The sequence below is a fragment of the Achromobacter sp. JD-1 genome (genome assembly GCF_038594925.1).
GTDB classification, from domain to species: domain Bacteria; phylum Pseudomonadota; class Gammaproteobacteria; order Burkholderiales; family Burkholderiaceae_B; genus Achromobacter; species Achromobacter spanius_C.
Genome location: NZ_JBCGCS010000011.1, coordinates 169,645 through 220,773 on the forward strand (window position 1 = coordinate 169,645; position 51,129 = coordinate 220,773).

40 protein-coding genes (1 of these 40 only partly in view) are annotated in these 51,129 nt (G+C 65.0%); 27 read left to right on the top strand and 13 right to left on the bottom strand.

Features of this window, described 5'->3' with window-relative positions; all coding sequences use genetic code 11:
* On the bottom strand, positions 1–1,815 hold the 5' portion of the coding sequence (locus tag WBR68_RS18505; RefSeq protein ID WP_050450002.1) for an ATP-dependent helicase. 303 nt of this gene lie to the left of the window's left edge; 1,815 of the gene's 2,118 nt are visible here — the first part of the coding sequence; it begins with the start codon at positions 1,813–1,815; the stop codon falls past the left edge of the window.
* A gap of 92 nt (positions 1,816–1,907) precedes the next feature.
* On the opposite strand from WBR68_RS18505, the gene WBR68_RS18510 reads away from it, so the two are divergent.
* Complete coding sequence (locus WBR68_RS18510) at positions 1,908–2,804, top strand: DUF72 domain-containing protein (RefSeq protein ID WP_050449989.1); 897 nt, start codon at positions 1,908–1,910, stop codon at positions 2,802–2,804.
* 46 nt (positions 2,805–2,850) lie between these two features.
* On the opposite strand, the gene pdxR is transcribed toward WBR68_RS18510, so the two are convergent.
* A complete protein-coding gene (gene pdxR, locus WBR68_RS18515) occupies positions 2,851–4,344 on the bottom strand; it encodes a MocR-like pyridoxine biosynthesis transcription factor PdxR (RefSeq protein ID WP_370641249.1) in 1,494 nt (497 codons plus the stop codon).
* Between the two features lie 96 nt (positions 4,345–4,440).
* Between pdxR and WBR68_RS18520 the strand changes: the two genes are divergently transcribed.
* The 3 genes from WBR68_RS18520 (at position 4,441) to WBR68_RS18530 (ending at position 8,363) form a co-directional block, all read left to right on the top strand.
* Positions 4,441–5,703 (top strand): 4-aminobutyrate--2-oxoglutarate transaminase, encoded by a 1,263-nt coding sequence (locus WBR68_RS18520; protein WP_127185159.1) that lies wholly within the window; start codon positions 4,441–4,443, stop codon positions 5,701–5,703.
* Between the two features lie 126 nt (positions 5,704–5,829).
* Positions 5,830–7,299 (top strand): NAD-dependent succinate-semialdehyde dehydrogenase, encoded by a 1,470-nt coding sequence (locus WBR68_RS18525; RefSeq protein WP_050449991.1) that lies wholly within the window; start codon positions 5,830–5,832, stop codon positions 7,297–7,299.
* 209 nt (positions 7,300–7,508) lie between these two features.
* The gene (locus WBR68_RS18530) at positions 7,509–8,363 is read left to right on the top strand and encodes an inositol monophosphatase family protein (RefSeq protein ID WP_127185160.1); all 855 of its coding nucleotides are present in this window, start codon (positions 7,509–7,511) and stop codon (positions 8,361–8,363) included.
* A gap of 138 nt (positions 8,364–8,501) precedes the next feature.
* On the opposite strand, the gene WBR68_RS18535 is transcribed toward WBR68_RS18530, so the two are convergent.
* The 7 genes from WBR68_RS18535 to WBR68_RS18565 form a co-directional block, all read right to left on the bottom strand.
* Positions 8,502–9,320: an NAD-dependent protein deacetylase gene (locus tag WBR68_RS18535; RefSeq protein WP_127185161.1), complete on the bottom strand. Its 819-nt coding sequence runs from the start codon at positions 9,318–9,320 to the stop codon at positions 8,502–8,504.
* A gap of 73 nt (positions 9,321–9,393) precedes the next feature.
* Positions 9,394–10,341 (bottom strand): serine O-acetyltransferase EpsC, encoded by a 948-nt coding sequence (gene epsC, locus WBR68_RS18540; RefSeq protein WP_050449994.1) that lies wholly within the window; start codon positions 10,339–10,341, stop codon positions 9,394–9,396.
* A gap of 148 nt (positions 10,342–10,489) precedes the next feature.
* Positions 10,490–11,587, bottom strand: coding sequence for a UDP-glucose 4-epimerase GalE (gene galE / locus WBR68_RS18545; protein WP_230694942.1), 1,098 nt, complete (start codon positions 11,585–11,587; stop codon positions 10,490–10,492).
* An 11-nt stretch (positions 11,588–11,598) separates the two neighbouring features.
* The gene (gene pgi, locus WBR68_RS18550; RefSeq protein WP_050449995.1) at positions 11,599–13,266 is read right to left on the bottom strand and encodes a glucose-6-phosphate isomerase; all 1,668 of its coding nucleotides are present in this window, start codon (positions 13,264–13,266) and stop codon (positions 11,599–11,601) included.
* A gap of 13 nt (positions 13,267–13,279) precedes the next feature.
* On the bottom strand, positions 13,280–14,683 hold the full coding sequence (locus WBR68_RS18555; protein ID WP_050449996.1) for a phosphomannomutase/phosphoglucomutase: 1,404 nt from the start codon (positions 14,681–14,683) through the stop codon (positions 13,280–13,282).
* A 21-nt stretch (positions 14,684–14,704) separates the two neighbouring features.
* On the bottom strand, positions 14,705–16,966 hold the full coding sequence (locus WBR68_RS18560; RefSeq protein ID WP_230694943.1) for a GNVR domain-containing protein: 2,262 nt from the start codon (positions 16,964–16,966) through the stop codon (positions 14,705–14,707).
* Positions 16,967–17,049: 83 nt separating this feature from the next.
* Positions 17,050–18,186, bottom strand: coding sequence for a polysaccharide biosynthesis/export family protein (locus WBR68_RS18565; RefSeq protein WP_050449998.1), 1,137 nt, complete (start codon positions 18,184–18,186; stop codon positions 17,050–17,052).
* A gap of 244 nt (positions 18,187–18,430) precedes the next feature.
* On the opposite strand from WBR68_RS18565, the gene WBR68_RS18570 reads away from it, so the two are divergent.
* The 13 genes from WBR68_RS18570 (at position 18,431) to WBR68_RS18630 (ending at position 31,873) form a co-directional block, all read left to right on the top strand.
* A complete protein-coding gene (locus WBR68_RS18570; RefSeq protein WP_127185163.1) occupies positions 18,431–19,840 on the top strand; it encodes an undecaprenyl-phosphate glucose phosphotransferase in 1,410 nt (469 codons plus the stop codon).
* Positions 19,841–19,940: 100 nt separating this feature from the next.
* Positions 19,941–20,357: a GDP-mannose mannosyl hydrolase gene (locus tag WBR68_RS18575; protein ID WP_050450000.1), complete on the top strand. Its 417-nt coding sequence runs from the start codon at positions 19,941–19,943 to the stop codon at positions 20,355–20,357.
* Between the two features lie 5 nt (positions 20,358–20,362).
* The gene (locus WBR68_RS18580; protein WP_127185164.1) at positions 20,363–21,793 is read left to right on the top strand and encodes a mannose-1-phosphate guanylyltransferase/mannose-6-phosphate isomerase; all 1,431 of its coding nucleotides are present in this window, start codon (positions 20,363–20,365) and stop codon (positions 21,791–21,793) included.
* Between the two features lie 263 nt (positions 21,794–22,056).
* Complete coding sequence (locus tag WBR68_RS18585; RefSeq protein ID WP_230694944.1) at positions 22,057–22,365, top strand: VanZ family protein; 309 nt, start codon at positions 22,057–22,059, stop codon at positions 22,363–22,365.
* Positions 22,366–22,375: 10 nt separating this feature from the next.
* On the top strand, positions 22,376–23,485 hold the full coding sequence (gene gmd, locus WBR68_RS18590) for a GDP-mannose 4,6-dehydratase (RefSeq protein ID WP_046804114.1): 1,110 nt from the start codon (positions 22,376–22,378) through the stop codon (positions 23,483–23,485).
* A gap of 6 nt (positions 23,486–23,491) precedes the next feature.
* Positions 23,492–24,454, top strand: a complete 963-nt coding sequence (locus tag WBR68_RS18595) for a GDP-L-fucose synthase family protein (RefSeq protein WP_127185166.1) — start codon at positions 23,492–23,494, stop codon at positions 24,452–24,454.
* 32 nt (positions 24,455–24,486) lie between these two features.
* A complete protein-coding gene (locus WBR68_RS18600; RefSeq protein ID WP_230694945.1) occupies positions 24,487–25,803 on the top strand; it encodes an oligosaccharide flippase family protein in 1,317 nt (438 codons plus the stop codon).
* Between the two features lie 22 nt (positions 25,804–25,825).
* Positions 25,826–26,728: a glycosyltransferase family 2 protein gene (locus WBR68_RS18605; protein ID WP_050450385.1), complete on the top strand. Its 903-nt coding sequence runs from the start codon at positions 25,826–25,828 to the stop codon at positions 26,726–26,728.
* 12 nt (positions 26,729–26,740) lie between these two features.
* Complete coding sequence (locus WBR68_RS18610; RefSeq protein ID WP_050450386.1) at positions 26,741–28,045, top strand: O-antigen ligase family protein; 1,305 nt, start codon at positions 26,741–26,743, stop codon at positions 28,043–28,045.
* Positions 28,038–29,165: a glycosyltransferase gene (locus tag WBR68_RS18615; RefSeq protein ID WP_050450387.1), complete on the top strand. Its 1,128-nt coding sequence runs from the start codon at positions 28,038–28,040 to the stop codon at positions 29,163–29,165. Before WBR68_RS18610 ends, WBR68_RS18615 begins: the two co-directional genes overlap by 8 nt.
* Before the next feature lie 13 nt (positions 29,166–29,178).
* A complete protein-coding gene (locus WBR68_RS18620; RefSeq protein WP_050450388.1) occupies positions 29,179–30,072 on the top strand; it encodes a glycosyltransferase family 2 protein in 894 nt (297 codons plus the stop codon).
* Positions 30,069–30,629, top strand: coding sequence for a putative colanic acid biosynthesis acetyltransferase (locus WBR68_RS18625; protein ID WP_050450389.1), 561 nt, complete (start codon positions 30,069–30,071; stop codon positions 30,627–30,629). Before WBR68_RS18620 ends, WBR68_RS18625 begins: the two co-directional genes overlap by 4 nt.
* On the top strand, positions 30,626–31,873 hold the full coding sequence (locus WBR68_RS18630; RefSeq protein ID WP_230694946.1) for a glycosyltransferase WbuB: 1,248 nt from the start codon (positions 30,626–30,628) through the stop codon (positions 31,871–31,873). Before WBR68_RS18625 ends, WBR68_RS18630 begins: the two co-directional genes overlap by 4 nt.
* A gap of 280 nt (positions 31,874–32,153) precedes the next feature.
* Here WBR68_RS18630 and WBR68_RS18635 read toward each other — a convergent pair whose 3' ends face one another.
* The 3 genes from WBR68_RS18635 to WBR68_RS18645 all read right to left on the bottom strand — a co-directional run bounded on the left by WBR68_RS18635 (position 32,154) and on the right by WBR68_RS18645 (position 36,091).
* Positions 32,154–32,819, bottom strand: coding sequence for a response regulator transcription factor (locus WBR68_RS18635; RefSeq protein ID WP_050448695.1), 666 nt, complete (start codon positions 32,817–32,819; stop codon positions 32,154–32,156).
* Positions 32,820–33,172: 353 nt separating this feature from the next.
* Complete coding sequence (locus WBR68_RS18640; protein WP_050448694.1) at positions 33,173–33,925, bottom strand: response regulator transcription factor; 753 nt, start codon at positions 33,923–33,925, stop codon at positions 33,173–33,175.
* Between the two features lie 561 nt (positions 33,926–34,486).
* Complete coding sequence (locus WBR68_RS18645; RefSeq protein ID WP_230694947.1) at positions 34,487–36,091, bottom strand: glucosamine inositolphosphorylceramide transferase family protein; 1,605 nt, start codon at positions 36,089–36,091, stop codon at positions 34,487–34,489.
* A 388-nt stretch (positions 36,092–36,479) separates the two neighbouring features.
* Between WBR68_RS18645 and WBR68_RS18650 the strand changes: the two genes are divergently transcribed.
* From WBR68_RS18650 to WBR68_RS18695, 10 genes are all read left to right on the top strand, one after another.
* A complete protein-coding gene (locus WBR68_RS18650; RefSeq protein ID WP_050448705.1) occupies positions 36,480–37,151 on the top strand; it encodes a TetR/AcrR family transcriptional regulator in 672 nt (223 codons plus the stop codon).
* Between the two features lie 93 nt (positions 37,152–37,244).
* Positions 37,245–39,593 carry an acyl-CoA dehydrogenase gene (locus WBR68_RS18655; RefSeq protein WP_230694948.1) on the top strand — a complete coding sequence of 783 codons (2,349 nt, stop codon included), beginning with the start codon at positions 37,245–37,247 and terminating at the stop codon, positions 39,591–39,593.
* 12 nt (positions 39,594–39,605) lie between these two features.
* Positions 39,606–40,901: an acetyl-CoA C-acetyltransferase gene (locus WBR68_RS18660; protein WP_230694949.1), complete on the top strand. Its 1,296-nt coding sequence runs from the start codon at positions 39,606–39,608 to the stop codon at positions 40,899–40,901.
* Positions 40,898–42,898: a 3-hydroxyacyl-CoA dehydrogenase NAD-binding domain-containing protein gene (locus WBR68_RS18665; RefSeq protein ID WP_230694950.1), complete on the top strand. Its 2,001-nt coding sequence runs from the start codon at positions 40,898–40,900 to the stop codon at positions 42,896–42,898. The genes WBR68_RS18660 and WBR68_RS18665 overlap by 4 nt, the downstream gene beginning before the upstream one ends.
* A 64-nt stretch (positions 42,899–42,962) precedes the next feature.
* Entirely contained in the window at positions 42,963–44,285 is a 1,323-nt protein-coding gene (locus WBR68_RS18670) for an OmpP1/FadL family transporter (protein WP_050448689.1), read from the top strand.
* Between the two features lie 56 nt (positions 44,286–44,341).
* Positions 44,342–46,732, top strand: coding sequence for a 3-hydroxyacyl-CoA dehydrogenase/enoyl-CoA hydratase family protein (locus tag WBR68_RS18675; protein ID WP_230694951.1), 2,391 nt, complete (start codon positions 44,342–44,344; stop codon positions 46,730–46,732).
* Positions 46,733–46,742: 10 nt separating this feature from the next.
* Complete coding sequence (locus WBR68_RS18680; protein WP_127185174.1) at positions 46,743–47,942, top strand: acetyl-CoA C-acyltransferase; 1,200 nt, start codon at positions 46,743–46,745, stop codon at positions 47,940–47,942.
* 53 nt (positions 47,943–47,995) lie between these two features.
* Positions 47,996–48,541: a DUF4442 domain-containing protein gene (locus WBR68_RS18685; RefSeq protein ID WP_050448704.1), complete on the top strand. Its 546-nt coding sequence runs from the start codon at positions 47,996–47,998 to the stop codon at positions 48,539–48,541.
* Positions 48,505–49,095, top strand: a complete 591-nt coding sequence (locus WBR68_RS18690) for a chalcone isomerase family protein (protein ID WP_127185175.1) — start codon at positions 48,505–48,507, stop codon at positions 49,093–49,095. The genes WBR68_RS18685 and WBR68_RS18690 overlap by 37 nt, the downstream gene beginning before the upstream one ends.
* A gap of 15 nt (positions 49,096–49,110) precedes the next feature.
* Entirely contained in the window at positions 49,111–50,820 is a 1,710-nt protein-coding gene (locus WBR68_RS18695; RefSeq protein ID WP_230694952.1) for an AMP-binding protein, read from the top strand.
* 108 nt (positions 50,821–50,928) lie between these two features.
* Here the strand turns inward: WBR68_RS18695 and WBR68_RS18700 are convergent.
* On the bottom strand, positions 50,929–51,129 hold a 201-nt coding region (locus WBR68_RS18700), incomplete at its 5' end, for a hypothetical protein (protein ID WP_230694953.1).

Sequence of the window (51,129 nt, forward strand, 5' to 3'; positions counted from 1 at the left end):
CATGTCGGAAGGGATGCAGCCATCAACCACGTTCAGCACATAGACCGCCTTCCATTCCTGGCCCTTGGCCGAGTGGATGGTGGACAGAATCATGTAGTCCTCGTCGCGCGAGGGCGCGCCGGATTCGTCGCTGGTGGCGTCGGGCGGGTCCAGCGTGAGTTCGGTCAGGAAGCGTTCGCGCGAGGGGTAGCCCGCCGCCAGCCGCACCAACTGGTCCAGGTCGGTCTTGCGCACGCGGGCGTCGTCATACAGGCGTTCAAGTTGGCCGGCGTACCAGCGCAAGGCCAGGTCCACGTCGGCGGGCCAGCGCAGGCCGGGGTCGCACAGCGCCGCATAGGTATCGGCGAACGCGCCCCACTCTTGCTGCGCCGCCGCGCCCGGTTTGAATTCACGCAGCGCGCGCAACGGTTCGGCGCTGGCGGACATGGCGTCCATCAGCTTGCCGGCGGTGGCCGGGCCTATGCCGGGCATCAACTGCGCCACGCGAAAGCCCGCCATGCGGCCGCGCGGGTTCTCGGCCCAGCGCAATAGCGACAACAAATCCTTCACGTGCGCGGCTTCCAGAAAGCGCAGGCCGCCGAATTTCACGAAGGGAATATTGCGCCGCGTCAGTTCCAATTCCAGTGCGGCGCTGTGGCTGGCCGTGCGGAACAACGCGGCTTGCGACTTCAGCGTGGCGCCGCCCTCGCGCTGCGCCAGCACTTGGTCGGCCACCCAGCGCGCTTGCCCGGCTTCGTCGCTGACCGTGACCAGTTCCGGCAATTGCGAGGACGCGCGGTCGGTCCAGAGGTCTTTGGCGAAGCGCTCTGTTGCCAGCCCGATCACCGCGTTGGAAGCGTTCAGGATGGGCTGGGTCGAACGGTAGTTGCGGTCCAGCGTGATGACGCGGGCGGGCTTGGGAAACTGCGTTGGAAAATCCAGGATGTTACGCACGGTGGCCGCGCGAAACGAATAGATGGATTGCGCATCGTCGCCCACCACGGTCAGGCCGCGCCCGTCGGGCTTCATGGCCAGCAGAATGGCGGATTGCAGGCGGTTGGTGTCCTGGTATTCGTCCACCAGCACATGGTCGAAGCGCGCGCCGACATCCGCCGCGATGCCGGGGTCAGACATCATTTCGGCCCAGTACAGCAGCAGGTCGTCGTAGTCCAGCACCTGCTGGTCCTGCTTGGCCGCCACATAGCCGCGAAACAGCGTCTTCAGTTCGTCTTCCCATTGCGCGCACCAGGGGAACGAGGTCTTCAGCACATCGGCCACCGGGCTCTGGCTGTTGACCACGCGCGAATAGATGGCCAGGCAAGTGCCCTTCAGGGGAAAGCGCGACTTGGTCGACGACAGGCCCTGTTCGTGGCGGACCATGCCCATTAAATCTTCGGCGTCGCCACGGTCGTGGATGGTGAACGCTTCCGACAGCCCGATGCGCAGCGCGCAATCACGCAGCAGCCGGGCGCCGATGGCGTGGAAGGTGCCCGCCCACGGCAGCGACGGCGCCTGCTGCGAGCCGCGCAGGTTCATCACCCGTTGCAGCACGCTGCCCACGCGACGATCCATTTCCTGGGCCGCGCGGCGCGAAAACGTCAGCAGCAGCATGCGCTGCGGGTCGGCGCCGTTCAGGATCAGGTGGGCAACGCGGTGCGCCAGCGTGTTGGTCTTGCCCGAGCCCGCCCCGGCGATCACCAGCAAGGGGCCGTCGTCGCCCGCCGCCGCCCCGCCCCCAGGCGCGCTGACGCCGAATTCGGCGGCTTCACGTTGGGCGGGGTTCAGGTCGGCTAGGGGGTCGGGGCGGGAATTCAAAGGGGGATTGTGGTCGGACATGACGGCAAAGTAGGCCAAATGACTGGCTATTTATCCAGCTATCATAGCAGCGTAGCCGCCACGCCCCCCGCCTCATCCGTCGACCTTTCGCCATGCGTATCCTGACCGGCACCGCCTCCTGGACCGACCCCACCCTGCTCGCCTGCGGGCGCTTTTACCCGCCCGACGTGCGTGGCGCCGAGGCGCGGCTGCGCTTCTACGCCACCCGATTTTCCATGGCGGAAATCGATTCCAGCTACTACGCCCTGCCCTCGGCCAACAACGCTTATCTTTGGGCGCAGCGCACGCCCGACAGTTTCGTGTTCAACATCAAGGCGTTCCGCCTGTTCACCGGCCACCAGACGCCGCTTGCCGCGCTACCCAAGGACATTGCGCGCGAGCTGGAAGACTGGCCGGAACCCATGATCTACCACCACCACATGCCCGAAGACCTGCGCGACGAACTCTGGCGCCGATATCAACTGGCGCTGGAACCGCTGCGCATGCCGGGCAAGCTGGGCGCGGTGCATTTTCAGTTCCCCCCGTGGATCCGCCGTGACGCCCGAGGCCGCGCGCATGTGGCGGACTGCGCGCAGCGCATGCAAGAGCACCTGATATCCGTGGAATTCCGCCATCGCAGTTGGTTCGACAGCCCGGCGGCCATCGCGGACACGCTGGCGTTTGAACGCGATCTGGGCGTGGTGCATACCGTGGTCGATGCGCCGCAGGGCTTCGACAACACGGTGCCCGCGGTGTGGGAAAGCACGCATCCCGACCTGACGCTGCTGCGCCTGCATGGGCGCAATGCGGCTGCGTGGAATGCGTCCGGCCCCGCTTCGTCCAGCCGTTTTCAATACGAATACACGGAACAGGAACTGGCGGAACTGGCCGAACGCTTCACGCGCCTGGCCGCGCAAAGCGCCCAGGCGCATGCGGTGTTCAATACCAACTTTGAAGACCAGGGCATGCGCAACGCCGCCGCGTTTGCCGCCGCGCTATTGCCTTTCTGATTGCCTTTCTGATTGCCTTTCTGATCGGCCCGTCTGACCCGCCGCCTCAGGCGGCGACCGGCTTGCGGGCCACTTCGGCCAGGCTTTCCAGCAGCACTTCAAACTTGCGCGCAATGTCGTGCTCGGGCACGCAGGCATAACCCAGAAGCAACCCCGGCCGCCGCCCCTCGGCATTCACGTAATAGCGCGACAGCGCGCGCGTCAGCACGCCCTTGCCGCGCGCCACGTCCACCACGCGCAAGTCGTCCATGTCCAGCGGCAAGGTCAGCACCAGATGCAGGCCCGCCATGCTGGCGTCGCGATGCAGCCAGTCGGGGCCCAGGCGGCGTTCGATCAGGTTGACCAGCATGGCGCGGCGCCTGCCATACAGCATGCGCATGCGGCGGATGTGCGCGGCGTAGTGCCCTTCCGAGATGAACGTGGCCAGCGCCGCATGCGTCATCAGGTGGCCTTCACGGTAGAGCTCGGCGTGCGCCGCCTGGAATGCGGCGGTCAAGGGTTTGGGCAAGACCAGATAGCCCACGCGCAGGCCCGGGTACAGCGTCTTGCTGAACGTGCCCATGTAGATGACCGGCGCGTCGGGCTCCAGCCCCAGCAGCGACGCAATGGGCCGGCCCGAGAATCGGAATTCGCTGTCGTAATCGTCTTCGATGATCCAACTGCCGCTTTGCCGCGCCACCGCCAGCAATTGGCGGCGGCGCGCCAGGGACATCACCGGCCCCAGCGGATACTGGTGCGAGGGCGTGACGAAAATGAAACGGGGCGGCGTGCCGCCTGGTTCGGGCAGGCGCATGCCCTCTTCGTCCACCGGCAGGTGCACCGTGTGCAGGCCGTTGGCTTGCAAGATGGTGCGGGCGCCCCAGTAGCCGGGGTCTTCGACCCAGGCCGTTTCGCCCGCTTCACCCAGGATGCGGGTGGTCAGGTCGATGGCCTGGTGCGAACCTTCGGTGATGATGATCTGGTCGGGGTCGCAATCGATGGACCGCGTCAGCGCCAGATGCTGGGCCAGCGCCTCGCGCAGCGCCGGCAGGCCACCGCCGTAGGCGTAGGTCAGCAGGTCGGGCGAGGGGTTGCGCCACAGGCTGCTGAATATGCGGCCAAACTTCTTGTGCGGGAATTCCGTCAGGTCGGGCACGCCGGGCATGAACGCGCCCCATTGGTAGGGCGAGGCCGACACGCCGTCCACGATGGCCGCGCCGCGCGCCGACAGCGCGGCGCCCGCCTGGGTCTGGCCCTGATGGCGCAAGCGGCGGCCGCTGGCCAGATAGGAGTCGGGCACCGAAGCGTTGACGAAGGTGCCGTTGCCCTGCCGGCTGCGCGTGTAGCCTTCGGCCAGCAGTTGGCTATAGACGTGAACCACGGTATTGCGGGCGATGCCGAGCTCGGTAGCCAGGTCGCGCGAAGCGGGCAAACGCGAGTCCGCCGCGATGGCGCCATCCAGGATCGCTTCGCGTATGCCCCGGTACAGCCGCTTGTTCATCGGCTCGCTGGATCCGTCGGCCAGGCGCAGCAGCAGCAAGTCACCTACAATGGACCGCAATTGGTTCTACCTGTTTTATAAAAGTGGTTCCCACAAATGGGGCCATCGTAGCATTAAATAAGGTTTTTCCCGCCCACCCTGTTCATCGAGGCTGAGATGAAGAATCAAGACCTGAATACCCGCCGTTCCCTGGCCACCCCGCGCGGTGTTGGCGTCATGTGCGACTTCTACGCGGTGCGCGCCGAGAACGCCACCCTGTGGGACGCCAACGGCAAGGAATACATCGATTTCGCGGGCGGCATCGCCGTGTTGAACACGGGCCACCTGCACCCCAAGGTCAAGGCCGCCGTCGCTGCGCAGTTGGACAACTTCACGCACACGGCCTACCAGATCGTTCCGTACGAAAGCTACATCTCGCTGGCCGAACGCATCAACCGCCTGGCCCCCATCGACGGCCTGAAGAAAACCGCCTTTTTCACCACCGGCGTCGAAGCCGTTGAAAACGCCATCAAGATCGCGCGCTCGGCCACCGGCCGTTCGGGCGTCATCGCATTTTCGGGTTCGTTCCACGGCCGCACCATGCTGGGCATGGCGCTGACCGGCAAGGTCGCCCCGTACAAGCTGTCGTTCGGCCCGATGCCCGGCGACATCTATCACGTGCCGTTCCCCAACGGCACCCAATCCATCAGCGTGGCCGATTCGCTCAAGGCGCTGGACCTGCTGTTCAAGTGCGACATCGACCCCAAGCGTGTCGCCGCCATCATCATTGAACCAGTGCAAGGCGAAGGCGGTTTCAACATCACCCCGCCCGAACTGATGAGCGCGCTGCGCAAGATCTGCGACGAGCATGGCATCCTGCTGATCGCCGACGAAGTGCAAACGGGCTTTGGCCGTACCGGCAAGCTGTACGCCATGGAACACCACTCGGTGCAGGCCGACCTGATCACCATGGCCAAGAGCCTGGGCGGCGGCTTCCCGATCTCGGGCGTGGTCGGCCGTGCCGACGTCATGGACGGCCCGGCCGCTGGCGGCCTGGGCGGCACCTACGCCGGCAACCCGCTGGCCGTTGCCGCGGCCCACGCCGTGCTGGACGTGATTGCCGAAGAAAAGCTGTGCGACCGAGCCAACGTGCTGGGCGAGAAGCTGCGCGCCCACCTGGAAGGCCTGCGCGCCAAGGTGCCGGGCATTGCCGATGTGCGCGGCCTGGGTTCGATGGTGGCGCTGGAACTGAACGACGCCAGCGGCAAGCCGGACGCCGAAGCCGTCAAGCGCGTGCAAGCGCGCGCGCTGGAACAAGGGCTTATCCTGTTGAGCTGCGGCGTGTATGGCAACGTGCTGCGTTTCCTGTACCCGCTGACCATCCCCGACGCGCAGTTCGACCGCGCGCTGGCGATTCTGTCCGACGCACTGGCAGCGTAAGGTTCACGGCCTGAACCCTTTTTTCAGGGGACCACAGGCACGGTAATTGCGGGCGTCGCGGATCTTTCCGCCGCGCCCGCTAGTGCTTGTTGGCCCCGCTGAATCCCAATCAAGGAGACTTCAATAATGACCGCATTGACTCACCCCCTGTCGCGCCCTGATCTGCTGCGCGACGCCTGCTACATCGACGGCAAGTGGGTTGGCGCCGGCAACGGCGCGTCGATCCCGGTGGACAACCCCTCCACCGGCAAGACCATCGTGTCCGTGCCCAAGCTGGGCCGCAAGGAAACCGAAGACGCCATCGCCAGCGCGCAGGCCGCGTTGCCCGCCTGGAGCGCCAAGACCGGCAAGGAACGCGCCGCGATCCTGCTGAAGTGGTCGCAACTGATGATGCAGAACCAGCAAGACCTGGCCGCCATCATGACGTCTGAACAGGGCAAGCCGGTCACCGAAGCCGCGGGCGAAATCGCCTACGCAGCCTCGTTCCTGGAATGGTTTGCCGAAGAAGCCAAGCGCATCGACGGCGACGTGCTGCAAAGCCCCAAGGCCGGTCAGCGCCTCCTGGCGTTGAAACAGCCCATCGGCGTTACCGCCGCCATCACGCCGTGGAACTTCCCGGCCGCGATGATCACCCGCAAGGTTGGCCCGGCACTCGCCGCCGGCTGCACCATGGTGGTCAAGCCCGCTCAACAAACCCCGCTGACCGCGCTGGCGCTGGCTGTGCTGGCTGAAGAAGCCGGCGTGCCCGCGGGCGTGTTCCACGTCATCACGGGCAGCTCGCGCGATATCGGCGCCGCCCTGTGCGAAAGCGACGTGGTGCGCAAGCTGAGCTTCACCGGTTCCACCGAAGTGGGCCGCACGCTGATGGAGCAATGCGCCCCCACCATCAAGAAGCTGTCGCTGGAATTGGGCGGCAACGCGCCGTTCATCGTGTTCGACGACGCCGACCTGGACCGCGCCGTTGACGGCATCCTGGCCTCCAAGTACCGCAACGCCGGCCAGACCTGCGTGTGCGCCAACCGCATCTACGTGCAAGCCGGCGTGTACGAGGAAATCGCCAAGCGCCTGGTGGCCAAGGTCGAAGCCATGAAGGTGGGCGACGGCTTTGCCGACGGCGTGACGCAAGGTCCGCTGATCGACAAGAACGCCATTGAAAAGGTGCAGGAGCACATTGCCGACGCCACCTCGCATGGCGCCAAGGTCATTGCCGGCGGCAAGCCGCATGCGCTGGGCGGCACGTTCTTTGAACCGACCGTGGTGCGCGACGTGACGCAGTCGATGCGCTTTGCCACCGAAGAAACCTTCGGCCCGGTGGCCCCGCTGTTCCGCTTTGAAACGGAAGACGAAGTCATCGGCATGGCCAACGACACCATCTTCGGCCTGGCCGCCTACTTCTTCACCCGCGACTACGCCCGCATCTGGCGCGTGTCCGAAGCACTGGAGTACGGCATTGTCGGCATCAACACCGGCCTGATCTCCAACGAAGTCGGCCCGTTTGGCGGCGTCAAACAGTCGGGCCTGGGCCGTGAAGGCTCGAAGTACGGCATCGAGGAATACCTCGAAATCAAGTATCTGTGCGTGGACCTGGGCGCCTAAGCCCGAAGCGGTGCGCGGCGCTCGCCGCGCACCTGGGATAAGCGGTGTTCAACGGCGGTGTTCAACGCCGCTTATCCCCAACAACTGTGGACAAGCCGGCAGATAAGTCCTGCACAGCGCAAAAAAGTCCTTTCAATCCAGTCACTTGCGAATCGCGATCAAATGCCGCTCAGGCGTGATAGATTTGCGCGTTCCCTGGATGGATCCGTATGAGCAAACCCTTCTCCTTTGAGGACACCCGCAAGCTGGCCGCCGTGCTGGCCGAAACGGCCCTGGCCGAGGTCATGCCGCGCTTTCGCAGCCTGCCTGAAGGCGCGGTGCGAGCCAAGAGCTCGCCGCGTGATCTGGTCACCGACGCAGATGAAGCGGCCGAACGCATGATCGCCGCGCGCCTGGCCAAGCTGCATCCGGGCGCCGTCCTCATCGGCGAAGAAGCATCCACGCGCAACCCCGCGCTGCTGAACATGCTGGTCGACGCCGACCTGGCGTTTCTGATCGACCCCATCGACGGCACCCGCAACTACGTGGCGGGCCTGCCCTTGTTCGGCATGATGATCGCGGCCTGTCACCGTGGCGACGTGATCGCCGGCGTGATCTACGACCCCGTCAGCCGCGACAGCGCGCTGGCTTTGCGCGGCGAAGGCGCCTGGATGGAATACGAGAACGGCCAGCGCGTGCCGCTGACCGTGGCCGCCCCCGCGCCGCTGGAAGACATGGACGGCTTCATTTCCACGGGCGCCCTGCCCGAGCCGGCACGCACCACCGTCAACAGCCACCTGTCGCGCCTGGCCAGCACCGCGTCACTACGCTGCGCCGCGCACGAATACCGCATGCTGGCGGCGGGCCATTGCCACATTGCGCTGTACAACCAACTGACCGCCTGGGACCACGCCGCCGGCTGGCTGCTGCACCGCGAAGCGGGCGGCTACGCAGCGCGCTTTGATGGCTCGCCCTACAAGCCCACGCACCGCACGGGCGGGTTGTTGTATGCGCCGGATGCGGGCAGTTGGCATGCCGCGCGCAAGGCATTGTTGGGCGAAGGGCTGGAAGGATCGGAGGGCTGAAAAACCCGGGTATTCCCTAGGGAATTATCCACAGTTCCTGTGGACAACCCTATGGAAAGGTCTGTAACAGCGCGAAAAATCCCTGACAGGGCAAGCACTTGCTTAAACCGGTCAAAAACCGGCCGTTGAAAAGCGGGCTTATAGCGCGTCCAAGGCCAGGGCGCAAGGCTGTTCCACCTTCAGGGTCAACAGGCTGTCGGCCCGCGTGCGGCCCAGGTTGATGGCGGCGATGGGCATGCCGTTGCGCGAGGCCGCCGTCACGAAGCGGTAGCCCGAATACACCATCAGCGACGAACCCACCACCAGCACGGCGTCGGCGTTCATCAGGCCGGCGTTGGCGCGGTCGACGCGATCACGCGGGACCGTTTCGCCAAAGAAGACCACATCGGGTTTGACGATGCCGCCGCAGCGCGGGCACGGCGGCACGGTGAATTGCGAGAAATCCTGGCCGTCCAGGTCGGCGTCGCCGTCCGGCGCATCGGTGGCGTCCAGCAGGGCCCACGCAGGGTTGTTGTGGTGCAGCCGGTCTTGCCAGTCGTGGCGGTCGCCGCGCCAGTCACATTGCATGCAGCGCACTTCGTCCAGCCGGCCGTGCAGGTCCACCACATCGCGGCTGCCGGCGGCGGCATGCAGGCCGTCTACGTTCTGCGTCACCAGCACGCTGAGGCGGCCGCGCGATTCCAGCCGGGCCAGTGCCCGGTGCGAATCGTTGGGCTTGACCTGGCCAAAGCGGCGCCAGCCCACCATGCTGCGGGCCCAGTAGCGGGCGCGCGCCAGCTCCGTACCCATGAAGGTTTGCAGGGTCATGGGCGGCGAACGTTTCCATTCGCCTTCGGTGTCGCGATAGTCGGGGATGCCGGAATCGGTGCTGACGCCCGCCCCCGTCAACACGAACAGCCGCGGGTGGCGGTCGACAAAGCCGCGCAACGCGGCCAGATCCGAGACTTGCGTGTCCATCCTGGCTCCTATCCCTGGCTGCCCTTGGGCATCCTCACTGGCGATGCTGGCCACTTGCCCTGGCCGCTTGCCATCAACCGCCCAAGCCGCAGTCCGGCATGTCGCTGACCAGGCTGGCCTGCGTGACGTTGCTGCCCGGGGGCACGCTGCGCGTCAGCCAGACGTTGCCGCCAATGGTGGACCCCTTGCCGATCGTGACGCGGCCCAAAATCGTGGCGCCCGCGTAGATGACGACGTCGTCTTCGATCAACGGATGGCGCGGCAAGCCCTTCTTAAGCTCGCCGTTTTCTCCGGGCGGAAAGCGCTTGGCGCCCAGGGTCACCATTTGATAAAGGCGCACGCGGTCGCCGATGATGGCCGTTTCACCAATGACGACACCGGTGCCGTGGTCGATGAAAAAGCTGCGGCCGATGGTGGCGCCAGGATGGATGTCGATGCCGGTGTCGGCATGCGCGATCTCGGCCACGATGCGGGCCAGCATCGGCACGTTAAGCCGGTACAGCACGTTGGCCAGGCGGTGGTGGATCATTGCCGCCAGGCCGGGATAGCACAGCAGCACTTCGTCCACGCTGTGCGCGGCCGGGTCGCCCTGGTAGGCGGCCGTCACGTCCAGGTCCAGCGCGGCGCGCACGCGCGGCAGTTCGGCGCCAAACTGGCGCACGATCTCGATGGCGCGCCGCTGGGTCTCGGCCGGGTCGACGTGTTCATTGCGGCCCACGTATTGCAGTTCAAGACAGACCTGATGCAACAGGGCATCCAGCGCCGCGCCGATGGTGTGGCCCACATAGAAGTCTTCGACCTCTTCGCGCAGATCGATGGGGCCTAGCCGCATGGGGAACAAGGCGCCACAGAGGTTCTTGATGATCTGGCGCAGGCTTTCCTGGGATGGGAATTCACGCAGGTCCGCGTCTTCGCGCAGGCGGCCACGCGGGCCGCGCCAGGCGACGCGCGCTTCGCGCAAGCCGGACACGATGCTGTCCAGGTTCCAGTGGGCGGGCGGAAGGTGGGTGGGCCCGTTCATTGGGACTGCCCCTGGTGGTTGCGGGGGAGCCCGGGCTGGGAATGGGTTTCAAACATGGAAGTGCCTCGCTGACGGTGCTACGCAATAGTCCCGTCAACTGTAACCGCTAGCCCCCCCATTCCGTAAAGCGGCCGATATGGCATCGGGGTTATGCGGCGGCCTGGCTGGGCTCGTCCGGCGCGTAGCCCTGCGGGTTGCCTTGCTGCCAGCGCCAGCCGTCGGCGCACATGGCGGCCACGTCGTAGGTGCTGCGCCAGCCCAGCAAGGACTCGGCAAGCGTAGGGTCGGCCCAGGTGCGGGCCACGTCTCCGGGCCGTCGCGCCAGGGTCCGCAGCGGAATCCGGCAGCCGCTGGCCAGCTCGAATGCGCGCACCAGCTCCAGCACGCTGGTGCCGCGGCCCGTGCCAAGATTGACCGCGATGAACCCGGGGTGGTCCACACAGTACGACAGCGCCCGCACATGGCCTTGCGCCAGGTCCATGACGTGCAGATAGTCGCGCACGCCCGTGCCGTCGGCGGTGTCGTAATCGTCGCCAAAGACACGCAGGAATGGCTGACGGCCCACTGCGACCTGGGTGATGAAGGGGAACAGGTTGTTGGGCAGATCGCGCGGGCTTTCGCCGATCTGGCCGCTGGGGTGTGCGCCGATAGGGTTGAAGTAGCGCAGCGTGACGGCGCTGAAGGCGGAGTCGGCCGTGCAGACGTCGCGCAGCATCTCTTCCACCATCAGCTTGGTGCGCCCGTAAGGGTTGGCCGGCGCCAGCGGATGCGCCTCGGTGAAGGGCAGGGTTTGCGGCTCGCCATACACGGTGGCCGACGAGCTGAACACCAGCCGCGTGACGCCCGCCTGGCGCATGGCCTGCAGCAGCACCAGCGAACCCGCGACATTGTTGTCGTAGTACTTGAGCGGGTCCGCCACCGACTCCCCAACCGCCTTGCAGCCGGCCAGATGCAGCACGGCCCGCACCGGCTGACCGCGTGCCGCCGCGTCCGACAGCACGCGTTCGATCAGGCCTGGTGTGCGGATATCCCCTTCGATCAGCGCTATCGGTACGCCGCACAAGCGCTCGACACGGCGCACGGCCTCGCGGCTGCCGTTGCTGAAGTTGTCCAGCACCAGCGGGCGCTGACCGGCCGCCAACATCGCAATCAAGGTATGCGTGCCGATGTAGCCTGCCCCGCCGGTAACCAGGACATGCATGGACGGATCTTGCACGCCTGGGCGTTGCAGGTCTGCGTCTGGCATCCGCGCCCCCGTCACAGGTGCGCCGCCACGCCCGGCACCCACGCATGCCGCGGACGCGGCGCCTGCGCATGGCCACGGTAGCGGTCGATCCAGTACGAGGTGGACGCATCGTGCCCCCAGTCGACCACGCCGGCCGACACCGGCACCGCCAATTCGCGCTCGATGCCCGTGGCCAGACGCTTGCCCAGTTCCACGCCCCATTGATCGAAGGGGTTGATGCCCCACACCACGCTCTGCACGAACACCTTGTGCTCATACAGCGCCAGCAGCGCGCCCAGGCCGCGAGGATCCAGTTGGCGCAGCACGATCAGGGTGGACGGCCGCCCGCCCGGATGCACCATATGCTGGGCCAGGCTCAGCGCGCGTTCCTGATCGTCGATGTGCGCCACGTCCCGCAGCGCTTCTTCCAGGCATTTGCCGCGCAGCAGCGCCTGGCGCTGCGCCAGGCAGTTGGCCAGCAGCAGGCGGTGCGCGTCCGGACTGTCGGCGTGGCCTTGCAGGCTGGCAATGAAGTCGACCGGCGCCCCGTCCTCGCTTTGGTGCAGCCATTGGAAGAACGTGTGCTGGCCATCGGTGCCCGGCATGCCCCAGATGATGGGTGCGGTGGGCACACCGACCGCCGTGCCGTCGCCCGCCACGCGCTTGCCCAGCGACTCCATTTCCAACTGCTGAAGATAGGTCACCAGGTGCAGCAGACGCGCGCTATAGGCGGCAATGTTCAAGGAGTTATGGCCCAGCACACTGCAATTGACCAGGCCGGCCAAGGCCAGTTGGATCGGTGCGTTCGCGGCGAACGGCGCCTGCTGGAAATGCTGGTCCATGGCTTCGGCGCCCGCCCGCATGCCGATCAGCACCTCGGCGCCCACGGTCAGCGCGATGGACAGGCCGGCCACCGACCAGACGGAATAGCGTCCGCCCACCCAGTCGCACATCTTGAAGGTGTGGCTGGCCGGCACGCCCAGGGCGCGCGCGGCCGACACGTTGGCGGTGACCGCCGCCAGGTGCTCGGACACATCGGCCACCCCGCCCTGTTTGAGCCAGGCCATGGCCGCGCGCGCGTTGTGCAGGGTTTCGGAGGTGGTGAAGGACTTGGACGAAATCACCACCAGGCAGCGGCGCGGGTCCAGTCCGGCCACCGCGTCATGGAAGGCGTGGCCATCGATGTTGGACACGAAGCGGATCTGGCGGCGCTGCGAGGGGCCGCCGAACGCCTGGACCGCCAGGCGCGGGCCCCAGTCGCTGCCGCCGATACCGATGTGCAATACCGTTGAAAAATCCGCCGTCTGGTCCAGCTTGCGCACGAAGTCGGTCATGCGCGAATACTCGCAGACCGAATCGGCATCCAGGCCGTCCGGCTGCTCGCGGGTACGCCCCGCCCGCAACGCGGTATGCCAGGCGGGCCGGCCTTCCGTCCAGTTGACGGGCTCGCCCGCGAACAGCGCGTGGCGGGCGTCCGCCAGCCCGCGCGCCTGCAGCAGATTCAAGGCCGCCGCTTCCAGCGCGGGTGACTGGCGCTGCATGGTCAGGTCCACGCACAAGCCTGCGGCCTCAATTACTTTGAGCGTATTGGCGTCAAGTTCGGCGGCCTCGGCGGCCTGCGCGAACGCCTGCCATTCAGGGCTCTGCGCCAGGCCGGAATTCGCCCTTAACGCCTCAATCGCATAGTTGGCCTTTCCCATCGCGTGATGCTCCTTAGAACGGTAAACGAACATGAGGTGCAATGCGCCGGAACGCGTTGCGGAAATCCTCCTCGATACGGGCCAATGCGGCCACGGTGTCTCCTTCAAAACGCATCACCACCGTCGGCGTGGTGTTTGATGGACGCGCCAGGCCGAAGCCATCCACGTAGTCCACCCGCACGCCATCCAGTTCGTTGATGGACACCGCGCCGGGAAACTCCCCTTGTTGGCGCAGCATTTCCACCAGCTCGAACTGTTCGCCTTCGGCGGTGTCCAGCTTGATTTCGGGGGTAGCGCAAGACTGCGGCAGGCTTTCCAACAGGCCCGACGGGTCCGGCGCCGCCGACAGGATCTCCAGCAGCCGGGCAGCGGCGTAGATGCCATCGTCAAAGCCGTACCAGCGCTCTTTGAAAAACATGTGGCCGCTCATCTCTCCAGCAAGTAGCGCTCCCGACTCGCGCATCTTGGCCTTGATCAGGGAATGCCCGGTCTTGCACATGGTGGGTTTGCCGCCGGCTTCGAAGATGGCGCGAGCCACGTGGCGGCTGCATTTCACGTCGTAGAGCACTTCGGCGCCGGGGTTGCGAGACAGCACGTCGCGGGCGAACAAAATCAGTTGCCGGTCGGGCCAGATGATCTGTCCCGATTTCGTCACCACGCCCAGGCGATCACCATCGCCGTCGAACGCCAGGCCGACCTCGCAGTCCGAATAGCGCAGGCAATAGATCAGGTCCTGCAGGTTCTGGGGGTCGGCCGGATCGGGGTGGTGGCCGGGGAAAGACCCGTCCACCTCGCAGAACAGTTCCGTCACGTCGCAGCCCAGCGCGCGGAACAAGGCCGGCGCCACCGCGCCCGCCACGCCGTTGCCGCAGTCGATGGCGATCTTCATGGGGCGCGCCATGCGGATGTCGCCCACCAGGCGCGCGGCGTAGCAGGGCTGGATCTGCATCTGCGTGCGTCCGCCCGACACGCTGGCCGACTCGATCGGCAAACGCATCGCGTCGCGCAAGGCGGTAATGCCCTCGCCGTACAGCGACGCGCCATCCAGCACGATCTTGAAGCCGTTGTGCGACGGCGGGTTGTGGCTGCCCGTGACCGCGATGCCCGCACCCGTGTCCATCAGCCGCGTGGCGAAATACACCATCGGCGTGGTCGCCATGCCGATGTCGATCACATGCATGCCCGCCGAACGCAGCCCGGCCTGCAACGCCGCCGCCAGTTCCACGCTGCTCAGGCGGCCGTCGCGCCCCACCACCATCGAACGCGCCCCCTGCGCATGCGCCTGGGTGCCCGCTGCCATGCCCAGGCTGTGGGCAAAGCGCGCGTCGATCTCGTCCGGTACCGTTCCTCTTATGTCGTAAGCCTTGAAAACCGCATCCAGAATTTGCGGGGTGTCCCAGCCAAAAGTTCCGTGCATGCCAGTTTCTCCGGGTGGCGTTTACTTGGGACCGTTCTGTTTGAAATCGCCGTAATACGCCGCACGGGAGTATCGATAATTCCCATACTTGGACCGGAAGCCGAAGCGTTCCGGCATGAGCTTGAGGCCGTTGAACAGCACGCCATCAACAGGCGCGCCGGCCTGGATCAGCCTCTTGGCCGTTTCGCGGATTTCGCCGACCGTGTTCATGCCCGAACGCACCACCACCATGACGGCGGCGGCATGCGTGCCCACCACCGCCGCGTCGGGCGAGGACAGCACGGGCGCGGTGTCCAGGATCACCATGTCGTACTGCGAGGACAGTTCGCGCAGGGTCGCGCCGAACACCGGCGAGGCCAGCAGTTCGGACGGGTCGAAGGTGACCGCGCCGGTGGCGATGAAGTCCACGCCTTCGGACACACTGTGCTTTCTGACGCGCGTCAGCGGAATCGTGCCCGACAGCACTTCGAACAGGCCGTCTTCCTTGGGCACGCCGAAATAGCGGTTCAACTGACCCTTGCGGAAATCGGCGTCGATCAGCAGCACGCGCTTGCCCACGCCGCCCTGAATGAAAGCGAAGTTGGCCGACAGGAACGACTTGCCCACGCCCGCCACCGGGCCGGTGAACATCACCATGTTGTTGGCCGACTGGCGCAGCGACGCTTGCAGCACGTTGCGAAACGATCGCAGGCTTTCGATGGGTGGCGAACTGCCCTGGCTTTGCGCCAGCAGCGCGGGCACCGTGGCGTTCTTGCGCCGACTGCGGCGCCACAGCTTGTCCTGTATGTCGCTGTACGGAATAGCCGCCAGCACCGGCAGGCCCGTGTAGCGTTCCACATCGTCCGGTTCCGACAGGCCGCCGAACAACGCGTTGCGCACAAAGGCGCACAGCATGCCGAAGATCAGGCCGATGACCGTGGCCACGCCGATGATGATCGCGGCCTTGGGGCGCACGGGGCGGTCGGGCTGCACCGCGGCATCCAGGATGCGCACGTTGCCCACCTTGCCGGCGCGGATCAGGCGCAGTTGCTGCGCGTTGTTCAACAGGCCCGTGTACAGCTCGGTGTTGACCCGCACATCGCGCACCAGGCGCACCACGTCCTGCTCCAGGTCCGGCAACTGCTTGATGTTGTTGCCGATGCGGTTGACGTCGCTGGACAGCGATGCGATCTGGCGATCGATGGACACGATGCTGGGATGGTTGGGCGCAAAGCGTGTGATCAGTTCCTGGCGCTTGGCGCGCAGGTCCATCACGCGGGTTTGCGCTTCCACCGATTGACCCAGGATCAGCTTGGCCTCTTCGCTCAGGTCGATGGTGCCGCGCTTGTTGCGCAAGGCGTTGTACTTGCTTTCGGCCGCGTCCAGCTCGCCCTTGAGCAGCGGCAGTTGCTGTTCAAGAAAGCTCAACGACTTCTCGGCCTGCGCCGCCTTGCGGTTCACGTTCTGCTGCACGTATTCCTGGCCGATCTGGTTCAGCACGGCGGTGGTCAGCGCCGGATCATTGCCTTCCAGCGTGACGCCGATCACGCCCGACGCGCGGCCACGTTCGAAGATGCCCATGCGCGCTTGCACGTTTTCAATCGCCGCCAGGCGCGAGCTGCGCGAGATGGTGAACTGCGTGCCCGGCCGGCCCGACAACGCGTCGATATGCACGTCCATCACACCGCCGCCGGGCAAGCGGAACTGTTCGGGCTTGCCCACAGCGCCGCTGAACGTGGCGCCCGTGAACTTGTCGGTCACCGTGTAGCGGCCTTCTCCTTGCGTGGTCACGATGAATGGTTTGCCCAGCCATTCATTCGGCACGTCCAGATGCGAGATCGCGATGGTCTCGCCGCCCCAGGCGTAGCCGCCGCGCGGCATGCTGGCGGGATACGGCAAGGTTTCGTAGCGCTGCGCCAGCCATTCGCCCACCACGGGGAAATAACGCGGCTTGGCGTGGATGTACAGCAGGAATTTATCAACCGCCGGCCCCACCACCATGCGCGAACGCAGCACTTCCATTTCGCCCGAGGTCTCCGCCTTGGTGTCGAACATGGATGACACATCGCCCAACAGGCTGCGCGCCTGCCCATTGGGCGCCTCTTCTTCAACCTGCACGATGATGTCGGCGGAATACACCGACGGCGTCACCATCACATACGCCAGCGCGCCCAGCAAGGCGAGCAACGTGATCCCGATGATCATCCACCGGTTGCTGATGATGGCGTCCACATGCGAGGACAACGGGGTTTCCTGCTGACGAGCCGGGACGCTCGGCTCGAATGATTCGATGGGCAACGACATGCAGCTCTCCAGACGTGGGCGCCGCGGCGGATGCGGCGCCCCCAAAAGGCGTTGTTTAGGGCCCGTTGGCCCTGAAAGGCGGATTAATCGATCGACTTCACGGTCTGCACCGTTTGCGCGCTCGGGAACAGGTTGCTGATGAAGCGGTTCCACCGCACCAGCGAGGCCGTATCCACGAACACGACATCTTTGGGGTCCAGCTCAAACTTCGCTCCCACTGCCAAAGCCTGCGGCGATTTGGCGTTCAGGTGGAACACCTCGGGCGTCGCCTGCTCGGTACTGCGCACCACAAAAATCTGCGAAGCGTCGGCCGTCAATTGATTGGGGCCTCCCGCCATGCCCAGCGCCTCGGTCAACGTCATGCGTCCATCGCGCATCACGACCGTGGTGGGCAAAAACACTTCACCCATCACAAACACCTTGCTGTCGTCGCGCGGCGTCACACGCACGATGTCGCCCGACTTCAGCATCACCTGATTCAAGTCCTGGCCACGTTCAACCAACGCGGGCAGGTTCACACGGGTACGGCGGCCATCGCGGATGACATAGACGGCGCTGCGGTCGGCGGTGGGCAGCAAGCCACCCGCGCGGTTGACCGCTTCGAGCAGAGTCATCGGAATGTCGTTGATGGCAACCGTGCCGGGGAACTTGACCTCGCCTTCCACGTAGACACGCTTGCTTCGATAGCCCAGCACGCGTACCGTGATCTGCGGATCCTGGATGTACTTGCCGGAACTATTCACTATGAGATTGCGCGCCTGAAGTTCCGTCAACCCCGCCACTTTCAGCAGTCCCGTATAGGGAAATTGGATATATCCAGTGGATGAGACGGTATACCCCGGTATGCCCGAGGCGGTATCCCCCATGACTAGTTCGGTCACCCCAGTCCCGATGGCATAGGTTTGCGTCGGAAGGACGAGTTCGGGGTGATCCCACACCACGATGGAAAGAATGTCACCCGGCCCGATGCGGTAGGGCTCGGCGCTTCCCACCAGCTTTTCGACGCCATCGTTGTTGATGACCGCCTCGCGGTTGCGCAGGTCGTCAACGACCAGCGAGGGGGTGATTTCCTTGACCGTCGCCACCGAATTCGGATCCAGGGGATCAACGAGATGGTCGGCGTTAAAGGTCATACCAGGGGACAAGGCGCAAGCGCCCAGCGAGGACACGAGCGCGATAGCGGCGATGGCTCGGCTCAACGTTCCGATAAATGTCGTCATGGCGAATCCACAGTGAATGACTTCGTTGCTTGGAATGGAGCCCGATGCGTAACGGGTTGCGACATTCCACTCTCTTTTCGAAGCCCCGCACATTCGACGGATGCCCTAAGCCTTCTCCTACATCGTTTGGAGGTTTCGGCTAAGCCACGCACTCAATAAGATTTCGTCGGTAGCCACATGTTTTGCGGCAGTGCATCGTTTTTGCTTTCGCCGCAAGAAGACGCCCCACGAACAGGAGTGCGCGATGGACCCGTCCCAATCGGACACATCGGCAAGATTCAGCGGAGCAAGCTATCTGTATCGCCTGCTCGACGCCGCGATCGTCATCACCTGCGGCCTGACTGCCACCGGCTTGAAATTCTCGGACGATGCAATGGCGGAGCCTCCGCAGATTCATCTGTTCCTGATCTATCTGTGCGGGTTGGGGGTGATAGCCCTGTTCCCGGCCTTTCGCCTGTACGTGTCGTGGCGCGGCCGGATGCTGACGGATCTGGTGGTGCGCAGCCTGGTCGCGTGGGCCACCGTGTTCGCGCTGGGCATCCTTATCAGTTTTCTCATGCATCAGACCGCCGCGATATCGCGCATGTGGGCGGGTACCTGGTTCGGCATGACCGCCCTGACGCTGGCGGGCGTACGCATCGCGGTCTACGCCGCGCTGGGCGCCGCGCGCGATCGCGGCCTGAACAAGAAGCATGTGCTGCTGGTGGGCTTCGGTGCGCTGGGCCATGACCTGTGGCGCCGCGTGGAACGCTATCGGGGCGCGGGCTATGAAGTGGCCGGCATCTACGCCGAACCGCACGAAATCCTGCCGCCGCAGGTACGCCGCCTGCACGAGCTGGACAACCTGCACACCTTCGTGCGCGAACACAATGTGCGCGAAATCTGGATCGTCCTTCCGATGGAGGCCGGGCAGGAACTGCGCGAAGTGCTGTATCACCTGCGCAACGACCTGGTGGATATCCGCTGGATTCCGGATGTGATGTCGATCCAGTTGCTGGGCCATCGCATCGGCGAATTCCTGGGCCTGCCCGCCATCCAGCTCAACAGCCTGCCCGCTGCCGGCGTGCGCGGCTGGGCCAAGGAAGTGTTCGACCGCGGCTTTGCGTTCTTCGCCTTGGTCGGCCTGGCTCCCCTGATGCTATCCATTGCGCTGGCCATCAAGCTGACCTCGCGCGGGCCGGTGTTCTTTACGCAACCTCGCCTGGGCGTGGATGGCAAGGTGTTCCACGTCTACAAATTCCGCACCATGACCGTGCACCAGGAACACGGCACGGTCACGCAGGCCACGCGCAATGATTCCCGCATCACCCGCATCGGCGGCTTCCTGCGCCGCACCAGCCTGGATGAGCTGCCGCAGTTCCTGAATGTGCTGATGGGCGATATGTCCGTCGTCGGCCCGCGTCCGCACGCGCTGGAGCACAACGAAATGTACAAGGACCTGGTGCAGCGCTACATGATGCGCCACCGCGTCAAGCCGGGCATTACCGGCTGGGCGCAGGTCAACGGCTTTCGTGGGCAGACGGACACGCTGCGCAAGATGAGCGACCGCGTCGAGCACGACATCTACTACATCCAGCATTGGACGTTTCGGATGGACCTCTTGATCATCGCCCGCACGGCCGTGTCGGGATGGACGGGCCGCAATGTCTACTAGCCCCTTGGGATGGCCCGCCACACGCACGGCGCCAAGCGGAGGCCCGGCCTTTTCGCCCGACGGCCTACTGCCACGAGCCGACTTCCGCCAGGCGGTGGAGATGCTGCCGCTGGTCTCCATCGACCTGTTGCTGCGCGACGCCAGCGGCCGCTACCTGACCGGGCGGCGCACCAACCCGCCCGCGCGCGGCGCCTGGTTCGTGCCGGGTGGCCGCATCCGCAAGAACGAGCCTTTACGCGCCGCGCTGGACCGCATTGCCCGTGAAGAACTGGGCCTGGCCATCGCGCCTGATACCTGGACGCCACGCGGCGTGTACGAACACTTCTACGGCACCAATTTCGCGGGTGAAGCGGGACGCTCCACCCATTACGTCGTCCTCGCCTACGAGGCCGAGCTTTCGTTGGACACCGCAAGCCTTCCGCGCGGCCAGCACCACGGCTACCGCTGGCTGCAAGCGGAAGAGATTGCCGCCGATCCCGGCGTGCATCCGTACACCCAGGCCTACTTCAAGGAGTGAGCGCCATGACGAATCCCCCTCCCGCCTACCGGGCTGTCATCCTTTGCGGCGGTTCCGGCTCGCGCCTGTGGCCGCTGTCGCGCGAACTGCTGCCCAAGCAGTTCATCCGTTTGACCGATTCGCGCAGCCTGTTGCAAAACACGCTGCTGCGCCTGTCGTCGGCGGGCGCGCAAGCCAAGCCGATTCTGGTCTGCAACGACGCCCACCAGTACATTGCCGCCGAACAGGCGCAGGAGCTGGGCATCAAGGACGCGGAAGTGATTCTGGAGCCGTTTGCGCGCAACACCGCGCCGGCCATTGCCGCCGCCACGCTGCGCGCCATGCGTGACGGCGAAGACCCCATCATGCTGATCATGCCGTCCGACCATGTGCTGGAAGATGGCGAGGTGCTTCGCGCCGCCTTCGCCCAGGCCTACGAGGCGGCACGCCAGGGCGCGCTGGTCACCTTCGGCATTACGCCCACCGCGCCGCTCAGCGGCTATGGCTACATTCAGTCGGACGAACCCGGCGTGATGGCCCCCGCGCGCCGCGTGCTGCGCTTTGTGGAAAAGCCTTCACCCGAGGTGGCGCAACGCCTGATCGAAGATGGTGGCTACTACTGGAACAGCGGCATGTTCGCCTTCCAGGCGTCGGTGTTCCTGTCCGAGATGGGCCGGCTGGCGCCGAAGATGCTGGCGCAGGTGGAAGCGGCGGTGGCCGACGGCTTGGGGGAAGACGCGTTGTTCCACCTGGATGGCCCCGCGTTCGAGGCCTGCCCCAGCGACTCGATGGACTACGCCATCATGGAACGCACCGACAGCGCCGTGGTCATTCCGCTGGCGGCGTCGTGGAGCGACGTCGGGGCCTGGGACGCGGTCTGGGGCATCGCCCAGAAAACCGAGGAAGGCAACTCCACCACGGGCGACGTGATGGTGGAGGATTCGCGCAACTGCCTGATCCATTCCACCAGCCGGCTGGTCGCGTCCGTGGGCCTGGACGACATTGTGGTGATCGAAACGGCCGACGCCGTGCTGGTGGCGCACAAGTCGCGCTCGCAAGACGTCAAGCGGCTGGTGGAGACGTTCAAGACGCAGCACCGCTCAGAACTGAACCACCATCGCGAAGTGCAGCGCCCGTGGGGCTCGTATGACTCGGTGGGCCACGGCCCGCGCTACCAGGTCAAGCGGATCACGGTAAAGCCTGGCGCGCGCCTGTCGTCGCAGATGCATCATCACCGCGCGGAGCACTGGATCGTGGTGTCGGGCACGGCGCGCATCTACAACGGCGACAAGCAGTACCTGCTGACCGAGAACCAGTCGACCTACATCCCGCTGGGTGAAACCCACAGCCTGGAAAACCCCGGGAAGATTCCGCTGGAGATCATCGAGGTGCAATCCGGTGCGTATCTCGGCGAAGACGACATCGTGCGTTTTCAAGACATGTATGGCCGGGTTTGAACAGCCCCCACGCGCCGCGCCTTCCAGGCGCGCGCTGCCCCCCGAGGGGGCTACCCCCGCCTTGGGGCGGCCCGGCGGCGTGGGGGTACCCCCACGCGGCGCGCCCGATGGGCGCTTGCTGCCCCCCGAGGGGGCTACCCCCGCCTTGGGGCGGCCCGGCGGCGGGGGGGGGGGGGCGACTGACAACTGAGCCTTTTTGGCGACCGGGCGTCGCCAGGCTCTGCCTGCCCGCCGCCGGCCTGTTCTTCCTGGTGCTGGTCACCGTGGGCAACCTGCCCGGCCTGGCCGCCGACATGTCCGACGCCTTTGGCGACAAGCGCCTGCACCTTGTGGCCTACGCCGTGCTGACCGGCTTGATCTACCTGTCCGTCAACCGACGCCCGGCGCTGGTGGCCCTGTTGGCCGTGACGGCGCTGGGCGTGGTGGACGAGACCATCCAATCCTTTATTCCCTACCGACAGGCTGAACTCTTAGACCTTTTGGCCGATATCTTGGCGGCGGGTGCAACAGTAATCTCATTGCACATTGGTTCCGCAGCCTTCGGCTCCTTTCGTGCAGTCACTAAGTCTTAAGGACACAACCATGCCAAAACGGGCACTGATTACCGGCGTTACCGGCCAAGATGGGGCCTACCTGGCGGAGTTCCTGCTGGCCAAGGGCTATGAGGTCCACGGCATCAAGCGACGCGCTTCGCTGTTCAATACCGCCCGCATCGATCATCTGTACCAAGACCCCCATGACAAGCCGCGCAACTTCGTGCTGCACCATGGCGACATGACGGACTCCTGCAGCCTGATCCGCATCGTGCAATCGGTGCAACCGGACGAAATCTATAACCTGGCCGCCCAAAGCCATGTGGGGGTCTCGTTCGAAGAGCCGGAGTACACCGCCAATGCCGATGGCCTGGGCACCCTGCGCCTGCTGGAAGCCATCCGCATCCTGAAGCTGGAAAACAAGGCGCGCTTCTATCAAGCGTCCACGTCCGAGCTTTACGGTCTGGTGCAAGAAACGCCGCAGAAGGAAACCACCCCCTTCTACCCGCGAAGCCCCTACGCCGCCGCCAAGCTCTACGCCTATTGGATCAGCGTGAACTACCGCGAAGCGTATGGCATGTACGCCTGCAACGGCATTCTGTTCAACCACGAATCACCCAAGCGCGGCGAAACCTTCGTCACGCGCAAGATCACCCGCGGGCTGGCGCGCATTGTGCTGGGCCTGCAGGAATGCCTGTACCTGGGCAACCTGTCCGCCCTGCGTGACTGGGGCCATGCCCGCGACTACGTCGAAATGCAGTGGCTGATGCTGCAACAGGACACGCCCGAGGACTACGTCATCGCCACCGGCCTGCAATACAGCGTGCGCGAATTCATCAATACGGCGGCGCGCGAGCTGGGCATTCTGCTGGCCTGGGAAGGCGAAGGGCTGGAAGAAACGGCCACCGTGCTGTTCTCGCCGGTGCATGACGTGAAGCCCGGCCAGGTGATCGTGCGCGTGGACCCGCGCTACTTCCGTCCGACCGAAGTGGAGACCCTGCTGGGCGATCCCACCAAGGCGCGCGAAAAGCTGGGCTGGTCGCCGCGCACCACGTTCGCGGAGCTGGTCAAGGAAATGGTGGAGGCCGACCTGAAGGACGCCCGCCGCGACGCGCTGGTCGAACAGAACGGCTACGAAATCTACGCCTACAAGGAGTAGCGCGCCATGACGAACCTGGACCAACGCGTGTTTGTCGCGGGCCATCGCGGCATGGTCGGCGCCGCGATCACCCGCGAGCTGAACCGCCGTGGCTATCAGCACGTGCTGACCCGCAACCGAACCGAGCTGGACCTGGAAAACCAGAACCAGGTGCATCGCTTTTTCTCGACCACGCCGGTCGACGTGGTGTATCTGGCGGCCGCCAAGGTCGGCGGCATCCTGGCCAACCAGAACCATCCCGTCGACTTTCTCTATAAGAACCTGATGATCCAGTGCAACGTGATCCGCGCCGCGTATGCGGCCGGGGTGCGCAAGCTGCTGTTCCTGGGTTCGTCCTGCATCTATCCGCGCGAAGCCCCCCAGCCCCTGCGCGAAGACGCCTTGCTGACCGGCCCGCTGGAAGCCACCAACGAGCCCTACGCCATCGCCAAGATCGCGGGCCTGAAGCTGTGCGAAGCCTATCAACGGGAATACGGGGCGCGTTTTATCTGCGCCATGCCCACCAACCTGTACGGCCCGCACGACAACTACGACCTGCACAGCAGCCATGTGCTGCCGGCGTTGATCCGCAAATTCCATGAAGGCCGCGAAGCCGGTCGGGAAAGCGTGACGATCTGGGGCACGGGCACGCCGCTGCGGGAGTTCCTGTATGTGGATGACCTGGCAAAGGCCTGCGTGATGCTGATGGAGCACCCCGACGCCGAAGGCATCTACAACATCGGCGCGGGCAAGGACATCAGCATCGCCGACCTGGCGGCGCTGGTGGCGCGCGTGGTCGGCTACCAGGGCCGCATCGTGTATGACACCAGCAAACCCGACGGCACGCCACGCAAGCTGATGGATTCGTCGCGGGTCGGCGCGCTGGGCTGGCAACCCGCCGTGTCGCTCAGCGACGGCATCGCGCTGGCCTACCAGCACTTCCTGCGCGAACGCGCCGATCAATCCCAACCGGCGCTGCCCGTGGCCTGAGGGCCGCGCCCGCCTCACCCACAGGTTCCCCGATGTTTGGATTCGTCAGGAAACACATCGCCGGCAATGCCTCGTTCTGGGGGCTGGTGGAATACGGCATCGGCCCGGTCGCGGCGCTGATCGCCCTGCCCATCCTGTTCCGCCAGTTGGGCACGGTGGGCTTTGGCCAGTATTCGATGATCATCGCGCTGGCCGGCTTCGGCAATGCCGCCAACCTGGGCGCGGCGGTCACCGCCACCAAGCTGGTGTCCGAACGCCTGCACGAACCGGGCGGCGCTTACCGCGCGGCGGGGGTCAGCCTGTCGCTGATCGGCTGCGCGCTGGGCGTGGTCACGCTGGCCGCCGTGCTGCTGTGGGCCGTGGTGGGTCTGGCCTGGCCCACCGCCACCTTCGGCGGCGTAGCCGTCACGCTCCTGGCCATGCCCGCGCTGGCCATCTACCTGACCCAGCAATACGACCAATTGTTTTCCGGCTGCCTGAAAGGCCGCGAGGATTTCCGCGCCACCGCGCTGTGCGAAGTGTTCAGCCGCAGCGGCACCATGGCGCTGGCCTGCGCGACCGCCTGGTACACCGCGTCGCCCACCTACACCGGGCTGGCGCAGGCCGCCGGCCTGTTGATCGCGGGCAGCGTGAAGATGCGCGTGTTCTCGCGCGCCTATGGCCGGGTCGTGGTGCGGCCGGTGCGCGACCGGGGCGCCATGATGGACGCCTTCAAGTTTTCACGCTGGTCCTGGCTGAACAGCCTGAGCGCGCTGGCCTTTGGGTCAGTCGACCGGGTGCTGGTGGGCAGCATGATGGGACCAGCCGCGCTGGCGATCTACACCGTGGGCGTGCAGGTGGGCCAGATCATCCACACCGCCGCCGTTGCGATCTTCCAGAAAGCGATGCCGCGCGTGACGCGCCTGTCAGTGTCGCCCCCCTATGCGGGCGCCGCCGAACGCGAGATCCGCCGCATGATGCTGTGGAACCTGGCGCTGTCGGCGACCGCCACGCTGGCGGTGCTGGCGGTCAGCCACCCGCTCTTGAATCTGCTGTTGGGAGACAACGTGGCGGCGGGCCACTTGGGCACCTTCCAGTTGCTGATCGTGGCCTCCGGGCTGCTGTCGTTGAATGCCGCGGCTCACTTCTCGCTGTTGGGGCTGGGCAATTCCCGCGCCGTCGCCATCCTGAACGGGCTGGGCGGACTGGCGATGTTGTGCGTCATGGCGGGGTTGGTGCACGCCGCGGGCGAACATGCGGCGGCGTGGGGCCGCATGGCTTATGCGGCGATCACGCTGGCCGGCGTGGCACTAGCTATCCGTCAATCGCGCCCCGAGTATCCGGGCGCCTTACCCGCGGCCACCCGATAACACCAACATGCTGAGGTCTTACATGCGCAAGCGTCATAACGAGTATTCACGTCAGCTCATCGACTTCGTGCGCGAGCTGCGTCCGCCCGCGCCGATCGCCGGCGGCCTGTTGCCCAAAGTGACCATCGTGACCCCGTCGTTCAACCAGGCCAAGTTCCTGGAACGCACCATTCTGTCGGTGCTGAACCAGGGGTATCCGCGTCTGGAATACATCATCATGGACGGCGGATCGACCGACGGCAGCGTGGACATCATCCGCAAGTACGAGCGCTACCTGAGCTACTGGGAAAGCACGCCCGACCGCGGGCAATCGCACGCCATCAACAAGGGCTTCGAGCGCGCCACGGGCGATTACGTGGGCTGGCAGAATTCAGACGACCTGTACTTTCCGGGCGCACTGCGCAAGCTGGGCGTGGCCGCTTCGCGCGGGCGCGCGCCGATTGTCAGCGGCAACCTGTTCGTGGCAGACGCCAACAACCACATCTTCCGCAAGATCCACTACACGCCGGTCAATCGCGGCACGCTGACGGTGGTGAAGGCGTCCATTCCCAACCAGTCGGCCATCTTCCGGCGCGACCTGCTGCGCAAGTACGGGCTGCTGCAGGAAAGCATGCGCTACTGCATGGACCTGGAACTCTGGAGCCGCCTGCTGCGCGAGGGCAAGAACCTGATCGTGCCCGATGCGCTGGGCGTCTACACCGCCCACGACGAAACCAAGACGGCGCTGATGCAGGACGTGCTGCTGGAAGAGCGCGAGCAGATCGTCACACGCATCCGGCGCACCGAGCCCGGGCTGGGCCGCCTGTTCGAGCTGTCGTGCCGCGCGTCCAAGGTGGCCGCTCACGCCCGCCAGGGCGACCTGACGTACCTGTTCGAAAAGCTGACCACGAAGATCTTCGGACGCGACGACTGGGCCGCGCACTAGGACGATGCCGACATGAGCCCGCACCGCCGCTTCTCCACCTTGCATCTGCTGGGGCTGTTCGCCTTCACGGCGCTTGCCCTGAACGATGACCGCTTCATCCTGGGCGTCGGTAGCTTCAAGCTGTCGCCCTTCGATGTGCTGTTCGTGATGATCCTGGCGGTCAAGGCGCTGCGGCTGGCCGAGCCCAGCGCCTACGCCTTGCCGCGCGGCATGCTGGGCGCGCTGCTGGGCTTGCAGACCTTGTCGGTGATCTATCTGCTGCTGGTGTCGATGGACCACCCCGGCATTGAAACGGGCGACGTGGCGCGCGACCTGCGCATTGTGTTCTATTTTTTGAGTACGCCATTCCTTTGCTACAAGGACATCGACAGCCCTGCCGCCTACGCGGTGCTGCAGAAGTACATCGTGGCGGCCTGCCTGTTGGTGGCCGTGCAGATGCTGCTGGAGCAGGCCACGGGCTTCAGCGTGTCGGACCCGCTGCGCAACGTGCGCCTGGGCGTCTGGGCCATTCCGTTCGGCGTGGTGTCGCTGTTGACCTTCCGACGCACCTTGAATGTGTCTGGGCCCAAGGCCTATGCGCTGACGCTCTTCATGCTGTTGGCGCTGGTGTTTTCGCTGAACCGCAGCCAGTACCTGCAATTGGCGGTGTCCGTCTTCATCGCGGTGCTGCTGGGCACGGGCCCGGAGATCCGCCGGCGCGCGGTGCTGATCTTCGTGCCGGCCGCCGTCGCGGGCGTGCTGGTGTTTGCCAGCATCGGCTACCTGGACGTCTTGGCCAACCGCATCTTCAGCGTCGAAAAGCTGGACGAGGACTCCAGCTACGGCGCGCGCATCCAGGAAATGGAAGGGCAGATGGACTTCTTCGCCGAAAGCCCGGTGTTTGGCAAAGGCGCGGGCTTTCGCAGTTGGGTCATGGGCGAAAACGGCTTCGAACTCAGCACCTTCGCGCACAACTCCTGGGCCTTCTACCTGATGAAGTTCGGCGTGGTGGGCACCACCATGATCATGCTGCCGCCCTTGCTGATCCTGCTCTTGACCTTGTTCCGACGATACGCGCACCCCGGCCTGGAAATGCACCGCCGCTACCTGCTGGCCACCGCGCCCATCTACATCTTCATTGATTCGTTGTCCGGCGGGCTGGCCTACGCGCCCAAGACCGCCTTCACCGGATTCCTGCTGTGCTACTGCCTGTCGTTGATGCGAAATGCCCAGATCATGCCCGTGCCCAGGGCGGATGCGCCCGTGGCCCGGCGCCCCACCAGCCACCGTCCGGATGCCGCGCACCGGACGCCACCTCGAGTGATACCCCATGCCTGATGTCTTGTTTGTCGCGCCAGACTTGCACGGCGGCGTCGGAAGATGCGTTGCCTTCATCGTGGATGCCTTACCGGAACAGGGCGTTGATTCCGCCCTGTTCCTGCTGCGTTCGCGCAACCGGGAATACCCCGTCTCCAACCCGAAGGTGACGCGCGCCCTGCCCATCATTGAATCGTCCACCAAGCTGCGGCTGATGCTGCCCTTTGCCTTCATGCGCTTGCTGGCGCAGATCCGCCGCGACAGGCCCGCCATCGTGTGTTCGCATGGCTTGCTGTGCAACATGCTGGTGGTGCTGGCCAGAAAGCTGATGCGCGGCAAGTTCCGCACCGTGGCCTTTGAGCACAGCAGCCCCGCCATCCACTACGGCGCGTCGAAGATGCGGCGGCTGAAGTGCTGGCTGGTCAGCCAGACGTATCGCCGGCATGACGCGGTGGTGGGCGTGTCGCGCGGCGTGAAGGAAGACCTGGTCAGCATGTTTCCGCCGCTGCGCGGCAAGGTGCATACGATCTACAACGGCGTGCCCCTGGACAATGTGCGCCGACAAGGCGCGCAGCGCACCAGCGGCGACGGCGCGGCGCCCTATCACGTCGTGGCGGTGGGTCGGCTGGAAGCCGTGAAAGACTACGCTACCTTGGTCGATGCCGCCGCCTTGCTGGACGACCCCGGCATCGCCTTCACCATCCTGGGTGAAGGCTCTGAGCATGCCGCGCTGCAAAAACGCATTGACGAACGCGCCTCGCGCAGCCCCGTCACACTGGCAGGGCACATCGACAACCCCTTTCCCGTCATCGCCAGCGCGGGCGCGTTTGTCTTGACCTCCATTCGCGAAAGCTTCGGCAACGTGCTGGTCGAAGCCTTGTGCCTGGGCGTGCCGGTGATTTCCACCGACTGTCCCCACGGCCCCGCCGAAATTCTTGATGCCGGCCGTTACGGCCTTTTGGTGCCCGTAGGCGACGCCGCGGCCCTGGCCGACGCCGTGCGCCGCCTGGCCTACGACGCCAAGATGCGCGAGCAACTGGCCGCGCAAGGCCCCGAGCGCGCCGACGCCTTTTCCCTAGAACGGCACTGCCGCAACGTCATCGCGCTATTCCAGCCGCTGATGCAACGCGGCACGCCTTGAACAGGAAGGAATCATGCAGAAAATACCGGTATCCGTGGTGGTCATGACGAAGAACGAAGAGCGCAACATCACCAAGTGCCTGAAGGCGCTGGTGGATTTTGACGAAGTCTTCGTGGTGGATTCCAACAGCACCGACGCCACCTGCGCGATGGCGACGGCGCTCGGCGCCCGCGTGTCCAACTTCCAATGGAACGGCAAGTATCCGAAGAAAAAGCAATGGTGCCTGGAACAACTGCCTTTCTCGCATCCCGTGGTGCTGTACGTGGATGCCGATGAAGAAATGACCCCCGCCCTGGCCGAGGAAATCCGTGATGTGTTGCCACGCTTTGCCGCGGGCGCGGGCGGCGCCTTCGTGCCGTTCGACTACGTGTTCTGCGGCAAGAAACTGGAACACGGCCACCGCGTCTACAAGCTGGCGCTGCTGGCGCGCAAGCAATCGCGCTTCCTCGATTACGACGACCTGGACGTGGCGCATATGTGGGAAGTGGAAGGCCACTACCAGCCGCAGGTCCAGGGCGAAACCTTTGCCTTGCGCCAGCGCATGGTGCACAACGACCACGATTCGCTTTTCCACTATTTCGACAAGCACAACCGCTATTCGGATTGGGAAGCCAACCTGCGCACCAAGGGCCTGATGAACGATCCGCGCGAAGCCAACGTGGGTGCGCGGGCCCTGCTCAAGCGCATCTTCCAGGCCATGCCCTTCAAGGCGCCGATTTCGTTCCTGCATTCCTACGTGTTCCGGCTGGGCTTCCTGGATGGCAAGGCGGGCTATGACTACGCGGTGGCGCGCGCCATGTATTACTGGCAGATCCGCATCAAGACCGAAGAGCTGCAGAAGGCGCGGCTGGCGCGCGCTGGCGAAGCCGAGGCCGAGGCCGACCCCGTGACCGGAGCCGCCAAATGAGCACGCTGCAGCAACTGGATCGCTTTGCGCTGGCGCCCGGCCAGCGTGGCCGCTCCGCGTTGACGGTGCAGCTGTGGTGGACGGTGCAGAGCACGCTGTTCCGCTGGTCGCCACAAGTGGCCTACGGGTTTCGGCGTTGGCTGCTGCGTTGCTTTGGCGCGCAAGTGGGCAAGAAGGTGCTGATCCGGCCGAGCGCCACGGTGACCTATCCGTGGAAAGTGCAGATTGGGGACTATGCCTGGATCGGCGACGACGCCGTCCTCTACAGCCTGGGTCCCATCCAGATCGGCGCGCACGCCGTCGTGTCGCAGCGCAGTTATCTATGCGCGGCTGACCATGACGCCGGCCAGCCGGACTTTCCCCTGCGCGAACGCGCAGTCCGCGTCGAGGACGGCGCCTGGGTGGCGACCGACGTCTTCGTCGGCCCTGGCGTGACCATCGGCCGCGAGGCCGTGGTGGGCGCGCGCAGTTCCGTCTTTCGCAACATGCCGCCCGCGATGATCTGCCACGGCAATCCCTGCCGTCCGGTGCGTCCGCGCATGGCGACGGCGCCATGAAAATCCTGATCTACGGGATCAACTACGCCCCCGAATTGACCGGCATCGGCAAGTACAGCGCCGAGCTGGCGGAATGGCTGGCGGCGCACGGCCACGAGGTCAGTGTGGTGACCGCCCCGCCCTATTATCCGCAGTGGCAGGTACACGACGGCTACCGCGCCGGACGCTACCAAAAGGAAGTGCGGCGCGGTGTCACCGTGCGCCGCGCGCCGTTGTGGGTGCCCGCGCGTCCCGGGGGGCTTAAACGCTTGATCCACCTGGCCAGCTTCGCGCTGTCCAGCCTGCCCTCGCTGCTGCGCGCGGCGGCAGGGCGGCCGGATTTGATCCTGGTGGTGGAACCTGCGTTGTTCTGCGCGCCGGCCGCCTGGATCACGGCGCGCCTGTGCGGCGCGCGCGCGTGGCTGCACATCCAGGATTACGAAGTGGACGCCGCGTTTGAACTGGGCCTGCTCAAGGGCGCCGGCCTGCGCGCGGTGGTCAAGCGGGCCGAACGCTGGTTGATGCGCCGCTTTGATCGGGTGTCGACGATTTCCCAGCGCATGCTGGACCTGGCGCTGGCCAAGGGCGTGGAACCTGACCGCGCGGTGCTGCTGCCCAACTGGATCGACGTCAACGCCATCACCCCACGCGGGGACGGCGGCGACTATCGCGCCGAGCTCGGCATTCCGGATAACGCCATCGTGGCGCTTTATTCCGGCAACATGGGCGGCAAGCAAGGCTTGCAGACGCTGGCGGATGTGGCGCGCCGCTTAAGCCGCGAGAGCCGGCTGTGGTTCGTGTTTTGCGGGCAAGGCCCGGAACGCGAGCCATTGGAAGCGGCGTGCGAAGGATTGGCTCGCGTGGTGTTTCTGGATTTGCAGCCGGCAGACAGGCTGGGCGCGTTGCTGAACACCGCCGACATTCATTTGCTGCCGCAACGCGCCGGCGCGGCCGACCTGGTGATGCCGTCAAAGCTGACGGGGATGCTGGCCAGCGGACTGCCCGTGGTGTGCGGCGCGGCGCGAGGAACGGAGCTTGCCGCAGTGGTGGCGCGATGTGGATTGGTGACGCCGCCCGAGGATGGCGAGGCCATGGCCGAAGCGGTGCGCAAGCTGAGCTACAACGCAGCGATCCGCGAGACGCTGGGCGCGGCGGCGCGGCTGTATGCGTTGAATAATCTGCATGTGGATGCGGTGCTGGCAGCGGCGGAAAGGGAGTTTGGGAAGGTGGTGGGGGGGAAGGAAGCGGCGGCGGTGGGGAGGTAGCGGGTATTTGAGTTGTGCGGGAGAAAGGACGGGATTTCTTTAGGAAAGAAAGGACGGGGATTTTTCTGCCGTCCTTTTTTAATTCCGGCGCTGCTTGATGGGTTTCGCGCGATCGGCGTTGTGGGTTCTGGGCAGGACCGTGCCGCGCTGCACCCATCCTACGGGCGCTGCGCCGTGGTATGTAGGATGGGTGCAGCGCGGCACGGCAACAAAAAGAACAAAATTGCCGATCGCGCGGAACCCATCTTGCAACGGTTGGCATGCGGCGAGGCTGCGGGCTTTAGCTGGGCACGTCATTCTTTGCGGGAGGCAACGTGCCGCCGCTTCTTACCAGGCCCATTTGCACGGCAATGTAGGCGGCTTCGGCCTGGTTGCGGGCGTTGAGTTTCCAGTAGAGCGTACGCGCGTGGCTCTTTACGGTGGCGACCGAGATGCCGACATGTTGGCCGATTTCCCGCATGGTTTTGCCTTGCACCAGCAGTTGCAGTATTTCTTCCTGCCGCTGCGTCAGCTCGCGTAATTCATGCAGGGGGCCTTGCGACACGCCTTGCGGCCGGCCTGCCGGCTGCGGATAGCATTCGCCGCCCGCCACCACCAGGCTGACGGCCGCGGCCAGCGCGTCGGGGCTGGAGGCCTTGGGCAGATAGCCCGCTACGCCAGCGCGCGCGCAGGTGCCCATCACCGCCGGGTCCAGCGTGGAATACAGCACCAACACCAGCCGCGGCATGAAGAACGCCATGGACTGCGAGATAAGCCCGATGTCCTGATCGGCAACGCCGCTGCAACCGATCACCAGCAGTTCCACGGGACGGTTGATCGAACTGGACATATTGAGCAGATGCGCTGGCGAAATGGCCAGGATGTCGTCGGCGTTGCGCACCCGTTCCAGCACATGCTGGATGGCGACGCGTAGCAGTGCGTAGTCTTCTATCAGTACGGTTGTCATCCCGGAGAGAACCTTGTGACACATGGCCCATGCACGGTTCCCATGACGTCGGCGCATCACGCTGCGAATAGCAGGTTATGTGCGGCGCCAGCCCCAAGGGAATCTTGCCCGCGCTATTGGATCGGCGTCGCGAGGCGTTGTAGTTCGCGCTCTCGATCCATGCTTGCGGACACAACCCATGCTATCAGCGGCACCGTTCGCTGAATCTCGTTCAGGAGGATGATTGGAGGAGGAAAACCGCACCCGGGCGGGCGCGGATACTGCGATGTATGACTTAGGCGTGTTGGTGGGGCGCACCCGGCAGCAGCGGAACAAATGGATTCCTGGCCGCCGGGCAGGCGGCGCGCCTGTCATTACCCAAGCTTGCGCCCATAGATCTGCCCGGTGTCCGACTCTCTGCCATTGTTCGGTTCATGCCATTCCAAGGTCGCACCGCGTTGCAGCGCCGCGTACACGGCTTCGCCCTTGTTCTTGACATGCAAACGCTGGTAGAGCGTGCAAGCGTGCGTCTTTGCCGTGGCGACCGAAATGTTGAGCATCCGGCTGACGGTCTTGATCGGATACCCCCTGGCCAACAGCACCAGCACCTCGTATTGACGCGGCGTGATCTGAAGCAGTTGCGCGCCAGCGCTGACCGGCATCGTGGCCTTGGCGGATGCATCATCGCCATCACGGGTGGGCAACGCGCAGACGGTAGAGGCCGGGGCCTGCAACGCCTGTTCGCTGGGAAAACACTGCCCGCCCGCCATGACCAGGCGAATCGCCGCTTCAAGGATTTCGACCGAGGCCGTCTTCATCAAGCAGCCATACACGCTGGCTCCGGGCAAACCCTGCACCGGCATCGGCAGGGGCATCACGTCCGTCAACAGCAGAATCCGCTTGGGCGTGAGGACGCGCTGAATTTCGTGCAGCGCGCTCCATGCTTCATCAGTTTCCACCGGCAATCCGTAGATCAAGAGATCGGCGCCCGCGTGCGCGCCGTCGGCCTTGGACAAGTCCGCCAAGCCCATACCCTCGATTTCCCACACATCATCCAACTTGCTGAGTATCTGCCACAACCCCAACCGCAGTAGCGGATGGGCTTCAATCAGGACCATCTTGGCCATGGTGTCCTCCCGGTTTTTCGACGGGCCTAGAAGGGATCTTCGCTGTGCTGAAGACTATTTTTTTCCAACCCTGCGGGGGTGGTCCGCAATATCCCGGAATATCTAATGAAGCCGGACCGGGACACTTGGGCTGGGCAACTTTGGTAGCCAACATAACGGATGGCATGGACCCATCTTATGGTTCGAAACCTTCAAAATCAAGACGTTTCAGGGCGATATAATCCGATAAAAACAGAAATCATTCGTTAGCCTTAATCACTCTCGTAAATACGGATGAGGCGCCCTCCTCCGCCTTTTTGCCGTTGGGGTTTCCACCAACTTCTCTGCGCCGCACGCGCTCTTCTCTCTATGACAGGCTCCGCCAGGAGGCTTGATTCGTCATGGCTTGCGCCTGATCGCGGCCAAAAAAAAGCCGCGGCGAGGCAGATGCTCTCCACGGCACGAAACCCAAGATTTGCACGGAAAAGTTCTCGATATGTTTCCGTGGACACACCGCGCCCCGGCGCGGATCGGTCACTCGCAATATAGGTAACATTTTTATTTTTGTGCCGGATGCATCATTTACTCCATATAGGCGAAGTCAAATACCGTATGCCCCCCCTGGTGGTGCCAATGGTGCATTGAAGCATGGCGTTTGCTTAAAAAGTTTGCATAGTGGATTTCGCCGTCGGTTTCGACGTAGGTCGACGGGGTCAGCTCTTCAATGCGGTTCAACGAAACCCCCTTGCCGTAGTGGCAGAAGCCTTGGTACTGGGCGCAGCGGATCACGTCTCCGCTAGGAGAGACAACGATTCCGGCGTTTCTGGCCCGCATGGGGTTACGCACGATGGGGTTGCAGGCATGCGGCGTCCACTCAGTTGAACGTGGTGAGTCCGAAAAAAATGCAAAAAGCTCGTCACAGTGGCTTTGGCCGTCAGTTCGGTCAATATTGGTTAATAACCACCAATATTCTCCATGTTTAAAAATAATGGTATCCACGGCCGATATATTGGTCATTAACGTGACATCAAGTTCCCATTTAAGCGGAAATTCAGTACATTTCCATAATTCTATACTGCGATTTCCACACGTTTCCGGAACCATGTACGTGACACCATCGAATTCAAAAATATATGGAAACGACAGGTGATAGGGTAGGTTCAAGGCGGTGCCCAATAGCCGGAAAGCCCCGTCAGAGTAGGTCGCGACCGAGATCGTGCCCTTGCGGGAAGTAAAATCGTAATCTTCAAAAAATATATACGGTTTTTTATCGTGCGTATAAACAAACGGATCTGCGAAGAACCTACCTTTTGGAGGTTGCAGCACCATGGCCTCGGATACTACCGCCTGCTGCCTTGATGACGGAAACATACCAATCCGCCATCGAATATTGCGCTTCATGATGCGCCGCACAATCAAATCACTGATTAACCACGCCTGACGCGCGATATAAGCGGCGCTGTCCCATTCGACCGGGTCGGCACGCCGCGGCCCGCTCATGATCTGCATGTCGGGGGCCGGCTCGCTCTGCCTGGCGCGGGCCAGCGCCTGCAGGGCGTCGTAGACCATGAAATTGCCCAGGCTGAATGCGCGCGCCTGATTTTTCAGCCAGAACACTTCGGTATTGAAACTGCGCTGGTCCAGCAGCTCGTCCTGCTCCGGTTCCGGCCCCACCCGCCAGAGTTTCACGGTGGTGTGGTCCTGGCGCTGGAACACTTCCCAAAAGCCCGCGTACCGGCTGGTCGACACGGCAATGTCGGAATAGCTCAGTTGCCAAACGCCCAACCGCGCCCAGCCCCTCATCTGCGTGCGCGTGGCGCAAGAGGCGCCCAGCGTGATGACCAGGTCCAGGCCCAGCGCCGCCACCGCGTCCTGCGCACCGGGCTCGGCATCGCCCGCTTCAAGCGGCAGCACCGGCACCGAGGCGGACGGCATGCGCTGGCGCATATCGCCGCAAGACAACATCTGACGCTGCTTGGCGGGCAGCATCCGGGCCTCGAAGCGCGACAGCGTGCCGAACAACGCCTTGACGCCCAGGCGCGGCGCTTTCTCGGCGCCAACGCCGTCCATCACCAACAAGGCGGAGATGTCGAAGTCCTGGCTATGGATGAGCCAGTCCACCATCTCATGCATCCAGCCGGGTTGCTCATACCCGTCAACCAACAGTCCCACTCGGTAGGTTTTCATTTGTCCCGCTCCTGTGTCAGGGCGTCTTGGGCACCCGCACCGGCCTGGCGCGCGGGGTCGCCGACGGCAGCGCCGACGCAACGCAATTAAGTCCTCGCGCTGATACTGCGGGGTTTTTCCCCTGTCTTCCAGACCACATTCATCCTAGGTCGGGCGTCCGAGGACGAACGGTTCAGCATCGTGCGCTCGCGCGAGCGGCGGCTCGTCCGACGGCGCGCGTCTTCATCCTTCCGGTCTAGTTGATCTGGTGCAGCGACACCGTGCACTAGTACGGCGGCCATGGTCACGCCGCACTTTAGGGGTAAACCCTATTGGGGATAGCCGAGTCTCGCTTCTCCTCCTTCTCTCCCGCATAATGGCTTTTAAACAAACGTTTGAATTCAACTTTATGCAAGAAATAAGAACGCCCAATACCCGCGATTCCATCCTCGACACGGCCGAAGCGCTGTTCGCGCAGCAAGGCCACGACGGCACATCGATGCGCCAGATCACTGGCGCGGCGGGCGTCAACCTGGCGTCGGTGAACTATCACTTCGGGTCAAAAGAATCGCTGGTGCAGGCGGTGTTGAAACGCCGCCTTGAAGTGCTGAACCGCGAGCGCATGCGGTTGCTGGACGAACTTGAGGCCCAGTCCGAGGGCAAACCCTTGAAGCCCTCGCAGATCGTGGACGCCTTCTTCGGCACGCTGCTGCGCCTGGCCGCGGACCCGGCCCAGGCGGGCAGCACCTTCCTGCCGCTGCTGGAACGCACCATGACCCACCCCTCCGACTTCATCCGCGCGCTGTTCGCCGAGGAATACGCCGACGTGCTCGAGCGCTACCGCAACGCGCTGTTCGCCGCGCTGCCGGATGTGCCCAAAGCCGAAATTGTGTGGCGCTTCCAGTTCATGCTGGGCGCCACGTCCTACGCCATCATCGGCACCGACCTGCTGCGCTCCGTTACAGGCTGGCAGATCGATGAATCCGAACAACCCGACAACCCCGACATGCTGCTGCCCCGACTGATGAGCTTTTTGCTGGGCGGCTTGCGTGCGCCCTTGCCGCCCGTGGCCGGCAGCTAGCCGCGGCCAGGGCAGGCACAGACCCGGCGCAGAAACCCGCGCAAACCCCGGCACCCGATCAGGCAAAAAACTGATCTCCACGGAGACAAAGAAATGAACGCAGTGATCCTCACGCTTCTCGTTATCGCGGCCCTTGCCGCCATCGTGCTGACCGTGCGGCCGCTGCGCCGGGCGCTGCTGTCCGCGCCCATCTTCAACCTGTACCGCAAGGTGCTGCCGCAGATGTCCGACACCGAGCGCGACGCCCTGGAGGCCGGCACGGTGTGGTGGGAAGGCGAACTGTTTCGCGGCCGCCCCGACTGGAGCCGTCTGCTGGCCTACCCGCGCCCGCGCCTGACCGACGAAGAACAGCACTTTCTGGATAACCAGGCCGAAACCGCCTGCCGCATGGTCAATGACTGGAGCGTCACACACGAACATCATGACCTGCCGGCCGAGGTCTGGACCTATCTGAAGACCCAGGGCTTCCTGGGCATGATCATCCCCAAGGAATATGGCGGCCTGGCATTCTCGGCCTACGCCCATTCCGAAATCGTGACCAAGCTGTCGACGCGCTCGTCCGCGCTGGCCGTGTCGGTGATGGTGCCGAACTCTCTCGGCCCCGCCGAGCTGCTGCTGCACTACGGCACCGATGAACAGAAGAACCACTATCTGCCGCGCCTGGCGCGCGGCGAAGACGTGCCGGCCTTTGCGCTGACCAGCCCCTGGGCCGGCTCCGACGCCGCCGCCATCCCCGACAGCGGCATTGTCTGCAAGGGCGAATGGCAGGGCCGCGAAGTGATCGGCATGCGCGTCACCTGGGACAAGCGCTACATCACGCTGGCCCCGGTCTGCACGCTGCTGGGCCTGGCGTTCCGCCTGTACGACCCCGACGGGCTGTTGGGCGGCAAGAAAGACCTGGGCATCACCTGCGCGCTGGTGCCGCATGACCACCCCGGCGTGGACACCGGCCGCCGCCACTTCCCGCTGAACGCCATGTTCATGAACGGCCCCACGCGCGGCACGGACGTCTTCATGCCGCTGGACTTCATCATCGGTGGCCCCGCCATGGCCGGCCAGGGCTGGCGCATGCTGATGGAATGCCTGGCCGCGGGCCGTTCGATTTCGCTGCCCTCTTCCAACACCGGCATGTCCAAGCTGACGGCGCGCGCCGTGGGCGGCTATGCGCGCGTGCGCAGCCAGTTCCGCATGCCCGTCGGCAAGTTCGAAGGCGTGGAAGAAGCGCTGGCCCGCATCGGCGGCCACACCTACATGATGGACGCCGCGCGCAGCATGACGGCGGGCGCGGTGGACCTGGGCGAGAAGCCCTCGGTGGTATCGGCCATCGTCAAATACCACGTGACCGAACGCGCGCGCCAGGTCGTCAACGACGGCATGGACGTGATAGGCGGCAAGGGCATCTGCCTGGGCCCCAACAACTTCCTGGGCCGGGCCTACCAGCAGATTCCCATCGGCATCACCGTCGAAGGCGCCAACATCCTGACGCGCAGCCTGATCATCTTCGGGCAGGGCGCCATCCGTTGCCATCCCTACGTATTGGCTGAAATGCAGGCCGCGCAAGCGTCGGACGCCAAGCAGGGGCTGACCGACTTCGACGCCGCCTTCTGGGGGCACGTGGGCTTTGTGGCCAAGAACAAGCTGCGCACCCTGGGCACCGCCTTGACCGGCGCGCGCTGGGTCAAGGTGAACGCCGACGTGGCGCCCGAGATGAAGCGCTACTACCAGTTGCTCAGCCGCTATTCGGCCGCCTTCGCGCTGTTGGCCGACACGTCGATGCTGGTGCTGGGCGGCAGCCTGAAGCGCCGCGAACGTCTGTCGGCGCGCTTGGGCGACGTGCTCTCGCAGATGTACCTGATCAGCGCCACGCTCAAGCGCTTTGAAGACGAAGGCCGCCAGGCCGCCGATGCGCCGCTTGCGCATTGGTCGATCCAGGACGCGCTGTTCAGGTTGCAGGACGCGTTCGACGGCGTGCTTGAGAATTTCCCGAACCGGTTTGTGGCCTGGAGCATGACGCGTTTGATCTTCCCCTGGGGCCACACGCAAGTGCAGCCATCTGACGCGCTGGGCCAGGACGTGGCGCGGCTGTTGATCAACCCCGGCGCCACGCGCGACCGCCTGACGTCCGGCTGCCACCTGCCCGCCACCGCCGACGAACCCGTGGGCGCGATCGAACAGGCGCTGGCCGCCACGCTGGAAGCCGAGCCCATCGACGCCAAGATCCGCGAACTCGAAAAGCGCGGCACGCTGGAAGGCAAGCCGCAAGCCAACGTGCGCGACATCGCCGATGCCGCCTACGCCGTCGGCGGCATCACCGCGGAAGAATATGCCGTGGTGAAACGCCGCAACGTCTTGCGAGATACGGTGGTGAAAGTGGATGATTTCCCCTTTGACCTTGGCGCGTCGCAGGCCAGCCGGCCGAATGCCGAACGCAAGGTCGCCTGACGGAGGAAACCGATGGCATTCAAACCGGTTTACGTCGTTGACGGCGCCCGCACACCCTTCCTGAAAGCCCGCACCGGGCCAGGTCCCTTTTCAGCGGGCGACCTGGCGGTGCAGGCCGGCCGCGCCCTGTTGCTGCGCCAGCCCTATGCCCCCACCGATCTGGACGAAGTCATCGTGGGCTGCGCCGCGCCCTCGCCCGATGAAGTCAACATCGGCCGCGTGATTGCATTGCGCCTGGGCTGCGGCAACCAAGTGCCCGGCTGGACGGTCATGCGCAATTGCGCATCCGGCATGCAGGCGCTGGATTCCGCCATTGCCAACATCCAGAGCGGCCGTTCGCAACTGGTGCTGGCGGGCGGCACGGATGCGTTGTCGCGCGCACCGCTGTTGTTTTCGGACGATATGGTGCGCTGGCTGTCCGGCTGGTATGCGGCGCGCGGCGTGGGCGCCAAGCTGGCGGCCTTGCGCGGCTTCAAACTGAAAAACCTGACGCCGGTCATCGGCCTGCTCAAGGGCCTGACGGACCCGGTGGTGGGCCTGTCAATGGGCCAGACCGCGGAAAACGTGGCCACCCGTTTCGGCATCGACCGCGCCGCCATGGACGCTTACGCGGCCAGCAGCCACCAGCGCGTGCTGGCCGCGCGTGCCGCGGGCGCGCTGGACGAAATCACCCTGCTGATCGATGCACAAGGCAAGCTGTATCCCGACGACGACGGCGTGCGCGAAGACTCCACGCCCGACAGGCTGGCCAGGCTCAAACCCGTGTTTGACAAGCCCTGGGGCAACATCACGGCGGGCAACAGTTCGCAGGTGACCGACGGCGCGGCCATGCTGGTACTGGCTTCCGAAGAGGCCGTGGCCAAATGGAACCTGCGCCCCCTGGGCCGCATTGTCGACAGCCAATGGGCCGGCCTGGACCCCGCGCAGATGGGCTTGGGCCCCGTGCATGCCGCCACCCCCATCCTGCAACGCCACGGCCTGGGCTTGAACGACCTGGACTTGTGGGAAATCAACGAAGCGTTTGCCGCGCAGGTGCTGGGCTGCCTGGCCGCGTGGCGCGACGAGGCCTATTGCCAGGAACATTTCGGGACGCCGGCATGGGGCTCGCTGGACCCCGCCAGGCTCAACGTGGACGGCGGCGCCATTGCCATCGGGCACCCGGTGGGCGCATCCGGCGCGCGCATCGTGCTGCACCTGCTTGACGCGCTGAAGCGCCGAGGCGCCAAGCGCGGCATGGCGGCCATCTGCATCGGTGGCGGCCAAGGCGGCGCGATGCTGGTTGAAACCCTGGACGAGGACCGCCCATGACGACCCTGGACACGCTTTCCCACTGGCGCCTGGACCGCGACACCGACGGCCTGGCATGGCTGACCTTCGACCGCGCCGGTAGCGCCGTGAATGCGTTGTCGGCCGACACCATGGCCGAACTGGCCGTGGTGCTGGACGCGTTGGATGCCGCCCCGCCCAAGGGGCTGATCATCCAGTCCGGCAAGGCCACGGGCTTTATCGTGGGCGCCGACGTCAACGAATTCGCCGAGCTGAACACACCGGAACAAGCGCGCGGGCTGGTGGCGCGAGGCTGGAACCTGTTCAACCGCCTGGCCGCTGTGCGCTATCCCACGCTGGCCCTGATCCAGGGGCATTGCCTGGGCGGCGGCCTGGAGCTGGCGCTGGCTTGCCGCTACCGGCTGGTGGCCGACCAGCCCGGCACCTCGCTGGCGCTGCCGGAGGTCATGCTGGGCATCTTCCCGGGCTGGGGCGGCATGCTGCGCCTGCCGCAAGTCATCGGCGCGCCCGCCGCGTTGGACATGATGTTGACCGGACGTGGCGCGGATGCCCGTCGCGCCGCCGCGCTGGGCCTGGCCGACGCGCGCGTGCCGACGCGCTTGCTGCAGGCCGCCGCGCGCCAGACCGTGCTGTCGAAAAAACCGCCACGCCGTGCGCGCGGGCTGGGCGGCTGGCTGAACCACTGGCCGTTCAAATCCCTGGTCGCCCAGCGTGCGCGCAAGCAGATCGCTGATAAAGATCCGCTGGGGCACTACCCCGCCGCACCCGCCATCGTCACACTATGGGAAAAGCATGGCGGCAACGCCTTGCAGGCCCCAGAGCTGATCGACCGCATCATTTCGTCAGACACCGCGCGCAACCTGCTGCGTGTGTTCCGCCTTCAAGAACGGCTAAAGGCCAACGGCAAGCAGCCCGGCGTGGCGCCCGCGCGCCATGTGCACGTGGTGGGCGCGGGCACGATGGGCGGCGACATCGCGGCGTGGTGCGCGCTCAAGGGCATGACGGTGACCTTGCAAGACCAGGACATGGCGCACATCGCGCCCGCCATCAAGCGCGCTGCCGCGCTGTACACGCGCCGCTTGAAAGACACCCGCCTGGCGCGCGCCGCGCTGGATCGCCTGATTCCCGACCCCGCGGGCGGTGGCGTGCCGCGCGCCGACATCATCATCGAAGCCATCAGCGAACAGGCCGACGCCAAACGCGCACTGTATGCCTCGCTGGAACCCCGCATGAAGGCCGATGCGCTGCTGGCCACCAACACGTCCAGCCTGTCGCTGGAAACGCTGCGCGCCGGGCTGGCGCGGCCCGAGCGGCTGGTGGGCATCCACTTCTTCAACCCGGTGGCAAAGATGCCGCTGGTGGAAGTGGTGCACGCAGACGGCGACAAGCATGCAATGAGCGACGCCACCGCGCGCGCCTGCGCCTTCGTAGGCCAGATCGACAAGTTGGCGCTTCCTGTCAAGAGCGCGCCGGGATTCCTCGTGAACGCCGTGCTGGCGCCCTATATGCTGCAAGCCATGCGCAGCGTGGATGAAGGCCTGGCGCCGGAAACCGTCGACGCCGCCATGGTGGCCTTCGGCATGCCGATGGGGCCGCTGGAACTGGCCGACACCGTGGGGCTGGATATCGCCCGCGCGGCGGGCGAAACCCTGGCGGACGGCGCCGAGCCGCCCCGCTGCCTGGCAGATCGGTTGGCGCGCGGCGACCTTGGCAAGAAAAGCGGCCAGGGCTTCTACACCTGGCGCGACGGCAAGCCGGTTAAAGCAGCGAAGGGAAAGACCGCCCGGGGCAAGGCCAACGACGAGCCCGCCGCCGCCCCCGATGGCCTGGCGCAGCGCCTGATCCAACCCTTGGTGGACGCCACCCGGCAGCGCGTGGAAGACGGCGTGGTTGCCGATGCCGACCTGGCCGATGCCGGCGTCATTTTTGGAACGGGGTTCGCGCCATTCACGGGCGGACCCTTGCATTACCAGGGCAGCAATGCCTGGCACCGCAGTAGAACGGCTCATGCCGATTAGACCGGCCCAACAGACAGACCGGCAGTGCAATAGAGGCAATTATCCAACTCGAGGAGGCAGTACCATGCGCAGACGTTCATTGTCCCTGAGCACCTTGTCGGCCATCGTGGTCGGCCTGGGCGCGTCCGCAACGTCCTACGCCGCCGGTTTTCAGCTCTTGGAGCAGAATGCCAGCGGCCTGGGCAACGCTTACGCAGGCTCGGCGGCAAATCCGGAAAACGCGAGCATCATCTACTACAACCCGGCGGGCATGACGTATCTGCCGGGCGTCAACGTATCGGGCGGTGTCAATTTCATCAAGCCGTCGTTCAAGTTCAAGGACAACGGCGACAGCCGCAACCCCACCGCTCCCGGCTTGCCGGGTTCGGGGCTAAACGGCTCGGTGCCCACGGGCGGCAACGGTGGCGACGCGGGCAACCTGGGCGTGGTACCCAACCTTTACGCCTCTTGGCAGTTGAATGAGCAGTGGTACATCGGCCTGGGCATCGGCGCCCCCTTCGGCCTGATGACCGAATACGACGACGGCTGGGTGGGCCAGTACCACTCCAACAAGTTCGAGATCAAGACCATCAACGTGAACCCCTCGATTGCCTACAAGGTGAACGAGAAATTCTCGATGGGCTTCGGCCTGAACTGGCAGCACATCGACGCCAACTACAAGAAGAAAACGGTGGTGCCGATTGCCGGCCTGCCAGTCGCCACCAACGGCGACGCCGACCTGAACCTGAAGGGCGACGCCTGGGGCTGGAACGTCGGCTTCATGCTGCAACCCACGGAAGACACCCGCATCGGCCTGTCGTACCGTTCAAAGATCAAGCACACCGCCAAGGGCGATACCGACATCACCAACATCGGCCCCACCGGGCAATCGGTGTCGTTCGACGCCAAGGCCTCGGTGGACCTGCCGGATACGCTGATCCTGAGCGCCGCGCATCAATTGAACGAACGCTGGGAACTGCTGGGCGACGTGTCGTGGACGGGTTGGAGCAGCATTCCCGAGCTGAAAATCCGTAACTCCGGCCCGGGCGCGCGCGACGATGAACTGCCCCTGAACTTCCGCGACACCTGGCGCATCGCCGTGGGCGCGAACTACAAGTTCGCCCCGGCCTGGAAGTGGAAATTCGGCTTGGCGTATGACCAGTCGCCAGTCCACAACGAAGCCGACCGCCCCACGTCCCTGCCCGATAACAATCGCTACTGGTTCTCGACCGGCGTACAGTGGGAAGCCACCAAGAGCACCACACTGGACCTGGGCTACACCTATCTGTACCTGCGCGACACGGACATCGACACCACGTCCGGCAGCGCGGCGACCAAGGGCCGCGTAGCAGGCACCTATAACAGCAACGCCCACATCGTCGGCCTGCAACTGACGTCCCGCTTCTAGGCTTGCACGGGCGGGCGGCCGCGCGCCGCCCCCCCGTTTTTTGAAGGAGATTCCCCTTGAGCAAGTTCGTCGTCAAACACGTTGCCGTCCTGGGCGCCGGCGTCATGGGCGCGCAGATCGCCGCCCACCTGGCCAATGCCGGCGTGCCCGTCACGCTGTTCGACCTGGCCGCATCCGAAGGCGACCGCAACGGCATCGTCAACAAGGCCCTGGCCGGCCTGAAAAAGCTGGAACCCGCACCGCTGGCCGGCGCGGCCCGCATCGCCCTGATCACCCCCGCGAACTACGACGACCACCTGGACGCGCTGCGCGGCTGCGACCTGGTCATCGAAGCCATCGCCGAACGCATGGACTGGAAGACGGCGCTTTACGAGCGCATTGCCCCGCATGTGTCGCCCGACGCCATCGTTGCGTCCAACACGTCCGGCCTGTCGATCGACGCGCTGGCCAACGCCCTGCCCGCAAGCCTGCGTGAGCGCTTCTGCGGCATCCATTTCTTCAACCCGCCGCGCTACATGCGGCTGGTGGAAATCATCGCCACATCACATACGCAACTGGTCGTGCTGGACCAGTTGGAAACCTGGCTCACGTCCACGCTGGGCAAGGGCGTGATCCGCGCGCTGGACACGCCCAACTTCGTGGCCAACCGCATCGGCGTGTTCTCCATCCTGGCCGCCATGCATCACACCGCGCGCCTGGGGTTGGGCTTTGACGAAGTCGACGCGCTGACCGGTCCGAAGATCGGCCGCCCCAAGAGCGCCACCTATCGCACGGCCGATGTGGTCGGCCTGGACACCTTGGCCCACGTGGTGGGCACCATGGAAAAGAACCTGCCCGATGACCCCTGGCACCGCTACTTCGCGCTGCCGGCATGGCTGTCGGCCCTGATCCAGAAAGGCGCGCTGGGCCAGAAGACCGGTGCGGGCGTCTACCGCAAGCAAGGCCGAGACATCCTGGTGCTGGACCTGAAGGCGCAAGACTACGTGCCCAGCGCCGGCAAGCTGGCCGATGAGGTCGCCGCTCTCTTGAAGGAACGCAACCCCGCCAAGCGCTTTGCCGCGCTGCGCGCCAGCGAGCACCCGCAGGCGCAGTTCCTGTGGAGCCTGTTCCGCGACATCTTCCACTACAGCGCCGTGCAGCTTGAACACGTGGCCGACAACGCGCGCGACCTGGACCTGGCCATGCGCTGGGGCTTCGGCTGGGCGCAAGGCCCGTTTGAAACCTGGCAGGCCGCAGGCTGGCAGGACATTGCCGCCGCCGTAGCTGAAGACATCGCCGCCGGCCGCGCCATGAGCAACGCGCCCCTGCCCGCCTGGGTGCAGGAATCTGACCGCCAGGGCGTGCATGCGCCGCAGGGCTCGTATTCCGCGCGCACCGGCACCTTGCATCCGCGTTCTTCATTGCCGGTGTATCGCCGCCAGTTGTTCCCCGAGCGTGTCTTCGGTGAAGGCCCGGACGACCGTGGCGTCACCGTGTGGGAAAACGAAGGCGTGCGCTTGTGGAACCTGCCGGACGTGGATGCGGGCATCGCCATCCTGTCCGTCACGTCGAAGAACCACACGCTGGGCGGCGAAGTATTGGAAGGCGTGCTGCAAGCCGTGGCGCGCGCCGAACGTGATTTCGACGGCCTGGTCATCTGGCATGAACCGCCCTTTGCCGTGGGCGCCAACTTGCAGCAAGTGGTGCAGGCGTGCGCCGAGGGCCAGTTCGACATGCTGGAAGCCATGGTCGAAAAATTCCAGCGCGCGTCGCAGTCGTTCAAGTATGCGCAGATTCCCACCGTGGCCGCCGTGCAGGGCATGGCGCTGGGCGGGGGCTGCGAATTCCTGATGCACGCGTCGCACCGCGTGCTGGCATTGGAAAGCTATATCGGCCTGGTGGAAGCGGGCGTCGGACTGATTCCCGCAGGTGGCGGCAGCAAGGAATTCGCTGGCCGCGCGGCCGCGCTGGCGGCCAAGACCGCCACACCGGGCGAAGTCTTCCCGTACCTGCAACCCGTCTTCCAGACCATCGCCATGGCGCAGGTGGCCAAGAGCGCGCTGGAAGCGATCGACGCGGGCTTCGCGCGCGAACACGACATCGTGCTGTTCCACCCGGACGAGCTGCTGTATGTGGCCATCGGCCAGGCTCGGGCCGCGGCCCAGGCCGGCTACACGCCACCGCCGCGCCTGTCGAACATTCCGGTAGCGGGCAGGAACGGCATCGCCAACTTCGAGATGGTGCTGGTCAATATGCGCGAAGGCGGCATGATCAGCGCGCACGATTACCGCGTGGCGCGCAGCGCCGCCGTGGCCCTGTGCGGCGGCGAGGTCGAAACCGGCACGAAGGTGGACGAAGAATGGCTGTTGGCGGTTGAGCGCCGCGAATTCGTTGCGCTCTTGCGCACGCCTGAAACCCAGGCCCGCATCCGCCACACGCTGGAAACCGGCAAGCCGTTGCGCAACTGAGGAAAGCATCATGACCAAGCAGATACAAGACGCCTACATCGTCGCCGCCACGCGCCTGCCGGTGGGCAAGCGCAACGGCGCCTACATCACCACGCGCCCCGACGACATGCTGGCCGCCGCGCTGAACGGCGCGCTGGCGCAAGTGCCGGCGCTGGACACCGCGCGCATCGAAGACGTGATTGCCGGCTGCGCCATGCCGGAAGCCGAACAAGGCATGAACGTGGCGCGCATCGGCCTGCTGCTGGCGGGCCTGCCGCAAAGCGTGGCGGGCGTGACCGTCAACCGCTTCTGCGCATCGGGCTTGCAGGCGGTGGCGGACGCCGCCGCGCGCATCCGCATGGGCGAGGCCGACATCATGATCGGCGCGGGCACCGAATCCATGAGCGCCATGCCGCAGATCATGGGCAACAAGGTGTCGATGAACCCCGAGATCTTCGCCCACGACGAAAACATCGGCATGGCCTTCGGCATGGGGTTGACCGGTGAAAAAGTGGCTGAACGCTGGAAGGTGTCGCGAGAAGACCAGGACGCCTTCGCGCTGGCTTCGCACCAGAAGGCCTGCGCCGCGATCGCGGCCGGCCATTTCCGCGCAGAAACCACGCCGTATGAAGTGGTGTCGCACTTGCCGGACGGCGCCAGCGGCGCGGTGCGCGTGGTGCGCCGCCTGGTGGAAGTGGACGAAGGCCCGCGCCCGGACAGCAGCGCCGAAGCCTTGGCGCGGCTACGTCCCGTGTTCTCGACGCGCGGCAGCGTCACGGCCGGCAATAGCTCGCAGATGTCCGACGGCGCGGCCGCCGTGGTGCTGGTGTCCGACCGCATCCTGCGCGAATTCAACCTGAGCCCGCTGGCGCGCTTCGTCAGCTTCGCGGTGGCCGGCGTGCCGCCCGAGGTGATGGGCATCGGCCCCGTGGCGGCCATCCCCAAGGTGCTGGAACGCGCCGGCATCACGCAAGACGCGCTGGACTGGATCGAGCTGAACGAGGCCTTCGCGGCCCAATCGCTGGCGGTGATCCGCGAACTGAAGCTGGACCCCACCAAGGTCAACCCGCTGGGCGGCGCCATCGCGTTGGGCCACCCACTGGGCGCCACCGGCGCGATCCGCACGGCCACCATCACGCACGGCCTGCGCCGCACGGGCGGCAAGTACGGGTTGGTCACCATGTGCATTGGCACCGGCATGGGCGCGGCCGGGCTGTTCGAAGCGATGTGATGTCTGGCGCAATCCTGCAAACCCTTCCCGCGACATAAGCCGGCATGCCCAGCATGAAGCCCTATTGGTTCAAGAACCTGTCGCCAGCATGGCGCGCGCGCCTGATGCGGGTGGGCTTCAACCTGCATCCGGCGTTTCGCGCCACCGGCGGCCGCGTGATGCATGTGTCGCCGGACTTCCTGCACATCCGCATCAAGCTGCCGCTGTTGCGGCGCACGCGCAATATCGTGGGCTCGATGTACGGCGGGTCGCTGTTCGCGGTGACGGACGGCGCCCACCCCACCATGCTGATGTCGGCGCTCGGCCCGGACCACATCGTGTGGGACAAGGCGGCGTCCATCCGCTTTCGCAAACCCGCCTACACGACCTTGTATGCCGACTTCCGGCTGCCGCCCGGAGAAATCGCCGACATACGCGATGTGCTCGCGCGCGACCACGAAACCACCCGCTCCTACACGGTGGAATTGAAGGACAAGGACGGCGTGGTCTACGCCGTGGTGGAACGCACCATCTATATCGCGGACAAGAAGTTCTACAAGCGAAAGAACACAGGAGGAGACTCATGCAACGCATCTCTGGAGGGCGATACACCGCCCTGAGCCTGATCCTTGCCGCCAGCCTGGCGCTGGGCCCCGCGTTCGCCGCCGACATGGAGGTTGGCGGCCAGCGCGTGCCCGAACACCTGAGCGAGGGCGGCCGCACGCTGGTGCTCAACGGCGCGGGCCTGCGCACGAGATTCGTCGTGAAGGTCTACGTGGCCGCGCTGTACGTCACCACGAAAAGCCACGATGCGTCGGTGCTGATCAACAGCACGGAACCCCGTCGCATCCGCCTGCAACTGCTGCGAGACGTGGACAGCGAGAGCCTTGACGACGCCCTGCAGGAAGGCCTGCGCGACAATACGCCGCCGCCGGAACTGGCAAGGCTTAAGGCATCCACCGAACGCCTCAAGAGCCTGGTGGCCGATCTGGGCATTGCCCGCGAGGGCGATGTGGTCGACCTGGACTTTGACGCCCGTGGCGTTGCCGTGACCCACAACGGCAAGCCACGCGGCCGCGTCGACGGCCCCGATTTCGCCCGCGCCTTGCTCCGCGTCTGGCTGGGCGACAAGCCCGCGCAGACTTCCCTGAAGACGGCCCTGTTGGGCAACTAGGCGGAACCGCACACAATGGAACGAATCTGGCACAAGAGCTATCCCGCGGGCGTACCCGCGGAAATCGAGATAGACGGGGTGACCACACTGGTCTCGGTCGTGCGGGAAAGTTGCCGCCGCTATGCGGACAAGACCGCGTACCTGAGCATGGGCAAAGCGATCAGCTACGCCGAACTGGACGAATTGACGCGCGACTTCGCCGCCTGGCTGCACGCCCAGGGCCTGGGTAAAGGCGACCGCGTTGCGCTCATGATGCCCAACCTGCTGCAATACCCCATTTGCCTGTTCGGCGCCTTGCGCGCTGGCTGCGTCGTGGTCAACTGCAACCCGCTCTACACCCCGCACGAGCTTGAACACCAGTTGGTGGACTCGGGCGCGCGCGCCATCGTGGTGGCGGACAACTTCGCGGCCACCGTGGAAAAGGCACTGACCGCTGCCGGGCAAGGCAGCACGGTCAAACATGTACTGGTGACGTCCATCGGCGAAATGCTGGGTCCGCTTAAAGGCCGGCTGGTGGATTTCGTCATCCGCCGCGTCAAGCGCATGGTGCCGGCGTGGTCCTTGCCGCACCATGTGCGCCTGGGCGATGCGTTGCGCGCGGGCCGGCAGGTGCCGTTTGCCGAAGTGCCGCTGAACCAACGCGATCTGGCCTGCCTGCAATACACGGGCGGGACCACCGGCGTGGCAAAGGCCGCGATGCTGACGCACGGCAATCTGGTGACAAACGTGAACCAGGCTCATGCCTGGATCAGGCCGCTGGTCACAGACGGCGAAGAGTGCATCGTGACGGCCTTGCCGCTGTATCACATCTTTGCGCTGACAGCGAACTGCCTGACGTTCATGAAGATCGGCGCCAGCAACCTGCTGATCATCAACCCGCGTGACATTGCCGGGCTGATCAAGGAAATGAGCCAGGTGCCATTTTCGGCATTCACCGGCGTCAATACCTTGTTCAACGCGCTGCTGAATCATCCCGATTTCGCCAAGCTGGATTTTTCGCGCCTGCGCCTGACAATGGGCGGAGGCATGGCGGTACAGCGTGCCGTGGCCGAGCGTTGGCGCGCGGTCACGGGCAAGCCGCTGGCGCAGGCCTACGGGCTGACCGAGACGTCACCCGCCGTCACCGTCAACCCGCTGGACGTCAAGGTATTCACCGGGTCCATCGGCTTGCCCGTGCCATCCACCGACATTTCCATCCGCGACGATGACGGCGTGGAACTGGGTGTAGGGGAAACGGGGGAAATCTGCGTGCGCGGTCCCCAGGTCACCCAGGGCTACTGGAACCGCCCCGACGAAACCGCGCTGGTGATGACCCCTGACGGCTATCTGCGCACGGGCGACGTCGGCTACGTGGACCAGGACGGCTATGTGTTCCTGATCGACCGCAAGAAAGACATGATCCTGGTGTCGGGCTTCAACGTGTATCCCAACGAAGTCGAGGACGCCGCCGCGCTGCACCCCGGCGTGCGCGAAGTGGCCGCGGTGGGGGTGCCGGACGAACGCTCGGGCGAAGTGGTCAAGCTATATGTGATCCGCAAGGACCCCGAGCTGGATGCCGAAACGTTGATCGCCCATTGCCGCACGCACCTGACGGGCTACAAGGTGCCGCGCCAGGTGGAATTCCGCGATGATTTGCCGCGCACCAACGTGGGCAAGATCCTGCGGCGGGAATTGAAACCCGACGCTGCCCCGCAAGTGGAAAAGCAAAGCGCCGGCCAGGGTTGAAACCCCCCACGGCTTTTGCGCCAGCCGTAGCAGTAGGATGGGTGGAGCGCGGCAAGGCAACAAAAAGAACGAAACCGCCGATCGCGCGAAACCCATCAAGCAGCACCCCTATTCTTCCGCAGCCTTCCCACACAGCAACCATTGCAAGATGGGTTCCGCGCGATCGGCGTTGTGGGTTCTGGGCATGACCGTGCCGCGCTGCACCCATCCTACGGGCGCCGCGCCATGCCATGTAGGTTCTATGGTTTGGCGCAAGCCTGGCTGGCCATAAAGAGGTTTACATCGAAGGGTTTGCGCGATTTCCATACG

What these genes read in the sequence shown, in the direction of transcription:
- WBR68_RS18510 (WP_050449989.1), top strand. Translation starts at nt 1,908, where the DNA reads ATGCGTATCCTGACCGGCACCGCCTCCTGGACCGACCCCACCCTGCTC.
- WBR68_RS18520 (WP_127185159.1), top strand. Translation starts at nt 4,441, where the DNA reads ATGAAGAATCAAGACCTGAATACCCGCCGTTCCCTGGCCACCCCGCGC.
- WBR68_RS18525 (WP_050449991.1), top strand. Translation starts at nt 5,830, where the DNA reads ATGACCGCATTGACTCACCCCCTGTCGCGCCCTGATCTGCTGCGCGAC.
- WBR68_RS18530 (WP_127185160.1), top strand. Translation starts at nt 7,509, where the DNA reads ATGAGCAAACCCTTCTCCTTTGAGGACACCCGCAAGCTGGCCGCCGTG.
- WBR68_RS18535 (WP_127185161.1), bottom strand. Translation starts at nt 9,320, where the DNA reads ATGGACACGCAAGTCTCGGATCTGGCCGCGTTGCGCGGCTTTGTCGAC.
- epsC (WP_050449994.1), bottom strand. Translation starts at nt 10,341, where the DNA reads ATGAACGGGCCCACCCACCTTCCGCCCGCCCACTGGAACCTGGACAGC.
- galE (WP_230694942.1), bottom strand. Translation starts at nt 11,587, where the DNA reads ATGCCAGACGCAGACCTGCAACGCCCAGGCGTGCAAGATCCGTCCATG.
- pgi (WP_050449995.1), bottom strand. Translation starts at nt 13,266, where the DNA reads ATGGGAAAGGCCAACTATGCGATTGAGGCGTTAAGGGCGAATTCCGGC.
- WBR68_RS18555 (WP_050449996.1), bottom strand. Translation starts at nt 14,683, where the DNA reads ATGCACGGAACTTTTGGCTGGGACACCCCGCAAATTCTGGATGCGGTT.
- WBR68_RS18560 (WP_230694943.1), bottom strand. Translation starts at nt 16,966, where the DNA reads ATGTCGTTGCCCATCGAATCATTCGAGCCGAGCGTCCCGGCTCGTCAG.
- WBR68_RS18565 (WP_050449998.1), bottom strand. Translation starts at nt 18,186, where the DNA reads ATGACGACATTTATCGGAACGTTGAGCCGAGCCATCGCCGCTATCGCG.
- WBR68_RS18570 (WP_127185163.1), top strand. Translation starts at nt 18,431, where the DNA reads ATGGACCCGTCCCAATCGGACACATCGGCAAGATTCAGCGGAGCAAGC.
- WBR68_RS18575 (WP_050450000.1), top strand. Translation starts at nt 19,941, where the DNA reads ATGCTGCCGCTGGTCTCCATCGACCTGTTGCTGCGCGACGCCAGCGGC.
- WBR68_RS18580 (WP_127185164.1), top strand. Translation starts at nt 20,363, where the DNA reads ATGACGAATCCCCCTCCCGCCTACCGGGCTGTCATCCTTTGCGGCGGT.
- gmd (WP_046804114.1), top strand. Translation starts at nt 22,376, where the DNA reads ATGCCAAAACGGGCACTGATTACCGGCGTTACCGGCCAAGATGGGGCC.
- WBR68_RS18595 (WP_127185166.1), top strand. Translation starts at nt 23,492, where the DNA reads ATGACGAACCTGGACCAACGCGTGTTTGTCGCGGGCCATCGCGGCATG.
- WBR68_RS18600 (WP_230694945.1), top strand. Translation starts at nt 24,487, where the DNA reads ATGTTTGGATTCGTCAGGAAACACATCGCCGGCAATGCCTCGTTCTGG.
- WBR68_RS18605 (WP_050450385.1), top strand. Translation starts at nt 25,826, where the DNA reads ATGCGCAAGCGTCATAACGAGTATTCACGTCAGCTCATCGACTTCGTG.
- WBR68_RS18610 (WP_050450386.1), top strand. Translation starts at nt 26,741, where the DNA reads ATGAGCCCGCACCGCCGCTTCTCCACCTTGCATCTGCTGGGGCTGTTC.
- WBR68_RS18615 (WP_050450387.1), top strand. Translation starts at nt 28,038, where the DNA reads ATGCCTGATGTCTTGTTTGTCGCGCCAGACTTGCACGGCGGCGTCGGA.
- WBR68_RS18620 (WP_050450388.1), top strand. Translation starts at nt 29,179, where the DNA reads ATGCAGAAAATACCGGTATCCGTGGTGGTCATGACGAAGAACGAAGAG.
- WBR68_RS18625 (WP_050450389.1), top strand. Translation starts at nt 30,069, where the DNA reads ATGAGCACGCTGCAGCAACTGGATCGCTTTGCGCTGGCGCCCGGCCAG.
- WBR68_RS18630 (WP_230694946.1), top strand. Translation starts at nt 30,626, where the DNA reads ATGAAAATCCTGATCTACGGGATCAACTACGCCCCCGAATTGACCGGC.
- WBR68_RS18635 (WP_050448695.1), bottom strand. Translation starts at nt 32,819, where the DNA reads ATGACAACCGTACTGATAGAAGACTACGCACTGCTACGCGTCGCCATC.
- WBR68_RS18640 (WP_050448694.1), bottom strand. Translation starts at nt 33,925, where the DNA reads ATGGCCAAGATGGTCCTGATTGAAGCCCATCCGCTACTGCGGTTGGGG.
- WBR68_RS18645 (WP_230694947.1), bottom strand. Translation starts at nt 36,091, where the DNA reads ATGAAAACCTACCGAGTGGGACTGTTGGTTGACGGGTATGAGCAACCC.
- WBR68_RS18650 (WP_050448705.1), top strand. Translation starts at nt 36,480, where the DNA reads ATGCAAGAAATAAGAACGCCCAATACCCGCGATTCCATCCTCGACACG.
- WBR68_RS18655 (WP_230694948.1), top strand. Translation starts at nt 37,245, where the DNA reads ATGAACGCAGTGATCCTCACGCTTCTCGTTATCGCGGCCCTTGCCGCC.
- WBR68_RS18660 (WP_230694949.1), top strand. Translation starts at nt 39,606, where the DNA reads ATGGCATTCAAACCGGTTTACGTCGTTGACGGCGCCCGCACACCCTTC.
- WBR68_RS18665 (WP_230694950.1), top strand. Translation starts at nt 40,898, where the DNA reads ATGACGACCCTGGACACGCTTTCCCACTGGCGCCTGGACCGCGACACC.
- WBR68_RS18670 (WP_050448689.1), top strand. Translation starts at nt 42,963, where the DNA reads ATGCGCAGACGTTCATTGTCCCTGAGCACCTTGTCGGCCATCGTGGTC.
- WBR68_RS18680 (WP_127185174.1), top strand. Translation starts at nt 46,743, where the DNA reads ATGACCAAGCAGATACAAGACGCCTACATCGTCGCCGCCACGCGCCTG.
- WBR68_RS18685 (WP_050448704.1), top strand. Translation starts at nt 47,996, where the DNA reads ATGAAGCCCTATTGGTTCAAGAACCTGTCGCCAGCATGGCGCGCGCGC.
- WBR68_RS18690 (WP_127185175.1), top strand. Translation starts at nt 48,505, where the DNA reads ATGCAACGCATCTCTGGAGGGCGATACACCGCCCTGAGCCTGATCCTT.
- WBR68_RS18695 (WP_230694952.1), top strand. Translation starts at nt 49,111, where the DNA reads ATGGAACGAATCTGGCACAAGAGCTATCCCGCGGGCGTACCCGCGGAA.